General features: G+C 62.7%; 48 protein-coding genes. 33 read left to right on the top strand and 15 right to left on the bottom strand.

Annotated features, from left to right (window positions below; translation table 11 throughout):
• Positions 1-60: 60 nt before the first annotated feature.
• Together ACX0MV_RS06220 and ACX0MV_RS06225 are read left to right on the top strand one after the other, a co-directional pair.
• Positions 61-315: an FAD assembly factor SdhE gene (locus tag ACX0MV_RS06220; protein ID WP_458981594.1), complete on the top strand. Its 255-nt coding sequence runs from the start codon at positions 61-63 to the stop codon at positions 313-315.
• On the top strand, positions 299-751 hold the full coding sequence (locus tag ACX0MV_RS06225; RefSeq protein WP_458981595.1) for a protein YgfX: 453 nt from the start codon (positions 299-301) through the stop codon (positions 749-751). Before ACX0MV_RS06220 ends, ACX0MV_RS06225 begins: the two co-directional genes overlap by 17 nt.
• Here the strand turns inward: ACX0MV_RS06225 and nadB are convergent.
• Positions 720-2336: an L-aspartate oxidase gene (gene nadB, locus ACX0MV_RS06230; RefSeq protein WP_458981596.1), complete on the bottom strand. Its 1617-nt coding sequence runs from the start codon at positions 2334-2336 to the stop codon at positions 720-722. The genes ACX0MV_RS06225 and nadB overlap by 32 nt on opposite strands.
• Positions 2337-2710: 374 nt before the next feature.
• Here nadB and rpoE point away from each other — a divergent pair, with 374 nt between their 5' ends.
• From rpoE to pdxJ, 12 genes are all read left to right on the top strand, one after another.
• Positions 2711-3292, top strand: coding sequence for an RNA polymerase sigma factor RpoE/AlgU (gene rpoE, locus ACX0MV_RS06235; protein WP_458981597.1), 582 nt, complete (start codon positions 2711-2713; stop codon positions 3290-3292).
• 31 nt (positions 3293-3323) lie between these two features.
• Positions 3324-3911 (top strand): sigma-E factor negative regulatory protein, encoded by a 588-nt coding sequence (locus ACX0MV_RS06240; RefSeq protein WP_458981598.1) that lies wholly within the window; start codon positions 3324-3326, stop codon positions 3909-3911.
• 8 nt (positions 3912-3919) lie between these two features.
• Positions 3920-4873, top strand: coding sequence for a MucB/RseB C-terminal domain-containing protein (locus ACX0MV_RS06245; protein ID WP_458981599.1), 954 nt, complete (start codon positions 3920-3922; stop codon positions 4871-4873).
• Positions 4870-5337, top strand: a complete 468-nt coding sequence (locus ACX0MV_RS06250; RefSeq protein WP_458981600.1) for a SoxR reducing system RseC family protein — start codon at positions 4870-4872, stop codon at positions 5335-5337. The genes ACX0MV_RS06245 and ACX0MV_RS06250 overlap by 4 nt, the downstream gene beginning before the upstream one ends.
• Positions 5338-5362: 25 nt before the next feature.
• Positions 5363-6787: a DegQ family serine endoprotease gene (locus tag ACX0MV_RS06255; RefSeq protein ID WP_458981601.1), complete on the top strand. Its 1425-nt coding sequence runs from the start codon at positions 5363-5365 to the stop codon at positions 6785-6787.
• Between the two features lie 147 nt (positions 6788-6934).
• Positions 6935-8734 carry a translation elongation factor 4 gene (gene lepA / locus ACX0MV_RS06260; protein WP_458981602.1) on the top strand — a complete coding sequence of 600 codons (1800 nt, stop codon included), beginning with the start codon at positions 6935-6937 and terminating at the stop codon, positions 8732-8734.
• Between the two features lie 5 nt (positions 8735-8739).
• The gene (gene lepB, locus ACX0MV_RS06265) at positions 8740-9594 is read left to right on the top strand and encodes a signal peptidase I (RefSeq protein ID WP_458981603.1); all 855 of its coding nucleotides are present in this window, start codon (positions 8740-8742) and stop codon (positions 9592-9594) included.
• A gap of 106 nt (positions 9595-9700) precedes the next feature.
• Complete coding sequence (locus ACX0MV_RS06270) at positions 9701-10078, top strand: DUF4845 domain-containing protein (protein ID WP_458981604.1); 378 nt, start codon at positions 9701-9703, stop codon at positions 10076-10078.
• Positions 10075-10764, top strand: coding sequence for a ribonuclease III (gene rnc / locus ACX0MV_RS06275; RefSeq protein WP_458981605.1), 690 nt, complete (start codon positions 10075-10077; stop codon positions 10762-10764). The genes ACX0MV_RS06270 and rnc overlap by 4 nt, the downstream gene beginning before the upstream one ends.
• Complete coding sequence (gene era, locus ACX0MV_RS06280) at positions 10757-11659, top strand: GTPase Era (protein ID WP_458981606.1); 903 nt, start codon at positions 10757-10759, stop codon at positions 11657-11659. The genes rnc and era overlap by 8 nt, the downstream gene beginning before the upstream one ends.
• Positions 11660-11708: 49 nt before the next feature.
• Positions 11709-12407, top strand: a complete 699-nt coding sequence (gene recO / locus ACX0MV_RS06285; RefSeq protein WP_458981607.1) for a DNA repair protein RecO — start codon at positions 11709-11711, stop codon at positions 12405-12407.
• Positions 12400-13146, top strand: a complete 747-nt coding sequence (pdxJ, locus tag ACX0MV_RS06290; RefSeq protein ID WP_458981608.1) for a pyridoxine 5'-phosphate synthase — start codon at positions 12400-12402, stop codon at positions 13144-13146. The genes recO and pdxJ overlap by 8 nt, the downstream gene beginning before the upstream one ends.
• A gap of 61 nt (positions 13147-13207) precedes the next feature.
• On the opposite strand, the gene ACX0MV_RS06295 is transcribed toward pdxJ, so the two are convergent.
• Complete coding sequence (locus ACX0MV_RS06295; protein ID WP_458981609.1) at positions 13208-14107, bottom strand: LysR substrate-binding domain-containing protein; 900 nt, start codon at positions 14105-14107, stop codon at positions 13208-13210.
• A gap of 126 nt (positions 14108-14233) precedes the next feature.
• Between ACX0MV_RS06295 and ACX0MV_RS06300 the strand changes: the two genes are divergently transcribed.
• A complete protein-coding gene (locus ACX0MV_RS06300; RefSeq protein ID WP_458981610.1) occupies positions 14234-14512 on the top strand; it encodes a hypothetical protein in 279 nt (92 codons plus the stop codon).
• A 13-nt stretch (positions 14513-14525) separates the two neighbouring features.
• On the opposite strand, the gene cmoB is transcribed toward ACX0MV_RS06300, so the two are convergent.
• The 4 genes from cmoB to lon form a co-directional block, all read right to left on the bottom strand.
• Complete coding sequence (gene cmoB, locus ACX0MV_RS06305; RefSeq protein ID WP_458981611.1) at positions 14526-15494, bottom strand: tRNA 5-methoxyuridine(34)/uridine 5-oxyacetic acid(34) synthase CmoB; 969 nt, start codon at positions 15492-15494, stop codon at positions 14526-14528.
• Entirely contained in the window at positions 15491-16267 is a 777-nt protein-coding gene (gene cmoA / locus ACX0MV_RS06310; RefSeq protein WP_458981778.1) for a carboxy-S-adenosyl-L-methionine synthase CmoA, read from the bottom strand. Before cmoA ends, cmoB begins: the two co-directional genes overlap by 4 nt.
• A 136-nt stretch (positions 16268-16403) precedes the next feature.
• Positions 16404-16796 (bottom strand): protease inhibitor I42 family protein, encoded by a 393-nt coding sequence (locus ACX0MV_RS06315; RefSeq protein ID WP_458981612.1) that lies wholly within the window; start codon positions 16794-16796, stop codon positions 16404-16406.
• A gap of 114 nt (positions 16797-16910) precedes the next feature.
• A complete protein-coding gene (gene lon / locus ACX0MV_RS06320) occupies positions 16911-19307 on the bottom strand; it encodes an endopeptidase La (RefSeq protein WP_458981613.1) in 2397 nt (798 codons plus the stop codon).
• A 246-nt stretch (positions 19308-19553) separates the two neighbouring features.
• Between lon and ACX0MV_RS06325 the strand changes: the two genes are divergently transcribed.
• The 5 genes from ACX0MV_RS06325 (at position 19554) to ACX0MV_RS06345 (ending at position 24788) form a co-directional block, all read left to right on the top strand.
• Positions 19554-20306: a helix-turn-helix domain-containing protein gene (locus tag ACX0MV_RS06325; RefSeq protein ID WP_458981614.1), complete on the top strand. Its 753-nt coding sequence runs from the start codon at positions 19554-19556 to the stop codon at positions 20304-20306.
• Between the two features lie 179 nt (positions 20307-20485).
• Complete coding sequence (locus ACX0MV_RS06330) at positions 20486-21172, top strand: methylamine utilization protein (RefSeq protein ID WP_458981615.1); 687 nt, start codon at positions 20486-20488, stop codon at positions 21170-21172.
• Positions 21159-23504: a putative bifunctional diguanylate cyclase/phosphodiesterase gene (locus ACX0MV_RS06335; RefSeq protein ID WP_458981616.1), complete on the top strand. Its 2346-nt coding sequence runs from the start codon at positions 21159-21161 to the stop codon at positions 23502-23504. The genes ACX0MV_RS06330 and ACX0MV_RS06335 overlap by 14 nt, the downstream gene beginning before the upstream one ends.
• A complete protein-coding gene (locus ACX0MV_RS06340; RefSeq protein ID WP_458981617.1) occupies positions 23501-24361 on the top strand; it encodes a DUF3034 family protein in 861 nt (286 codons plus the stop codon). Before ACX0MV_RS06335 ends, ACX0MV_RS06340 begins: the two co-directional genes overlap by 4 nt.
• Positions 24362-24368: 7 nt before the next feature.
• Positions 24369-24788, top strand: coding sequence for a group I truncated hemoglobin (locus ACX0MV_RS06345; protein WP_458981779.1), 420 nt, complete (start codon positions 24369-24371; stop codon positions 24786-24788).
• A gap of 80 nt (positions 24789-24868) precedes the next feature.
• Here ACX0MV_RS06345 and ACX0MV_RS06350 read toward each other — a convergent pair whose 3' ends face one another.
• Positions 24869-25729 (bottom strand): HDOD domain-containing protein, encoded by an 861-nt coding sequence (locus ACX0MV_RS06350; RefSeq protein WP_458981618.1) that lies wholly within the window; start codon positions 25727-25729, stop codon positions 24869-24871.
• A gap of 102 nt (positions 25730-25831) precedes the next feature.
• Positions 25832-27058 (bottom strand): DUF3422 domain-containing protein, encoded by a 1227-nt coding sequence (locus tag ACX0MV_RS06355; protein ID WP_458981619.1) that lies wholly within the window; start codon positions 27056-27058, stop codon positions 25832-25834.
• A gap of 285 nt (positions 27059-27343) precedes the next feature.
• Between ACX0MV_RS06355 and putA the strand changes: the two genes are divergently transcribed.
• The 3 genes from putA to ACX0MV_RS06370 all read left to right on the top strand — a co-directional run bounded on the left by putA (position 27344) and on the right by ACX0MV_RS06370 (position 33370).
• Positions 27344-30520 carry a bifunctional proline dehydrogenase/L-glutamate gamma-semialdehyde dehydrogenase PutA gene (putA, locus tag ACX0MV_RS06360; RefSeq protein ID WP_458981620.1) on the top strand — a complete coding sequence of 1059 codons (3177 nt, stop codon included), beginning with the start codon at positions 27344-27346 and terminating at the stop codon, positions 30518-30520.
• 244 nt (positions 30521-30764) lie between these two features.
• Positions 30765-32252: a sodium/proline symporter PutP gene (gene putP / locus ACX0MV_RS06365; RefSeq protein WP_458981621.1), complete on the top strand. Its 1488-nt coding sequence runs from the start codon at positions 30765-30767 to the stop codon at positions 32250-32252.
• Between the two features lie 404 nt (positions 32253-32656).
• Positions 32657-33370, top strand: a complete 714-nt coding sequence (locus tag ACX0MV_RS06370) for a hypothetical protein (RefSeq protein WP_458981622.1) — start codon at positions 32657-32659, stop codon at positions 33368-33370.
• 96 nt (positions 33371-33466) lie between these two features.
• Here ACX0MV_RS06370 and ACX0MV_RS06375 read toward each other — a convergent pair whose 3' ends face one another.
• Positions 33467-34270, bottom strand: a complete 804-nt coding sequence (locus ACX0MV_RS06375; RefSeq protein WP_458981623.1) for a DUF1206 domain-containing protein — start codon at positions 34268-34270, stop codon at positions 33467-33469.
• Between the two features lie 179 nt (positions 34271-34449).
• On the opposite strand from ACX0MV_RS06375, the gene ACX0MV_RS06380 reads away from it, so the two are divergent.
• A complete protein-coding gene (locus tag ACX0MV_RS06380) occupies positions 34450-35319 on the top strand; it encodes an aldo/keto reductase (RefSeq protein WP_458981624.1) in 870 nt (289 codons plus the stop codon).
• Positions 35320-35330: 11 nt separating this feature from the next.
• On the opposite strand, the gene ACX0MV_RS06385 is transcribed toward ACX0MV_RS06380, so the two are convergent.
• The 4 genes from ACX0MV_RS06385 to ACX0MV_RS06400 all read right to left on the bottom strand — a co-directional run bounded on the left by ACX0MV_RS06385 (position 35331) and on the right by ACX0MV_RS06400 (position 40087).
• Complete coding sequence (locus ACX0MV_RS06385) at positions 35331-36326, bottom strand: SDR family oxidoreductase (RefSeq protein WP_458981625.1); 996 nt, start codon at positions 36324-36326, stop codon at positions 35331-35333.
• Between the two features lie 98 nt (positions 36327-36424).
• The gene (malE, locus tag ACX0MV_RS06390) at positions 36425-37657 is read right to left on the bottom strand and encodes a maltose/maltodextrin ABC transporter substrate-binding protein MalE (RefSeq protein ID WP_458981626.1); all 1233 of its coding nucleotides are present in this window, start codon (positions 37655-37657) and stop codon (positions 36425-36427) included.
• Between the two features lie 109 nt (positions 37658-37766).
• Positions 37767-38687 carry a MalM family protein gene (locus tag ACX0MV_RS06395; protein ID WP_458981627.1) on the bottom strand — a complete coding sequence of 307 codons (921 nt, stop codon included), beginning with the start codon at positions 38685-38687 and terminating at the stop codon, positions 37767-37769.
• Positions 38688-38812: 125 nt separating this feature from the next.
• Complete coding sequence (locus tag ACX0MV_RS06400) at positions 38813-40087, bottom strand: maltoporin (protein ID WP_458981628.1); 1275 nt, start codon at positions 40085-40087, stop codon at positions 38813-38815.
• A gap of 428 nt (positions 40088-40515) precedes the next feature.
• Here ACX0MV_RS06400 and ACX0MV_RS06405 point away from each other — a divergent pair, with 428 nt between their 5' ends.
• Entirely contained in the window at positions 40516-42168 is a 1653-nt protein-coding gene (locus ACX0MV_RS06405; RefSeq protein WP_458981629.1) for a glucan 1,4-alpha-maltotetraohydrolase domain-containing protein, read from the top strand.
• 246 nt (positions 42169-42414) lie between these two features.
• Positions 42415-42948 carry an REP-associated tyrosine transposase gene (locus ACX0MV_RS06410; protein ID WP_458981630.1) on the top strand — a complete coding sequence of 178 codons (534 nt, stop codon included), beginning with the start codon at positions 42415-42417 and terminating at the stop codon, positions 42946-42948.
• 116 nt (positions 42949-43064) lie between these two features.
• On the opposite strand, the gene ACX0MV_RS06415 is transcribed toward ACX0MV_RS06410, so the two are convergent.
• Complete coding sequence (locus tag ACX0MV_RS06415) at positions 43065-44153, bottom strand: protein kinase family protein (protein ID WP_458981631.1); 1089 nt, start codon at positions 44151-44153, stop codon at positions 43065-43067.
• A 109-nt stretch (positions 44154-44262) separates the two neighbouring features.
• Entirely contained in the window at positions 44263-46320 is a 2058-nt protein-coding gene (locus ACX0MV_RS06420) for an alpha-amylase (protein WP_458981632.1), read from the bottom strand.
• Between the two features lie 357 nt (positions 46321-46677).
• Here ACX0MV_RS06420 and malE (ACX0MV_RS06425) point away from each other — a divergent pair, with 357 nt between their 5' ends.
• The 7 genes from malE (ACX0MV_RS06425) to ACX0MV_RS06455 all read left to right on the top strand — a co-directional run bounded on the left by malE (ACX0MV_RS06425) (position 46678) and on the right by ACX0MV_RS06455 (position 56904).
• Entirely contained in the window at positions 46678-47865 is a 1188-nt protein-coding gene (gene malE / locus ACX0MV_RS06425; protein WP_458981633.1) for a maltose/maltodextrin ABC transporter substrate-binding protein MalE, read from the top strand.
• Positions 47866-47924: 59 nt separating this feature from the next.
• On the top strand, positions 47925-49493 hold the full coding sequence (gene malF, locus ACX0MV_RS06430; RefSeq protein WP_458981634.1) for a maltose ABC transporter permease MalF: 1569 nt from the start codon (positions 47925-47927) through the stop codon (positions 49491-49493).
• Between the two features lie 10 nt (positions 49494-49503).
• Positions 49504-50394 carry a maltose ABC transporter permease MalG gene (gene malG / locus ACX0MV_RS06435; RefSeq protein ID WP_458981635.1) on the top strand — a complete coding sequence of 297 codons (891 nt, stop codon included), beginning with the start codon at positions 49504-49506 and terminating at the stop codon, positions 50392-50394.
• 169 nt (positions 50395-50563) lie between these two features.
• The gene (gene malT, locus ACX0MV_RS06440; RefSeq protein ID WP_458981636.1) at positions 50564-53308 is read left to right on the top strand and encodes an HTH-type transcriptional regulator MalT; all 2745 of its coding nucleotides are present in this window, start codon (positions 50564-50566) and stop codon (positions 53306-53308) included.
• Between the two features lie 405 nt (positions 53309-53713).
• Positions 53714-55333, top strand: a complete 1620-nt coding sequence (locus ACX0MV_RS06445) for an alpha-glucosidase family protein (RefSeq protein WP_458981637.1) — start codon at positions 53714-53716, stop codon at positions 55331-55333.
• Between the two features lie 107 nt (positions 55334-55440).
• The gene (gene malK / locus ACX0MV_RS06450; RefSeq protein WP_458981638.1) at positions 55441-56562 is read left to right on the top strand and encodes a maltose/maltodextrin ABC transporter ATP-binding protein MalK; all 1122 of its coding nucleotides are present in this window, start codon (positions 55441-55443) and stop codon (positions 56560-56562) included.
• 126 nt (positions 56563-56688) lie between these two features.
• Positions 56689-56904: a VF530 family protein gene (locus ACX0MV_RS06455; RefSeq protein WP_458981639.1), complete on the top strand. Its 216-nt coding sequence runs from the start codon at positions 56689-56691 to the stop codon at positions 56902-56904.
• Positions 56905-57026 lie beyond the last annotated feature (122 nt).

Genomic DNA, 57026 nt, shown 5'->3' on the forward strand with positions numbered 1-57026 from the left:
CGCGGGTCAACAATGCACGCTTTCGCCGGTATACTGCTCAGCCCATTCAAGGAGCAGCCCATGGTCGACTCGGTTGAACTCAATCGTCTTTTTTGGCACAGCCGGCGCGGCATGCTGGAGTTGGACGTGTTGCTGGTGCCTTTCGTCAAAGAGGTTTATCCGAACCTGGATGCTGAGGACCGCGAGCGTTATCGCAAGCTGCTTGAGTGCGAGGATCAGGACATGTTCGGCTGGTTCATGCAGCGGGCAGAGCCTGAGGACGAAGATCTCAAGCGCATGGTTCGGATGATTCTGGATCGTGTCCAGCCCAAGTGACGGATTTGAATGCAGTTGGCGGCCTTCGAGGCGTCTGCTGCTGATTTACAGCGCGCTGCAAATACTGGCGCTGTTGGCTCTGTCCTTGATCGACGCTCCCTTGTGGGTATCGGTGCCAGGCGTTGTGTTCTGTCTTGGGCATGCCGTCTGGGTGCTGCCGCGGCACATCTTGCTCCGCGCGCCCAGTGCATTTACCGGCTTGCGTTGCAGTGGCGAAGGCTGGCAGGTCTGGAGCGAGAGCGTCGGCTGGCAGCGTATTCAACTGCGCCCCGACAGCCTGGCGTTGCCGCTTATGGTGGTGCTGAGATTTCGTGTTGCGGGAAGGCGTCAGGTAAGTAGTTTGTGTATCGCGCATGACGCTATGGCACATGACTCGCATCGGCGTCTGCGCGTTCGGTTGAAGTTCAGTCGCCGTAGGTGGGCGGAAGCAGAATAGTGTCGCGCGCTTCGCTCTGCAGGCCGGGATAATCGAGTGTGTAGTGCAGTCCTCGGCTTTCGTGGCGCAGCATGGCCGAGCGGATCATCAGTTCGGCAACCTGGGCAAGATTGCGCAGTTCGATCAGGTCGCGGCTGACTTTGTAATTGCTGTAAAACTCATGAATCTCATCAAGTAGCAGGCGAACCCGATGTTCGGCCCGTTGCAGGCGCTTGTTGGTGCGTACTATGCCGACATAGTCCCACATGAACCGCCGCAGTTCGTCCCAGTTGTGCGCAATGATGACGTCCTCGTCCGAATCGGTGACCTGGCTGGCATCCCAACCAGGCAGCGGGTTGGGCATTTCTACCGCGTCCAGCTGCGCCACTATGTCTGCAGCGGCAGAGCGGGCATAGACGAAGCACTCCAGCAACGAGTTGCTGGCCATGCGATTCGCGCCGTGGAGGCCGGTAAAGCTGGTTTCACCAATTGCATAGAGACCGGGTACGTCGGTACTGCCGTTCTGGTCGACCACTACGCCGCCGCAGGTGTAATGGGCGGCAGGTACGACCGGAATCGGTTCGCGGGTTATGTCAATGCCGAAATCCAGGCAGCGCTCATATACCGTGGGGAAGTGCGATTTGATGAAGTCGGCCGGCTTGTGGCTGATATCGAGAAATACGCAATCCACGCCGAGGCGTTTCATCTCATGGTCGATTGCCCGGGCGACGATATCCCGCGGTGCAAGTTCAGCGCGCGCGTCGAAGCGCGGCATGAAGCGTTCACCATTCGGCAGCTTGAGCAGCGCGCCTTCACCGCGCAGTGCCTCGGTAATCAGAAAGCTTTTGGCCAGTGGGTGGTATAGACAGGTGGGGTGGAACTGGTTGAACTCCAGGTTACCCACGCGGCAGCCCGCTCGCCAGGCCATTGCAATGCCGTCGCCGCACGCTCCATCCGGGTTGCTGGTGTACAGGTAGACCTTCGCGGCTCCTCCTGTGGCGAGAATCACGAATCGCGCTCGGAAGGTATCTACCTCTCCACTGTTTCGATTCAGTACGTAGGCTCCCAGGCAGCGAGCGCCCTCCTGGCCAAGCTTGCGTTCGGTGATGAGGTCCACGGCGACACGTTGCTCAAGCAACTCGATATTGCTGCGCTGCTTCGCGTGTTCGAGCAGCGTGTTGAAAATAGCCGCTCCTGTCGCGTCTGCGGCGTGGATGATGCGTCGGTGGCTATGGCCGCCTTCGCGGGTGAGATGAAACTCGAAACCGCCGTCTTCGCGAGCGGTTTGATCGTCACGAGTAAAGGGCACGCCTTGGTCGATTAGCCATTGAATGGCTTCGCGGCTGTGCTCGACAGTGAAGCGCACCGCCTGTTCCTGGCAGAGGCCGCCGCCTGCGTTGAGGGTGTCCTCGACATGCGATTGGACGGTATCGGCGCCGTCCAATACTGCCGCAACGCCGCCCTGAGCCCAATAGGTCGAGCCATTGGACAGGTTGCCTTTGCTCAAGATTGCCACCCGCAGGCTCTCGGGTAGATTCAATGCCAGCGTGAGCCCGGCAGCGCCGCTGCCGATTACCAAAACGTCGTGTTGATACTGTTGGCTCATGTCCGAATCCGCAGAAAGCTTTTTGTAGTATATGGAGGATGCGAGCGGCACAATAGCGGGCTAATGACCAACTGCATAAGTCGGGAACTTACTTAGCATTACAGGTTCTATAGGCGTTCGCCTAAAGAGGTTTTATGCTTGCTCGCTATGCGTTGAGACGAGTGCTGGCGCGGGCTCGTGTCGGTTGGCAAGCAGCCGATAACCTCTCGCGTATCAGCGGCAGGCCACTGTTTACGTTACTCCGAGCAGAACTGAATCAATTCTGCAGGAAACTGTTTGGGGGAGGGAGAACTTTTGCGCAATGTTCGAGTCTATTTTGGCAAGCGGATTAACTGGCTTGCGCAGCACTCCTCTGCATCCTATAAGGAGTGTTCATGCTAACTCAGGAAGAAGATCAGCAGCTGGTCGAGCGCGTGCAGCGTGGCGATAAGCGCGCATTTGATCTGTTAGTGCTGAAATACCAGCACAAGATTCTCGGGTTGATCGTGCGTTTCGTGCACGACACCCACGAGGCACAGGACGTGGCTCAAGAGGCGTTCGTAAAAGCTTATCGGGCGCTTGGCAATTTTCGCGGTGACAGTGCTTTTTATACCTGGCTGTATCGCATCGCCATCAACACGGCGAAGAATCATCTGGTGTCGCGTGGACGGCGGCCTCCGGATAGTGATGTCAGCACTGACGACGCAGAGTTCTACGATGGCAATCACGCCCTCAAGGATATCGAGTCGCCCGAGCGGACATTGTTACGCGATGAAATCGAAGCCACCGTGCATCGCACCATCGAGCAATTGCCAGAAGATTTACGCACAGCGCTAACATTGCGTGAATTTGATGGTCTGAGTTACGAGGATATTGCGAGTGTAATGCAGTGTCCCGTAGGTACCGTGCGGTCACGTATTTTCAGAGCGCGCGAAGCCATTGATAAATCCCTGCAGCCTTTATTGCAGGAAGCCTAAGACAGCGGTGAAAGCCGAAAGAGGATCCACCATGAGTCGTGAAACCCTACAGGAATCGCTGTCCGCGGTGATGGATAACGAAGCGGACGAACTGGAGCTTCGGCGAGTGCTCGGCGCGAGCGACTCGGCGGAGGTACGTGCGACTTGGTCGCGCTATCAGATTGCCCGGGCAGTTATGCACAAAGAGCTGCTTGAGCCGCGTCTCGACATCGCGTCGGCTGTTTCTGTCGCGTTGGCTGAGGAGGCCGCGCCTGCGGTTGAGAAAGCGACTCAAGGCCCATGGCGAACCTTCAGTCGTCTTGCAGTTGCGGCTTCAGTGACGGTTGCAGTGTTGGCAGGCGTGCGCTTATATAATCAGGATGATGTTGCGGGTGCGCAAATGGCGCAGCAAGCTGCGCAGCCTAGTTTGGTCGCGCCTCAGGTTCAGGGGCCGGCAATGTTGGCGGGTTTCAGCTCGGGAGCTGAGCTTGAGCAAGCCCCGGCGTCGGGTAATCAGATTCAGCCATCTTGGCATGAGCAGCGGTTGCCAGCTTATTTACGCCAGCATGCGCAACAAGCCGCAATGAATGGTAAAAGCGCGCTGCCTTACGCACGCGCTGCCAGTATGGAAAGCCGTTAAGGAGGCGCATGCGTTTTGTCCCGGTAACTTCCCTTCTGCTGTGCAGCTGGTTGGCAATGCCAGCTTCAGCTGCCAGCGCGCAAGATTGGTTGCAACGCCTTGCTGAGGCGGAGCGACGTCAGAGTTTTCACGGTACGTTTGTCTACGAACGAAACGGCAGCTTTTCAACCCATAGCGTAGCGCGCAGGGTTGAAGAGGGCGGCGTCTTACGCGAGCGTCTTCTGCAGTTGGACGGGCCTGCTCAAGAGGTCGTACGAGTCGATGGCCAGGTCGAGTGCGTGAGCGACGCGCTCACTGATCAGTTGGTTAATAGTCAGGTGTGGCCGGCGCGGCAGTTGGACGTTAAGCAACTGACGGAATGGTACGACCTTCGAGTTGTTGGCGAGTCTCGGGTTGCGGGGCGTGAGGCTGTGGTGCTTGCGCTTCTGCCGCGTGATCAGCACCGTTACGGAATTGAACTGCATCTTGATCAAGCAACTAGCCTTCCGCTCAAATCGCTGTTGCTAAATGATAAGGGGCAATTGCTCGAACGTTTTCAGTTTACTCAGCTGGAAACAGAGGTAGCGCCGACCCTCCAAGAAGTTACCCGGGGCTCAGACTGCGAGCCTGCACGTATTACCGAAGCGCAGAAAGTTGCAGAAACCGAATGGCAGTCCGATTGGCTGCCGCCAGGTTTCTCGTTGAGTGCTGTAACCAATCGACGTAGCCCTGCTTCCGATGAGTCGGTAACGTGCATGGTGTTCGACGATGGTTTGGCGAAATTTTCTGTCTTTCTCGAACCCTTGCGTGGTGCTGCCGTTGAGGATGCCCGCAGTCAACTTGGCCCCACGGTTGCAGTTTCCAGGCGTTTATCGACTACCGATGGCGACATGATGGTTACGGTGGTGGGTGAAATTCCGTTGGGTACGGCCGAGCGTGTCGCGCTGTCAATGCGCTCTGCCGAGGTTCAGGCTTCTCGATGATCGAAGAGCAGGGCCGTGTCATCGCACTTGAGCCAGGTGCAGTCTGGGTTGAAACGGTGCGCAAAAGCACGTGTTCTTCATGCTCGGCCAGCGCAGGTTGCGGGCAAGGCCTGCTGGAGAAACTGGGTGCTGGGCAGCGCCGCGGTTTGGTCCGGGCAATCAGTGATTTACACCTTAATATCGGGGATGCCGTGATTATCGGTGTTGGTGAAGACCTTATCGTACGCGGCTCGTTGCTGGTCTATTTAGTCCCTCTTGCAGGGCTTTTTGCTGCAGCGCTGTTTGCACAATTCCTGCTGCTAAGCGAGCCTCTAATCGTTTTCTTTGCTTTTACCGGGTTTATTGCGGCCTGGTTCCTTGTGCGTTGGCGTAGCATCCGTACCGCCGACAATCCCGCTCTACAGCCAGTGGTTTTGCGCGCGTTACTGGTCGGTCCTACGGCGACGTCCCAAGTTTTAGCTTGATTCAACGATGGGGAGCTGTACCTCTATGTTCTATCCAAAACGATTTATGTCTTCTGTCCTTGCGATGCTGCTGTTGGGTCTGACATTTGGCGCTCATGCCCAGCTACCAGACTTTACCGAACTGGTAGAGCAGGCTTCGCCAGCGGTAGTGAACATCAGCACCCGCCAAAAAATGCCGGCGCGCTCGGTTGCGGGTGCGCAGGGCCTTCCAGATATGGAGGGGCTGCCGCCGATGTTTCGCGAGTTCTTCGAGCGCAATGTTCCGCAGGTGCCGCAAGGGCCCGGCGAGGGCCGCCAGCGCGAAGCTCAATCGCTTGGTTCCGGATTCATCATTTCCGAAGACGGCTATGTATTGACCAACAACCACGTCGTCGCAGATGCCGATGAAATTATTGTACGTTTGCCGGACCGTAGTGAATTGGAAGCAAAGCTTATTGGCGCCGACCCGCGAAGCGATGTCGCCCTGCTCAAGGTGGAAGGTAAAGATTTGCCGACCGTGAAGCTGGGTAAGTCAGAAGATCTGAAGGTAGGGGAATGGGTGCTGGCGATAGGTTCGCCATTTGGTTTCGACCATTCGGTTACCGCCGGCATCGTCAGTGCCAAGGGGCGAAATTTGCCTAATGAGAGCTACGTCCCTTTTATTCAGACCGATGTGGCGATCAATCCGGGCAATTCAGGCGGGCCGCTTTTCAACCTGGCCGGCGAAGTGGTGGGGATCAATTCGCAAATCTTTACGCGATCCGGCGGCTTCATGGGGCTGTCCTTTGCCATACCGATGAGTGTGGCGATGGATGTGGCCAATCAGCTCAAAGTCGATGGCAAGGTCAGTCGCGGTTGGCTGGGCGTTGTGATTCAGGAAGTTAATAAAGATCTGGCGGAGTCGTTTGGTCTGGAGAGGCCTGCTGGCGCCCTTGTTGCGCAAGTAATGGAAGGTGGGCCGGCCGCCAAAGGCGGTTTGCAGGTTGGCGACGTGATTCTCAGCCTGGATGGCAAGCCGATCATCATGTCTGCAGATCTGCCGCATCTGGTGGGCAGTCTGAAGCCAGGCAGCGAGGCCGTCCTGGATGTGGTTCGTGATGGTTCGCGCAAAAAGCTGGAAATTGCCATTGGAGTGCTTCCAGAAGATGGTCAGGCAATAACCGGTATCGCCAGCCCTGGCGTCGAACGTAGCAGTAATCGGTTGGGCGTGAAGGTCGTCGAGTTGACCGAAGAGCAAAAGAAAGGCCTCGATCTTAAGGGCGGCGTGGTTATCTCCGAAGTTCAGGAGGGTCCGGCATCGCTTATCGGCTTGCGCGCAGGTGATGTGATCACCCACCTGAACAATCAGGCGATTGATTCTGCTAAGACCTTTACCCAGGTTGCTCAGGGGTTGCCGAAGAACCGTTCGGTGTCCATGCGTGTATTGCGTCAGGGAAGAGCCAGCTTTATTACCTTCAAATTGGCTGAATAACCTTCGGTAGAGTTGAAAGGGCGACTTCGGTCGCCCTTTTTCATCGGGCCTGCTTTGCAGCTTGGATGACGTGCCGGATGCGGATCAGGTACAATTCGCGGCTATTTTTCGGCAGGCAATCTGCCCGCGCCTTGAGAGTGTTGATCCGTGAGTGATTTGAGTCATATCCGCAATTTCTCCATCATTGCCCACATCGATCATGGCAAGTCCACTCTGGCCGACCGGTTTATCCAGATGTGTGGTGGCTTGGCCGACCGCGAAATGGAAGCCCAGGTGCTGGACTCCATGGACCTTGAGCGTGAGCGCGGAATTACCATCAAAGCCCATAGCGTGACCTTGTATTACAAAGCACGTGACGGCAAAACCTATCAGCTGAATTTCATCGATACCCCTGGTCATGTCGACTTCACTTATGAAGTCAGCCGTTCGCTGGCCGCGTGTGAGGGCGCGCTGCTTGTGGTTGATGCCGGTCAGGGCGTAGAAGCCCAGTCCGTAGCCAACTGCTACACGGCCATCGAGCAGGGCCTCGAGGTCATGCCGGTATTGAACAAGATGGATCTGCCGCAAGCTGATCCAGACCGCGTCAAAGAAGAAATTGAAAAAATCATCGGTATCGATGCGACCGACGCCGTGGCTTGCAGCGCGAAAAGCGGCATGGGTGTGGATGACGTGCTCGAGCGGCTGGTTCAGCTGATTCCGCCGCCGACCGGCAACATCGAAGACCCTTTGCAAGCCCTGATTATCGACTCTTGGTTCGACAACTACCTGGGCGTGGTTTCCCTGGTGCGGGTGCGCCACGGACGGATCAAAAAGGGCGACAAGGTGCTGGTGAAGTCCACCGGCAAGGTGCACTTGGTCGACAGCGTAGGCGTTTTCAACCCTAAGCACACCGCCACGGCCGACCTGAAGGCCGGTGAGGTAGGCTTCATCATCGCCGGCATCAAGGACATTCACGGTGCGCCGGTGGGCGACACCCTGACCTTGAGTTCGACTCCGGACGTCGACGTATTACCGGGCTTCAAGCGCATCCAGCCGCAGGTCTATGCGGGCCTCTTCCCGGTCAGCTCCGACGACTTCGAAGACTTCCGGGAAGCCTTGCAGAAACTCACGCTGAACGATTCTTCGCTGCAATACACCCCGGAAAGTTCCGACGCCCTCGGTTTCGGCTTTCGCTGTGGGTTCCTTGGCATGTTGCACATGGAGATCATTCAGGAGCGCCTCGAGCGCGAATATGACCTGGATCTGATCACCACCGCTCCTACAGTTATCTTCGAGTTGCTGCTCAAGACTGGCGAAACGATTTACGTCGATAACCCGTCCAAGCTGCCGGATCTATCGAGCATCGAAGACATGCGCGAGCCGATCGTTCGGGCCAATATTCTGGTGCCGCAGGAGCATTTGGGTAACGTCATCACCCTGTGCATCGAGAAGCGTGGCGTGCAGCACGATATGCTGTTCCTCGGCTCCCAGGTGCAGGTGACCTACGATTTGCCGATGAATGAAGTGGTGTTGGACTTCTTCGATCGCCTGAAGTCAACCAGCCGCGGCTACGCGTCCCTCGATTACCATTTCGATCGCTATCAGTCGGCCAACTTGGTCAAGCTCGATGTACTGATCAATGGCGAGAAGGTCGACGCGCTCGCGTTGATCGTGCACCGCGACAACGCGCACTACAAAGGCCGCGCGTTGACTGAAAAGATGAAAGAGCTGATTCCGCGGCAGATGTTCGATGTCGCCATTCAGGCCGCGATAGGCGGGCAGATTGTGGCGCGAACCACCGTCAAGGCACTCAGGAAAAACGTACTGGCCAAATGTTACGGTGGCGACGTGAGCCGAAAGCGCAAGCTGCTGGAAAAGCAGAAAGCCGGTAAGAAACGCATGAAGCAGGTTGGTAACGTGGAAATTCCACAGGAAGCCTTCCTTGCCGTGCTCAGGTTGGATAGTTAGGTCCTATGTCACTAAATTTCCCGCTGTTGCTGGTAATCGCCGTCGCCGTCTGTGGTGCGCTGGCGCTGTTTGATCTGATTTTCCTGGCGCCGCGGCGCCGTGTGGCGATCAGCAATTACCACGACCAGGTCGGTGAGCCGGACGCGGCGGTGATTGAGCAGTTGAACAAGGAGCCGCTGCTGGTGGAGTACGGCAAGTCGTTCTTCCCGGTACTGGCCATCGTGCTGGTGCTGCGCTCCTTTCTGGTCGAGCCGTTCCAGATACCTTCTGGCTCGATGAAGCCGACGCTGGAAGTGGGTGACTTCATCCTGGTGAACAAGTTTGCCTATGGCATTCGCTTGCCCGTGCTGGATACCAAAGTGATCGAAGTCGGTGATCCGCAGCGCGGCGACGTCATGGTGTTTCGTTACCCAAGCGATCCCAACATCAACTACATCAAACGTGTAGTCGGCTTGGCGGGTGACCGCATTCGTTACAGCAGCGACAAGCGCCTGTTCATCAATGACCAGCCTGTTGCTCAGACACTGATCGGCGAAGAGCCGGGCAGTCTTGGCAACGCGATGCTGTACAAGGAGCAGCTTGGTGACGCCGAGCACCTGATCCGCAAGGAGATGAGCCGCTACCGGGTAGAGCCTGAAAGTGAATGGGTCGTGCCGCAGGGCCACTATTTCATGGTTGGTGATAACCGCGATAACTCCAACGACAGTCGCTACTGGAATGATTCCTCCATTCCTAAGGATCTGCTGGGGATGGTCCCGGACAAGAACATCGTCGGCAAGGCGTTCGCCATATGGATGAGCTGGCCTGACCCGAAAATGCGTAATCTGCCGAACTTCTCCCGCGTCGGTTTGATTCACTGATTTCCGGATTCAACGCGGCACTGTTCAATCCGGTGCCGCGAGCTATAAATAATCGTGTCTTTTGCCTAATCAGGCTTTTATCTCACTGAGAACTTTGGGGCTTCATATGAAATTTGCGCGCTCGCAAAAAGGTATGTCGATTCTTGGCTGGTTGATGGTGCTGTCTCTGGTGGCGTTTTTCGCCAGTGCCGCGTTCAAGGTGATTCCGCATTACCTCGATCAAATGGCCTTGGAAAAAATGATTCTCTCGGTTGAAACCGACAAAGCGGCGCAGATCACCACTGTCGGCGATTTCTACAGCCATATGAGCAAAGGCATGCAGGTCAACAGCATCCGCGACCTCAAGCTGGACGATGCCCTCAAAGTCACGATCGAGAACAACGAGTTTCTCGTGCACCTGAAATACGAGAAGCGTGATCCGTTGATCCAGAACATCGATCTAGTGGTGCATTTCGACAAAGAATACCGCGTGCGTATGCCGTGAGTTCTTCGTTAGCCCGCCTCGAGCGTCAGCTCGGCTACAACTTCAAGGACCAGGATCTGATGATCCTGGCGCTTACACACCGCAGTTTCGCTGGACGCAACAACGAGCGTCTGGAGTTCCTCGGTGATGCCATCCTCAACTTCGTCGCTGGCGAAGCCTTGTTCGAGCGTTTCCCCCAGGCGCGTGAAGGGCAGCTTTCCCGGCTGCGCGCCAGGCTCGTTAAAGGCGAGACCCTGGCCATATTGGCGCGTGGCTTTGATCTGGGCGAGTACCTGCGGCTGGGCTCCGGCGAGTTGAAGAGTGGCGGCTTTCGCCGCGAGTCGATTCTCGCCGACGCGCTGGAAGCGCTGATCGGTGCGATCTATCTGGATACCGGCATGGACGCAGCTCGCGAGCGGGTTCTGGCCTGGTTGACCAACGAACTGGACAGCCTGACCCTGGTCGATACCAACAAGGACCCGAAAACCCGCTTGCAGGAGTTTCTGCAATCGCGTGCCTGCGACCTGCCGCGCTACGAGGTGGTGGACATCCAGGGCGATCCGCATTGCCGGACATTCATTGTCGAGTGTCAGGTGACTTTATTGAATGAGAAGACCCTGGGCCAAGGGGCCAGTCGCCGCATCGCCGAACAGGTTGCGGCGGCCGCTGCCTTGATTGCCCTGGGTGTGGAGAATGGCCATGACTGATTCACCTGCAACACGCTGTGGCTATGTCGCCATCGTTGGCCGGCCCAACGTGGGCAAGTCGACGCTGCTCAACCACATCCTCGGGCAAAAGCTGGCGATCACCTCGCGCAAGCCGCAGACCACACGGCACAACATGCTCGGCATCAAGACCGAGGGCGAGGTCCAGGCGATCTACGTGGATACCCCCGGTCTGCACAAGAACAACGAAAAAGCCCTCAACCGCTACATGAACAAGAATGCCTCGTCGGCGCTGAAAGACGTCGATGTGGTGATCTTTGTGGTCGACCGTACCCGCTGGACCGACGAGGACCAGATGGTGCTGGAGCGCATTCAGTACGTGCAGGGGCCGGTGATTCTGGCCATTAACAAGACCGACCGTATTGAAGACAAAACCGAGCTGATGTCGCACCTCGAGTGGCTGGCGACGCAACTGCCAAACGCGGAAATCGTACCGGTGTCGGCGCAGCAGGGGCACAACCTCGACACCCTGGAGAAACTGGTGGGCGAGCGTTTGCCGGAAGGTGTGCATTTCTTCCCGGAAGACCAGGTCACCGACCGCTCGAGCCGCTTCTTCGCCGCCGAGCTCGTACGCGAGAAGATCATGCGCCAGCTTGGCGCGGAGCTGCCGTACCAGATCACCGTGGAGATCGAAGAATTCAAGCGCGATGGGCGCATTCTGCATATCCATGCGCTGATCCTGGTCGAGCGCGATGGGCAGAAGAAAATCATCATTGGTGACAAGGGCGAGCGCATCAAGCGCATCGGTCAGGATGCGCGCAAGGACATGGAGGTGATGTTCGACTCCAAAGTCATGCTCAACCTGTGGGTCAAGGTCAAAGGCGGCTGGTCGGACGACGAGCGCGCGTTGCGATCCCTGGGTTACGACAACATCTGAGTCCGCCGGGCGCACAAGAGCCCGTGCCGTCATCGAGTAATCGCCAGCCATGCTTGCGGACAGCCAGCCAGCCTATGTTCTGCACAGCCGCGCTTATCGCGAGAGCAGCGCGCTGGTGGATTTCCTTACCCCGCAAGGGCGGATGCGCGCTGTGATGCGCGGCGCACGCGGCAAGGCTGGCACCCTGGCGCGGCCTTTCATTCCGTTGGACGTGGCGTTTCGCGGGCGCAGCGAGCTGAAAAGCGTCAGCCGCCTGGAAGCCGCGGGAATTCCCAACCTGCTCAACGGCGACGCGCTGTTCAGCGGCCTTTACCTCAATGAACTGCTGATTCGTCTACTGCCCGAGCAGGACGCTCACCCGGCGATGTTCGACCACTACGCGATGACCGTGCTGGCGCTGGCTCAGGGTCGGGCGATCGAGCCGCTGCTGCGCTCGTTCGAATGGCGTTTGCTGGATGAGCTGGGCTATGGTTTCGCCCTGGACCAGGATCGCCACGGCCAGCCGATCGCCGGGGGCGGAATGTACCGCCTGCAAACCGATGCCGGTTTCGAGCCCGTCGGCCAGTTGCAGCCCGGTGTGTTTCAAGGCGGTGAAATTCTTGCCATGGCCGAGGCCGATTGGACTGCCCCTGGTGCCCTGGTAGCAGCCAAGCGCCTGATGCGTCAGGCGCTTGCCCCGCATTTAGGCGGCCGACCGCTGGTCAGCCGCGAACTCTTCATGACGCTCAAGGAGCCAAGCCGTGACTGATGCCAATCGTATTCTGCTCGGGGTGAACATCGACCATGTGGCGACGCTACGCCAAGCCCGTGGCACCCGCTATCCCGATCCGGTGAAAGCCGCGCTCGATGCCGAAGAGGCCGGTGCCGATGGCATTACCGTGCACCTGCGCGAGGACCGTCGGCATATCCAGGAGCGCGATGTGCGTCTGCTCAAGGAGGTGCTGCAGACCCGAATGAATTTCGAGATGGGCGTCACCGAGGAAATGCTCGGGTTCGCCGAGAGCATCCGCCCTGAGCACGTGTGCCTGGTCCCGGAGACCCGGCAGGAACTCACCACCGAAGGCGGTCTTGACGTAGCCGGCCAGGAAGCGCGGATTCGCGCGGCAGTCGAGCGGCTGAGCAAGATCGGCTGCGAAGTCTCGCTGTTTATCGACCCGGACCCGCGTCAGATCGAAGCCTCGAAGCGCGTGGGGGCGCCAGCCATCGAGCTGCACACCGGTCGCTATGCCGATGCGCACACGCCGCAGGAGGCCGCGCTCGAGCTGGCGCGTATTCGCGACGGGGTTGCCTGCGGTCTGGACCATGGCTTGATCGTCAACGCCGGGCATGGTCTGCATTACCACAACGTCGAGCCGGTGGCGGCAATTCCCGGGATCAATGAGTTGAACATTGGCCATGCCCTGGTGGCCCATGCGCTGTTCGTCGGCTTCAAGCAGGCGGTGGCGGAGATGAAGGCGCTGATCGTGGCGGCCGCGCAACGCGGTTAACTGGCAGCCTGGGGCAGGGCGATGCGCTGTCTGCGGCTTAGCTCATTGGCTGGGCCGGCTTTCAGCGCTGCGCACCAAATGCCTGGATCAACTGTGCGGCCAGGGCGTCGGCGGCGCCTTCGCGATTGCTGCCGCGCAGCAATTTGATGTGGTAATCCCCCAGGGGCGGTAAACCATGCTCCTCGCCCAGGCGCTTCAGTGGCGCCTTGACCAGGCTCTGCGGGAACGGCGCTATGGCCAGGTCGGCGATCATGGCCGCTTTCTGCCCGGCGCACTGCTCGCAAGAGTAGGCGATGCGGTAGGTCCGGTTGATGCGGTCCAGCGCGTCCAGCGCAACCCGCCGCCAGGCACACCCGGTGCTTGCCAGGGCCAGCGGCAGGGGCGTGGCGTGTATCGCCAGGCCGCCGTCGCGGCCAGCCCAGACCAGGGCTTCGGAATAGATGACTTGGCCCCGCGAGTCGTCCAGCCCATCATTGCCTGCGTTGATCAGCGTGAGATCCAGTTCGCCCGCGTCGAGGCGCTCTATCAGGTCCACGCTGCGTCCTGCCGACACTTCCACCTGCACCGCAGGATGACTGCGCGCGAACAGTGTTAGTACGCTGGGCAGAACTGGCGTGCCGAGGTCATGCGGGATGCCGAAACGGACCTTGCCGGACAGCGCAGGGGTGAGGAAATGGGAAACCGCCTCCTCGTTGAGCTTGAGCAGACGTCGGGCGTACCCCAGCAGGATTTCGCCGTCCGGAGTCAACTGGACACGCCTGGCCTCTCGGCTGAACAGGCTGCGTCCCAGGGTTTCCTCAAGGCGTTTGATCTGCATGCTGACCGCCCCGGTGCTGCGGTAGACCTGGGCCGCCGTGCGGGTGAAGCTGCCGCTTTCGGCAATGCCGACAAAGGTCTTGAGGACGTCGCTTTCCAGCAACGGCAGGGCTTGGGGCGGAAGTGATCGAGCGATTTCGTTCATGATTTGTGTTCAGCTCAATTGAACGCTGTGTTTGGTATTAGTCGTTTGATTGAACGATAGGTGCCCTCCATCCTGATGGCAAGTCATCTCGCTGCGAGATGCAGTCTGGCTATGAGGAGGTGCGTCATGTCCCTTTTAAATTCGTGCAAGACCCGGCGGGATCCACCCATCGAGCGGCCTGCGGTCTATCTACCGGCCATGTGGCCGCTGAGTTTGCAAAACCTGATTGCTGATACCTGGGCTGCCTGGCGCTGGCGGCAACGCTTGCGTCGGCTGTTGCAGCAGGAAGCGCGTGGGGAGGCCCGGCTGGGTGAAGCCCGGGCAGCGGTGCAGCAGGGTGCACAGGAGCGTTTGCCGGTGATCGCTGCACGGTTTGCCGAGCGGCGTCGCCAATGTCAGGACTGAGGCGTGTGACGCCTCAGGGTTTGCGGGCGATCAGCACGGCGCGGCAGGGCGCAGGCAGGCCTTCGACCGTGCGGCTGTGGTCGGCTGGATCGAGAAACTCCGGCAGCGACTGGAAGCGCATCCACTCGGTGGCGCGCTGCTCTTCAACCGAAGTGGTGCTGACGTCCACGCAGCGCACGTCGACGAAGCCTGCGCGGCGCAGCCACAGCTCCAGCGCCGGCACCGATGGCAGAAACCAGACATTGCGCATCTGCGCGTAGCGGTCCTCGGGCAGCAGCACCTGTTGCGCATCGCCTTCCACCACCAGGGTTTCAAGGACCAGTTCGCCGTCTTTCACCAGGCAATCCTTCAGGTCCAGCAGGTGATCGATCGGCGAGCGCCGGTGGTAGAGCACGCCCATGGAAAACACCGTATCGAAGCCCTGCAGCTTGGCCGGCAGTTCTTCGAATGCCAGCGGCAGGTGCCAGGCGGGCAGATCGGGCAGGTAGTTCTTCATGGCCAGGAACTGGCACAGGAACAGCCAATTCGGGTCGATGCCCACGACGCTGTTCGCGCCCGCGCCGAGCATGCGCCACATGTAGTAACCGTTGCCGCAGCCGACATCCAGCACGCGCTTGCCGCGCAGGTCGAGATGGGGCGCGACGCGCTGCCATTTCCAGTCCGAACGCCACTCCGTATCGACGTGTACGCCGAACAGATGGAAGGGCCCTTTACGCCAGGGAATCAAGCCCTGTAGGGCGGTTTTCAGGTGCGCGCGGGTCGTTTCGTCACAGGCACCGTCAAAACTGAAGTCGTTCAGCAGCTCCAGCCGCTCCACGCTGAGCGGCGGCAATGCCTGCACGGCGCTATACCAGCGTTGCAGGTCGCCATGACCAATGGCCAGCTTGGCATCGATCTGGCCTGGTAGGTCAGCCGACCAGTCCTGCAGTGGTGTGCCCGCCAATTGGGCCTGCAGGGCGTCGAGGTCGAGACGATTGATCATGGCAGGGCGATCAGGGACGCGAAATTGAGGCACTGGAACCAGGGCACGACGTTGCTGAAGCCGGCGGCCAACAGACGCTCGCGATGCTGCTCGAGGCTGTCTGGCAGCATGACTTTCTCGATGGCGCTACGTTTCTGGGCGATTTCCAGTTCGCTGTAGCCATTGGCGCGCTTGAAGGCAATGTGCAGGTCGCCGAGTAGCTGATGATGCGCGTCGTCCTCGAACCGCAGCTTTTCCGAAAGAATCAGTGCGCCGCCTGGGATGAGCGCCTGCCGGATGCGCGTGAGTAAGGCGAGGCGCTGCTGTGGCTGAATGAACTGCAGGGTGAAGTTCAGGGCGACCACGGACGCGGGTTGAAACGTCAGGCTGAGAATGTCGGCCTCCATCACCTCGACCGGCAACAACTCCTGGAACATCGAATCCTGCGCATGCAGGTATTCGCGGCAGCGCTCGACCATGGCGCTGGAGTTGTCCACCGCGATCACCCGGCAGTCCTCCACCTGCACGTGGCGGCGCAACGCCTGGGTCACGGCGCCCAACGAGCTGCCAAGGTCATAGAGCACGCTATGGGGCTGGGCGAATTGCCCGGCCAGCACGCCGATGTTTTCGACGATGGTCGGATAGCCCGGCACCGAGCGCTTGATCATGTCCGGGAACACCCGCACCACGTCTTCGTTGAAGGCGAAGTCCGGTACCTGGGCCAGAGGTTGGGCGAAGAGGCGATCAGGTTGTTTGCTCACGGTTATTCCGCACAGGGTCGAGAAGGCCGGCATTTTAGCCAAGTAGGCCGCACAACCAAACCGGTTCAGGTCAAATCGAGCGTATTTCACTGCTGCCGGCGGCGTACACGACCCTCCCGCCTGCCTGTTGGCCTTGGACAAGCCCAACGCTTCGCTGCAGTAAGGCTACTCAGTGCACTTCGATCGCGCAGTCGAACGTCTGCGCAGGCGCTACGTCGGTCTCCCAAGGGCGCTGGTAGGTCAGCAATAACTGGCCGGTACCGGGCGTCTGTGCCTGAAAACGCCAGGTGGATTGCCCGGCACTGCCGACCAGGCCGGCGTCCTCCGGGTTGCTGTAGACCTCTGGCCCGAGGCTCTGCAATAGCGTCGGCGCATCGCCACGCAGGACCCAGCGGAACCCCGTGGTGGGGTTGCTCGGCAAGGTCAGGATCAAACTCTGACCGACATGCATCGCCAGCGGGCACTGGTTCTGTCGTTGCACGGTGACGCTGTCAGGCCGGTGCGCGCAGGCGCTGAGCAGGGCAAGACCAAGGGGCAGCGCGAAGCGAAAGAGCGTGTTCATAAGGGTTCCTGGTTCCTAATTCTTGGTTCCTGTTTCTGCTGCCTGTGGCCGTTGGGACCGCAGCGGAGGTCAGCCTAGCCTGTTGTTGCCGCCGGAGTACCGGCGGCGGTCATATCAGGTGAACAACACCTTGGCCACGTCGCTGTAGTCCTTGGCGAAATGCACCGTCAGACCTTCTTTCAGATAGTCCGGCAGTTCTGAGTAGGAGCCGCGATTCGCGTCCGGCAGGATCAGCTCGTAGAGCTTCTGCCGCCTGGCCGCGATCACCTTTTCCCGCACACCGCCAATCGGCAGGACCTTGCCGGTAAGCGTCAGCTCGCCCGTCATCGCGATGCCTTTCTTCGGCGCCTGCTTTCGCGCCAGGGACAGCAGGGCGCTGGCCATGGTGATGCCGGCGCTGGGCCCGTCTTTCGGCGTCGCCCCCTCGGGGACGTGCAGGTGCACGAACGCCTGGTCGAAGAAGCGCGGGTCGCCGCCGTATTTCTTCAGGTTGGAGCTGATGTAACTGTGGGCAATCTCGGCCGACTCCTTCATCACGTCGCCGAGCTGGCCGGTGAGTTTGAAGCCGCGGCTAAGCGAATGGGTGTGCGCCGCCTCGATCGGCAGGGTCGCGCCGCCCATGCTGGTCCACGCCAGGCCGGTGATCACGCCGACGCCATTCAGCACCTGCTCCTGACGAAATACCGGCATGCCGAGGTAGCCGTCCAGGTCCTTCGGGCCGATCTTGACCGGGCTCTCGGGAGCATCCAGCAGCTTGACCACCGCTTTGCGGACCAGCTTGCCGAGCTGTTTTTCCAGCTGGCGCACACCGGCTTCGCGGGCATAGCCTTCGATCACGCCGCGCAATGCGCTGTCGCTGATGGCGAGGCGATCCTTGGGTACCCCAGCCTTCTTCAACTGCTTGGGCCACAGGTGGCGTTTGGCAATCGCCAGTTTTTCCTCGGTGATGTAGCCGGACAGGCGAATCACCTCCATGCGGTCGAGCAGCGGGCCGGGAATCGAATCCAGGGTGTTGGCGGTGCAGACGAACAGCACCTTGGAGAGGTCCAGGCGCAGGTCCAGGTAATGGTCGAGAAACTCGGCGTTCTGCTCCGGGTCGAGGGTTTCCAGCAGCGCCGATGCGGGGTCGCCCTGATAGCTGCTGCTGAGCTTGTCGATCTCGTCGAGCATGATCACCGGGTTCATCACCTCCACTTCCTTCAGCGCCTGCACCAGCTTGCCGGGCAGGGCGCCGATGTAGGTGCGGCGGTGGCCCTTGATCTCGGCTTCGTCGCGCATGCCGCCCACGCTGAAGCGGTAGAACGGGCGGCCGAGCGATTCGGCGATGGATTTGCCGATGCTGGTCTTGCCCACACCAGGTGGGCCCACCAGCAGCACGATCGATCCGGCGATCTCGCCCTTGAACGCGCCGACCGCGAGAAATTCGGTGATGCGCGCCTTGATGTCGTCCATGCCTGCGTGGTGCTCGTCCAGCACCTGGCGCGCGTGCTTGAGGTCAAGCTTGTCCTTGCCATAGACGCCCCAGGGCAGTGCGGTTGCCCAGTCCAGGTAATTGCGCGTCACCGCGTATTCCGGCGAGCCGGTTTCGAGGATAGACAGCTTGTGCATTTCCTCGTCGATGCGTTTGCGCGCCTGTTCGGGCAGGGTCTTGCTCTCCAGGCGTTGGCGAAACTGTTCGACGTCGGCGCTGCGATCATCCTTGGTGATGCCCAGCTCGTGCTGGATGATCTTCAGCTGTTCCTTGAGGAAGAACTCGCGCTGATGCTCGCCGATCTTGCGATTGACCTCGGCGGATAGCTCGTTCTGCAGGCGAGCGACTTCCACCTCCTTGCGCAGCAGCGGCAGGACCTTTTCCATGCGCTTGAGGATCGGCACGCAATCAAGCACTTCCTGCAGCACCTTGCCGGTGGCGGTGGTCAGCGCGGCGGCAAAGTCGGTCAGCGGCGAGGGCTGATTCGGGCTGAAGCGGTTGAGGTAGTTCTTCAACTCTTCGCTGTACAGCGGGTTGAGTGGCAGCAGCTCCTTGATCACGTTGATCAGCGCCATGCCATAGGCCTTAACCTCATCACGCGTGTCGTTCGGGTTCTGCGGGTAATCGACCTCCGCCAGATAGGGCGGGCGGTGGTGCTTGAGCCAGCCGCGGATGCGTACCCGGTTCAAGCCCTGGGCGACGAACTGCAGTTTGCCGTCGTCGCGGCTGATGTGATGGATGCGCACCAGGGTGCCGTGCTCCGGCAGGCTGGAGGTATCGAAATGGCGCGGGTCGGTGACCGGCTCGTCGACGTAGAACAACGCCAGGCAGCGGTGATCGGTCTTGCTCACGAGCTCCAGGGTTTCGGCCCAGGGCTCTTCGTTGACGATGACTGGCAGTACCTGGGCCGGAAAGAACGGCCGGTTGTGGATCGGGATTACATAGAGTTTGTCTGGCAACTGCTGGCCTGGCAGCATCAGGCTGTGGCTGCCATGGGCCGTGGCGTCGGTGATTATTTCGATGTCTTGAGGCTCGTTCATGCGGCACCTTTGATTGCGCGTTGAGTGCTAGATGGGGCGGCCCGCGCGGTTTTTCAATCAATCTGGAGTCGAACGAGGGCACAACGATTCAACCTGCCCCCGCGCCTTGTCGATGAACGGCCAGGTTGAACGGGCATCGGTGCCGTCATCCACGCTGCTGGCCAAACGCCAGGCCGCTTGTCGTCAAGGCTGCTGTTTTGTGCGGCAAAGGGGTAAAGTTCGCCCACGACTAACCAGGTTGCCCCCATGCTCAACGCCCGCCTCCTGCGCCTTGACGATAAGGCCCACGAACACACCCACGACCACCATCAACTGGTGCTGTCGTTGTCCGGGCGTGCGGAATTCGAAGTCAACGGGCGCGGCGGCGAGGTATGTCGCATGCGCGCCTGTCTGGTGCCCGGCGACGCCGATCACCAGTTCGCCGGCATGGGCGATAACCGCATGCTGATCATCGACCTGAACGAGCAGGACACGTCCAGCGAAGACCTGGAGCTGCTTACCCACCTGTTCGAGACCCCACGCTACCCGCAGTTGGATGTGGATTTTCAGCACCTGCTCACCTATGCCGGTGCCGAACTCGAGCGCTATGGCAGCGACCCGATGCTGGCGCGCTCGCTGGGTGGCGTGCTGTTGCGGGCACTGCACCTGCGCCTGTTCGGCGAGCAGGCGCAACGGGTAACCGGCCCGCTGGATATCGAGCGGCTGGATGCGTTCATCGTGCAGAACCTGGCCCGGCGCATCAGCGTGGCGGAGTTGGCGCAGGTGGCCTGTCTCAGCCCCAGCCACTTTCACGCGCAGTTCAAGGACAGCGTCGGCCTGACGCCGCATCAGTACCTGCTCAAGTCCCGCCTTGATCGCGCAGCCCGCCTGCTGCGCGAAAGCGGCCTGCCGTTGATTCGCATTGCCGAGGAGTGCGGTTTTTCCAGCCAGAGCGCGCTGACCACCGCGATGCGTCGGTACATGGGGCTTACGCCAAAGCGTCTGCGTGGTGCTCAGTAGCGCCCCTGTCAGCGAGCGCAGCATTTCCTCAATTGGTGCGATAGGTAATTACCAAGGCGCCGCGCGTCGCCGACGTGCTAAAAAGTGAACTTCTTCACACTGCCAGCTAACCTCAAGTCGTGATCGACCGAATTCGCCAGGCAGGCGATGCCCACCCGCGACGCAGTACGAGCTTACGCATGACTCGATATCTTATTCCCCGGTTAAACGGTGCTTTGCTAGGCCTGTTGTTCAGCGCAGGCGTGGTGGCGGCCGAGTTGCAGGTTCAGGTGGTTGATGGCACCGGGCAGCCGCTGGAAAATGCGGTGCTGACCCTGACCGGCCCGCTGGGTGCGCCCGCCGCGCCGCTGCGGGCGGAAATGGACCAGAAGCTCAAGCAGTTCGCACCCAGCGTGCTGGTGGTGCGCACCGGCACGGCGGTGACCTTTCCCAATAGCGACAATATCCGCCACCACGTCTATTCGTTTTCCCCCGCCAAACGCTTCGAGCTGCGCCTTTACCAGGGTACGCCCAGCGAGCCCGTGGTGTTCGATAATCCCGGCGTTGTGGTGCTCGGTTGCAACATCCACGACTGGATGGTCGGCTACATCTACGTCACCGAGGACCCCTGGTTCGCCGTCAGCGATGCCCAGGGCCAGGTGCAGATGCAGCAGTTGCCAGCCGGTCGCTATACGGCGAGCCTGTGGCACCCGCAGGCGGCGGATATGCTGCCGCAGGCGGCCGGTGAGCTGCAGGTGGGCGAGCCCGCGACCCGCCAGCGGCTAACCCTGGAGTTACCGACGACAGCCCGCACGCCACCGGCCGCGCCTGCGCCGAGCGCATTCGGCGAGGCCTTCAAGAAAGCGACCCGCGATGCTGCGCAGTAGTTTCCAGGCCCGTATCGCCGGTGTGCTGATCCTGCTGTTGCTGGTGGTGGTCAGCGCCTTGTACCTCGCCGTGCTCACGGCTACCAACGCGGCGGTGCGCAGCCAGGCCGGCGAACAGCTGGAAATCGGTAGCCGGGTATTCGAGCAGTTGCTCGATGTGCGCAGCCGCCAGTTGAGCGATGCGGTGCAGGTGCTGGCTGCCGACTTCGGCTTCAAGGATGCGGTGGCCAGTGGTGACAGCGAAACCATTCGCTCAGCCCTGGCCAACCATGGCGCGCGGATCAATGCCGCAGCGGTGATGATGCTCGACCTTGAAGGCAGCCTCGAGGTGAGCACTGATCGGCAGATCAGCGGGATGACCGCCGCCCGGCTGAGTGCGCAGGTGATGGCTCTCGAGCAGCAGGGTACGCAGATTTCGCTGATGCCGATCGCCGACAAGCTCTACCTGCTGGTGCAGGCCACGGTCAACGCGCCCCTGCCGATCGCCCGGGTGATGATGGGCTTTCAGGTAGATGACGGATTCGCCCGTGAACTGCGCGAGCTGACTCACCTGGAACTGACCCTGGTGGCCCGCCAGGAAGGGTTGCCGGCGATCTGGATCAGCTCGTTGCCTGCTGCAATTCACCAACAGCTGCAAGGCATCGGCGGCGACATGGCGCCCCTGCAGGGCGATGTGCGAGAGGTCGGCGAGGAGCGCTACTTGGAGCAGAATCTTATGCTTGCCAGTGGCGCCGATTTCCAGGTTCAGGCGCTCCTGCATCAGTCTCTCAGCCAGGCTCAGCGGGCGTTTGCACCTTTGGACCGAAACATTCTGCTGATTGCCCTCGCTGCGCTGATGGCATCGCTGGCGGGCGCACTGCTGCTGGCGCGCAACCTGTCGCAGCCGGTGCGGCAACTGGCGGCTGCGGCGGAGCGCGTGGGTCAGGGCGACTATCAGGTGCCGCTGAAGCTCGACCGCGGTGACGAGCTTGGGCGTCTGGCGCGCGCCTTCCAGAGCATGCAGGAGGGCATCGCCGAACGAGAGCGACAACTCGCCCACAATGCCCTGCATGACGGCCTGACCGGCCTGCCCAACCGTACGCTGGCGCTGGAACGCCTTGGAAGCGCGATCACCGCCGAGCGGCCGGTCGCCTTGTTGTACCTGGGCATCGCCAACCTGCGCTCGGTCAACGAAAGCTGTGGGGCGTCCGGCAGCGAGCAGGCCGTGCAGCTGCTCAGCCGGCGGTTGCAGGCGACGCTGCGGCCGGGCGACAGCCTAGCGCTGTTGATGGCCGACGAACTGCTGCTATTGCTGGAAAATACCGACAGCGACAGCGCGGTGGTGATTGGCGACAACCTGCAGCAGCTGCTCAGCAAACCGCTGAGCATCGGCCCCGTCGAGGTCACGCTGGAATGCAGCATCGGCATTGCCGCCTATCCCGCAGATGGCGACACCGCCGACGATCTGCTGCGCCGCGCCAGTATCGCCATGCAGGACGCCACCCAGTTACCTGGCCGATTGCAGGTGTACCAGAGCGGCCGTGACGACGCCCACCAGCGGCAGATCCAACTGGTCCGTGATCTGCGCCGCGCGCCGCAGCGTGGCGAGCTGCTGCTGCATTACCAGCCCAAGCTCGACCTGGGCAGCGGCCAGGTGCGTCAGGCCGAAGCGCTGCTGCGCTGGCAGCACCCGCAGTTCGGGCTGGTTTCGCCGGGCGAGTTCATTCCTCTGGCCGAGCGCACGGGCAGCATCCAGGCGCTGACGACCTGGGTCATCGAAGAAGTGGTGCGCCAGCTGCGCGCCTGGAACGATCAGGGGCTGCGCCTGCAGGTATCGCTGAATATTTCCACCGAGGACCTGATCGACACCCAACTGCCGGCGCGGGTCGGCCAACTGCTCGCGCAGCACCAGATCGGCGCCGAGCAGCTGGTGTTCGAGATAACCGAGAGTGGCGTGATGCTCAACCCGACCCAGGCCCTGCAGGTGCTGCACGGCCTGCGCGATATCGGCATCAGCCTGTCGGTGGATGACTTCGGCACGGGTTATTCGTCGCTCGCACAGCTCAAACGCATGCCGGTGCAGGAATTGAAGATCGATCAATCCTTCATCCGCGACCTCGACGAAACCAGCGAGGACGCGGTGATCGTGCGATCGACCATCGAAATGAGCCACAGCCTCGGCCTCAAGGTGGTCGCCGAAGGGGTCGAGTACGAGCGCAGCCTGCGCCTGTTGCAGCGCTGGCAATGCGATACCGTGCAGGGCTATCTGATCAGTCGACCATTGCCCGCCCAGGCATTCGAGGCCTGGGTCGCGCAGCCGCTCGGCGCATTAGTGGAAGGTGCATTGCCATGAGGTGTGTGCAGTGGTGCGGCGTCGCCTTGATCAGCGTTCTGGCCAGCCAGGCGGTTGCTGACCAGGGTCGCCTACTTGCCACCGGCGGCGCCAGCAGTCTGGAAGGCGCCGCCGGTGGTGGCATCACGCCCTGGGCGGTATTGGCCGGTTATGGCGAGCGCGGCGAGTGGGGCGCCGATGTGTTTGCCACCCGCGTGGAAACCGGCGATTACCGCCTGGACGTGGCCGGTATCGCCGCCTCGTTCGATAACCGTGTGGAGCTGTCCTACGCTCGCCAGCGCTTCGATCTGGGCACCCTGGCGCGCGACCTCAACCTGCCGGACAACAGCCTGAGCCAGGATATCTTCGGACTGAAGGTGCGCCTGTTCGGCGACCTGATCTATGGCCGTCTGCCCCAGGTCTCCCTCGGCCTGCAGCACAAGCGGCAGATGGATTTTCGGGTGCCCAGCCTGGTCGGCGCCCAGCGCAGTGAAGACAGCGAAGGCTATATCAGCGCCAGCCGACTGATTCTTGGCGGCGCGTTCGGCTACAACCTGTTGCTCAACGGCGGGGTGCGTTACAGCCGAGCCAACGAGCTGGGTTTGCTGGGCTTCGGTGGCGATCGGCGCGACCGTCACTCGGTGCTGAAGGAGGGCTCCGTGGCCGTGCTGTTCAACCCGCGCTGGGCGCTGGGCGTGGAGTACCGGGAAAAGCCCGATAACCTTGGCTTCGCCGGCGAAAGCGACTGGGCCGACCTGTTCCTCGGCTATTTCCCCAACAAGCAGCTGGCGGTGGTGCTGGCCTATGCCCGCCTGGGCGAGATCGCCACGCTGGATCATCAGGATGGCGTCTACCTGTCCGTGCAAGGGAGTTTCTGACGTGCGTATGAAGATCGGCGTGCTGATGCTGGTCGTGCTGCTCGGCGGCTGCGCGCAGCAGCCAGCCAAGGACGACCGCCTCTATCGCGCATTGGGAGAGGAGGCGGGAATTACCCGCATCGTTGAAGGCATGTTGCTGAGCATCGCTGCCGACCCGCGCATCGTCCGTCACTTCGAGGACATCGACATCGTGCGGCTGCGTGACAAGCTGGTCGAACAGATCTGCGCCGAAGCGGGCGGCCCCTGCGTCTACACCGGCGACAGCATGGAGGAAAGCCACAAGGGCCAGAACCTGACCCCTAGCGACTTCAACGCGTTGGTGGAAAACCTGCAGGCGGCGATGACCGCCGAAGGCGTGCCGATCACCGCGCAGAACCGCCTGCTCGCGCGCCTGGCACCGATGCGCGAGCAGATCATCGACCGTTGAGTGAGCCCTGTGCCCGCTCAACCGGATACAGCCGATGCGGCCTGTTTTACAGAATGGCGGGATAGCCTGGTGCGCCTGCGTCAGCGCAAGGTGTCGGCGATGGCGTGGATGTCGGCGCGGTGGTGGACCACCAGGCTGAGCTCGCCGGTTTCGTCGATCAGGTCCTGCGGTGGCAGCAGCTTCTGGTACGCGGCCAGTTCGCGCAATGGTGGCAGGGTCGCGCTTGGGGTGCGCATCCGGGTGGCGTGATAGAGCGCCAGGTTGACCATGTCGAGCAGGTCCAGGTGCCAGCCGAGGCTGCGCTGCCAGTTGCCGGCATCACGGGTGACCTCGATGTATTCGCTGTTCACCGCCCACTTCTTCAGCACGATGACGCCCAGCGGCGCGCTGTATTCGCGGCACAGCTTGTTGTACAGCTCGAGGGAGGGCATCGCCGCGGCGTCCTTGAACGCCGATAGCACCGCGAGGGTGCCGACTTCGCTGAGCAGGCTGGCCAGCAGCGCGTGCTCCGCAGCCACATGGCCGAGCAGGCGCGCGAGCAGGGCGCAGGTGCTGGCCTTGAGAATCAGCCGTTCCCAGGTCTCGATGAACAGGCGCTTGTGCGCCGCGCTGTGCAGAATGAACAGGCTCTTGACGCTGTGCACCATGGTGATGCGGTCGACCTCGGCCAGGCCGAGCAGGGTGATCACCTCGGGCAGGGTTTTCGGCGTCATGCTGTGGCGATACAGCGCGCAGGAGGCGTGCTTCATCAGCAGTGCGCTGAGCGCCGGGTCGCGGCTGATCAGCCGCACCAGGCCGTTCAGCGAGACGTTCGGATCGCCCAGGGCGCGGCGGATATCCAGGGTCAATGCGGGCAGGCTAGGCAACTGTTCTTCGCCGTGCATCAGCTGCGACACCACGCGGCGGTAAATCGAGTAATCCGATGTTTCGGTGACCACCATGGGTGCTCCTGCGAGGTTCCTCCGAGTGTAGATGCGCCGCCTGAAATGTCGCGGGCGGCGCGCATCGATTACGTAAATTTTCCGCTGCCTGGCTGGCCGCGCCTAATGACGCCTGGCCTTGCGGATGCGTAGCGCGATCGCGCCGATCAGCAACAGCGCCAACGGCCCCAGCACTGCGGCGGCCAGCTGGGCGGAAAAGCCGATGCCCAGGCTGTGCAAACCCTCAACGCCGAGTTTGAACAGGCTCAGCAGGTAATAGCTGATGGCGATGATCGACAGGCCTTCGACCGCCTTCTGAATCTTGATCTGGGTGCTGGCGCGGCTGTTGAGGCTGCGCAGGATCTCCGAGTTCTGTTCCTCGACCTCCACCTGCACCCGGGTTTGCAGCAGCTCGCCCAGGTTGGCCACGCTCTGGCCGAGCCGCAGCAGCCGCTGCTCGGTCACGGCGCAGTAGCGCACGCTGGGTTTGAAGCGCCGCTCGATAAAGACGCCCAGGCGCTGGCAGTCGCCGACATGGCGTTCACGCAGCTCGCTGATGCGCTCGAACACCAGCTGCGCATAGGCCTCGGCCGCGCTGAAACGCTGGCGGTGGATGGCGGTGCTGCGCACCAGGCTGGCGGACAGTGCGGCAATGTCGTTGAGCAGCGCCTTGGCGTTGCCGGTGGCCGGGTCGCTGTTGCGGTCCGACAGGCTGGCCAGCTGCTGCTCGTAGCGCTTGAGTTGCTGGTCGACCTGCTGGGCCACTGGCAGGGTCAGCGACGCCATCATGCGGTAGGTCTCGATTTCCAGCAGGCGGCGGATCATTCGCCCCAGGCGGTAGGCGTTGAGTTCGCGGTTGACCAGCAGCAGACGGTTGCGGCCGTCGTCGGTCAAGCGAAAGTCGCTCCACACGGTGGCATCGCCGCCACCAATGAGCGAGCCGGCCGGGTCCTTGAAGCCGTAGTGTTCGCGCTGGAACTCTCCGTCTGCCTCGGATTCCACCAGGATCTGCACGGCGTTGATGACCAACGCCTGATGCGGCGCGATCAGCTCAGCCAGTGCGTCTGGCAGGTCCGGCCACAGCGCGCTGTCCGCCTGCTTCGGCAGCACCAGAGTTAGGGTGAAGAATTCGGCGTGGCGCTCCCACTTCAGCGTATGGCCGTCCAGCTGCACCAGGCCCTGGGCCGCGCGGGGAGGTGACAGGGGCTCATCGGCCAGCGCGCCGATAACGGCATCGCTGACCGCGCCCTGATCCAGCAGGGCGATATGGAAGACATGGGCGGGCGCCTGAAAGTACAGCGAAGGGCGCGCGTGAAGTTCGTTGTGCAGCAGGCTGCGTTGCGGGTGCATGGCGAGGCTCGCGAGGCGAAGGTGCAGCAGTGACGCGAGCCACTGATGCGGTGTCACCGCTGCGGGCGCATTTACCAGCTATTCAAACAAACGTTCGCGATTAGTTCCGCGGCGCGGAGGTTTTTATAAAAACTCCAGAGCTTTCAGCAAGAAGCGGTCATCACTCTGCAACTAAATTCAATCATCCACTCGCACAGTGCGCAGCTTTTGGCCCATTTGTTCCGGGGCAACCCCTGCACATGGGCTAGACCTATATCAAACAGTCTCCAAAAGAGGATGGGCGTGATGTTTAAAGCCAGTCACGTCTTGCAGGACGAGTTCCTAAACCGGATCTCTGCCGCCAAGGCCGCCGATTTTTTCCCTGTCATCAGCGCCAACTACAGCGTTGACGAGGCAGCCTATCTGACTGAGCTCCTTGAGCTCGCCGACCCCGGTGAAACCGGCATCGAGGCTATCCGCCGCGGTGCCCGCACGTTGATCGAAGACGTGCGCAGCCGGGACAATGCCGTCGATACCCTCGACGCACTGCTTCGTCAGTACAGCCTCGATACCCAGGAAGGGCTGATGCTCATGTGCCTGGCCGAGGCTTTGCTGCGCGTGCCGGACGCTGCCACGGCCGACGCGCTGATTCGCGACAAGCTGAACGCCGCCGAGTGGGAACGCCACCTCGGCAAGAGCGACAGCGTGCTGGTCAATTTCGCCGCCTGGGGCCTGGTGATGACCGGCAAGGTGGTCGACCCGGAAACCGCCGACGGTCGACCGAAGAACGTGCTGGGACGGCTGATCCAGCGTTCCGGCGAGCCGGTGATTCGCGCGGCGATGAACCAGGCCATGAAGCTGATGGGCAAGCAGTTCGTGCTCGGCCGCAACATCGGCGAAGCACTGAAGAACGGTCGCCCTGAGCGCGAAAAGGGCTACACCTATTCCTTCGACATGCTCGGCGAGGCGGCACTGACCGCAGAAGACGCCGAGAAGTACATGGCCGACTACCGCAAGGCCATCGACACCGTCGGTGCCGAACCCCAGGTCGGCCCAGGGCCGAAGCCGTCGATCTCGATCAAGCTGTCGGCGCTGCACCCGCGTTATGAAGTGGCCCAGCGCGAGCGCGTGCTCACCGAGCTGTTCGCCAACGTGCTGGAACTGGCCGTGCGGGCACGCAACCTGAACGTCGGCATCTCGGTGGACGCCGAAGAAGCCGACCGCCTGGAACTGTCGCTGGAACTGTACGAAAAACTGATGCGCGATCCCGCGCTGAAAGGCTGGGGCGAGTTCGGTCTGGTCGTGCAGGCGTATTCCAAGCGCTGTCTGCCGGTGCTGGTGTGGCTGACGCTGCTGGGCAAGGAACTCGGCGAGAAGATGCCGCTGCGCCTGGTCAAGGGCGCCTACTGGGATACCGAAATCAAGCAGTGCCAGGTCCAGGGCCTGGACGGCTACCCGGTGTTTACCCGCAAGGAAGGTACCGACACCTCTTACCTGGCCTGCGCGCGCTACCTGCTGTCCGAGTTCACCCGCGGGGTGATCTACCCGCAGTTCGCCAGCCACAACGCCCACACCGTCAGCTGCATCCTGGCGATTGCCGCCGAGCAGAAGCAGCCGCGCGACTTCGAATTCCAGCGCCTGCACGGCATGGGCGATGCGCTGTACGACACGGTGCTGGAGAAACATGGCAAGAACGTGCGCATCTACGCCCCGGTCGGCGCTCACAAGGATCTGCTGCCTTACCTGGTGCGTCGTCTGCTGGAAAACGGCGCGAATTCCTCGTTCGTCCACCAGTTGGTCGACCCGAGCACGCCGGTCGAGTCCCTTCTCGATCATCCGGTGACGCAACTGCGCAAGTTCAAAAGCCTCGCCAATGACAAAATCCCCCTCCCGCCTGCGCTGTTCGGCAGTGCGCGGAAAAATTCCCAAGGCCTCAACATGAATATCCAGAATTCCTGGGCCGAGCTCGAACTCGCCTACCAGCCGTTCCTCTCCCGTCAATGGCACGCCGCACCGGTTATCAACGGCCAGCGTCAGACCGGCACCGCGCAGAACGTGCATTGCCCGTACGCGCTGGGCCAGGTGGTCGGCGCCGTGCAATTCGCCAGCGCTGCCCACGCGGCCGAGGCACTGGACGGCCTGCACGCGGCATGGCCGCGCTGGAATGCCACGCCGGTCGAGGCCCGCGCGGCGATTCTCGAACGCATCGCCGACCTGCTGGAACAACACCGTGCCGAGCTGATGGCGCTGTGCACCCTGGAAGCCGGAAAATCGATGCAGGACGGCATCGACGAAGTGCGCGAGGCGGTGGACTTCTGCCGTTACTACGCCCAGCAGGCGCGCCTGCGCCTTGGCCGTGAAGAGCTGCAGGGCCCGACTGGCGAGCGCAACGAGTTGTTCCATGAAGGCCGCGGCATCTTCGCCTGCGTCAGCCCGTGGAACTTCCCGCTGGCCATCTACCTGGGCCAGATCGCCGCCGCGCTGGTTGCTGGCAACTGCGTGCTGGCCAAGCCGGCCGAGCAGACCAGCCTGATCGCCGCGCGCACCCTGGAACTGATGTTCGAGGCCGGTTTGCCGACCGACGTGATCGCCTTCCTGCCAGGCGACGGCGCCACCTTGGGCGGCGTGTTCTGCCGTGACGCCCGCGTTGCCGGCGTGTGCTTCACCGGCTCCACCGACACTGCGCGGATCATCAACCGCCAGCTGGCCGAGAAAGACGGCCCGATTGCTGCGCTGATCGCCGAAACCGGCGGGCAGAACGCGATGATCGTCGACTCCACCGCGCTGCCCGAGCAAGTGGTCAAGGACGCCGTACAGTCGGCCTTCACCAGCGCCGGCCAGCGTTGCTCGGCATTGCGCGTGCTCTACGTACAAGCCGATATCGCCGAGCGCGTGCTCGACCTGCTCAAGGGCGCGATGGCCGAATTGAAAGTCGGCCCGACTCACCTGCGCGAAAGCGACGTGGGCCCGGTGATCGACGCCGAAGCCAAGGCCGGCCTCGAGGCGCATATCGCCAAGCTCAAAGGCGAGGGCAAGCTGATTGCCGAAGCCGTGTTGCCGGCGGGCCTGGATGGCCACTTCGTCGCCCCGGTGGCGTTCGAGATCGGTGGCATCAGTGAACTCAAGAAGGAAAACTTCGGGCCGATCCTGCACATCGTGCGCTTCCAGGCCAGCGAGCTGGAAAACGTGGTGGCCGCGATCAATGCCACCGGCTATGGCCTGACGCTCGGCGTGCACAGCCGCAACGAGGAAACCGCACGGCACATCGAAGAGCTGGCGCGGGTCGGCAATCTTTACGTCAACCGCAACCAGATCGGCGCGGTGGTCGGCGTGCAACCGTTCGGCGGCTGCGGCCTGTCCGGCACCGGGCCGAAAGCCGGTGGGCCGAGCTACCTGCTGCGCTTCGCCAACGAGCGCACCACCTCGGTGAACACCACGGCGGTGGGCGGCAACGCGTCGCTGCTGTCGCTGGGCGACGACTAAACGGGTTACAGGCGGGCAGCGGTCATCATGGCCACTGCCCGTTGTTGTATGGGGTGCTGGATGCCCCGAATGGGTAAAGCGGTTTTTCCGGGCGAGCGTTGGGCGGGGTCTCGCAACGCACGGTTTTTCCCGGACCACCGCAGTACCGAGCTGCAGCGTTCGCCAGGCGGACGTGCTTTGCCAACCGAGGTTGCGGGTGAATGCCCGTAGCCTGAATAACAACAAACGAGAGGGGCACTCCCCAATGAATGCTAGTACTCCAATGCTGGTCACCTTCGTGGTGTACATCGCGGCGATGGTGCTGATAGGCCTGTTCGCCTACATGCGTACCAAAAACCTTTCCGATTACATCCTCGGCGGCCGTAGCCTCGGCAGTTTTGTTACCGCGCTGTCCGCTGGCGCCTCCGACATGAGCGGCTGGCTGCTGATGGGCTTGCCCGGCGCCGTGTACATGTCCGGCCTGTCGGAAGGCTGGATCGCCATCGGCCTGATCGTCGGTGCCTACCTGAACTGGCTGTTCGTCGCTGGCCGTCTGCGCGTGCAGACCGAGCACAACGGCAACGCCCTGACCCTGCCTGACTACTTCACCCACCGCTTCGAGGACAGCAGCCGCGTGCTGCGCATCTTCTCCGCGCTGGTGATTCTGGTGTTCTTCACCATCTACTGCGCCTCGGGCGTAGTGGCCGGTGCGCGTCTGTTCGAAAGCACCTTCGGCATGTCCTACGAGACCGCGCTGTGGGCCGGTGCTGCGGCAACCATCGCTTACACCTTTATCGGCGGTTTCCTCGCGGTGAGCTGGACTGACACCGTGCAGGCCACGCTGATGATCTTCGCCCTGATCCTCACCCCGATCGTGGTGCTGATCGCCACCGGCGGTGCCGACGCGACTTTCGCCGCGATCGAACTGAACGACGCCACCAACTTCGACATGCTCAAGGGTGCGACCTTTGTCGGCGTGATCTCGCTGATGGCCTGGGGCCTGGGCTACTTCGGCCAGCCGCACATCCTCGCGCGCTTCATGGCGGCTGACTCGGTGAAGTCGATTCCGGCAGCCCGTCGCATCTCCATGACCTGGATGATCCTGACCCTGGCCGGTGCCGTGGCTGTAGGCTTCTTCGGTATCGCGTACTTCTCCGCCAACCCGGACCTCGCCGGCCCGGTGACCGAAAACCCGGAGCGGGTGTTCATCGAACTGGCCAAGCTGCTGTTCAACCCATGGATCGCCGGCATCCTGCTGTCCGCCATTCTCGCCGCGGTGATGAGCACCCTGAGCTGCCAGCTGCTGGTGTGCTCCAGCGCCCTGACCGAGGACTTCTACAAGGCCTTCCTGCGTAAGGATGCCTCGCAGAACGAACTGGTCTGGGTCGGTCGTGGCATGGTGCTGCTGATCGCTGTCGTCGCCATCCTGCTGGCGTCCAACCCGGAAAACCGCGTGCTGGGCCTGGTGTCCTACGCTTGGGCCGGCTTCGGTGCTGCCTTTGGTCCGGTGGTGATCCTGTCGCTGGTGTGGAAGGGCATGACCCGCAACGGCGCGTTGGCCGGCATGCTGATCGGCGCGTTCACCGTGATCCTGTGGAAGAACTTCTTCGGCTGGACCGGTCTGTACGAAATCATCCCGGGCTTCATCCTCGCCACCCTCGGCATCCTGATCTTCAGCCGCATCGGCAATGCGCCGAGTGCCTCGATGATCAAGCGCTTCGAAGCGGCCGAGAAGGAATACCAGGCGGTCTGATCGCCTGCCATGAACAGCGGCAACGGGCGTGGTCGGCCGGTTGCCGCGCAGGCTCGACCTGCAAGGTTGCATGACCGATAGGTGCTTCGCCGGCTCCACCCCCAGGGTGTGAGCCGGTTTTTTTTGTATCCATATTTTTACGCCGTTTGATCGCGCGCTATCGCCCATGCCAGAGGCGCCGGTGGCCAAGTCGCCCGGCTCGTCAGGCCGCTCAGGTCTTGCTGGACCAGGTGCTGGCGGTCACTTCGGTTGAACTCTGCCGGCCTATCGACTTCGGACTGTTTACGAAGGCGAAGAAGGTCATGGCTCGTTATAGACGCATTCAGGTTGGCCCCGCTTGGTCTTCGAATCGTGGCAGCGGTGTTATCACGCTGCCGAATCAGCTCGATGCAGGAGGACACAGCATGAACACTTTCAAGAAAAATCTGCTGGCACTTAGTCTGGGTTCGCTGGTTGCGACCAGTGCACTGGCGCAAGATCAACAGGCGGTGCAGAAGCCTTACGAGAAGGCCAATAACAGCTGGATTAGCATCAGCGGCAAGGTCACCTCGGCGGCTGCCGACACCTTCGTGCTGGACTACGGCAACGGCGTGATCACCGTGGAAATGGATGACTGGGATTGGTACCGCGAAGGCTACAAGATGCTCAGCGGCGACGATGTGGTGGTCTATGGGCGGATCGACGACGACATCTTCGAAGTCGCCAAGATCGAAGCCCAGAGCGTCTATGTGAAAGGCCTCAACAGTTATTTCCGGGCCAACGACGCCGACGAGGAAGACCTGGTGTTCAGCGTCAATCCGGTTGCGGCCACCACCGTGGTGCAGGGCACCGTGGTCTCCATCGACGGACGTGATATCAACGTCTCCGCGGGCGGCAGCACGCTGAGCGTCGACACCGCGACCATGCCGTACAACCCGCTGGATAAACAGGGGTATCAGCAGATCGAGGTGGGCGACCGGATCAGTGCGGTGGGGGTCATGGAGCCGAGCTTCTTTGCTGACCGCGAACTGAAGGCGGATGCGGTCACCACGCTTTCCGGCGATAAGGGTACGAGCAACAAGACCTCTGACAGCAAGGACCTCAGCAAGGCTGGTGACCAGGATGAAGCGTCTACCTGAGCCAGTGTTGTCTGCTTTAGCAATGGCTAGCTAGCTCGAAGTCGGCGGCGTCAGTGGCGCCGCCGACTGTTGTTCTTCACTCACACATACGGCTATTTAATGGCCAGGCAGCACCGAGGCGACATCGATGCGCCGCCAGCGCGCTTCGGCCAGGCTGTAGATCGCAAAACCCAGCAGACCCAAACCGATTGCCATCAGCAGCCACGTGCCCGATGGCATACCTTGCAGCGCCTTGAGTGCATCCTGCAGACCCGGCGGGTTAGTTGGGCTGTAGTGGCGGCCGCCGGTAAACAGCAGCGCGGCGATGATCAGGAAGGCGCAACCACGGGCCAGCAGGCCAATTCGCGAAATCGGCCGAACCCAGCGCATGACCTGCTCATCCGCCTGGAAGTAGCGTTCGAAATTCGCCGTCCAGGCCTTGATTAGGTGAGCAATGCCGACGCCCAGCGGTGTCAGCGCCACGGCGTAGATCAGCAGGTTTGCATGGTCCCAGGCGAGTAGGCGTTGTAGCAGATCCTTGCCGCCTGAGCCCGATCCGCCTGAGCTGCTGCCAATCAGCAAGCCTAGGGTAAACAGCGCCAGCAGAACGTGGGCGAGGGCGCTGCCGAGCAGGCCGGCGCGCACCAGCAGGCCTTTGCCATCGGTGCCGTGGCAGTCGGTATCGCCGATTGCCTGAGTCAGGCGCCAGGCGCTGAACGAGAACAGGCCGATCAGGACGATCCACAGCAGCAGTGTGCCGAAACTCTCGTCGAGGATTGCCCGCAGTGCGCCCTCGGTACCGACCGCCTCGCCCGAACCAGTCGCCGCGGTTATCGCCAGGAAGCCAACGATCAGGTAGACCGCGCCACGCGCGGCGTAGCCGCTACGGGCCAGCCAGGTAACACCGGTATTCACCCTCATTGCAGATGCCTCTTTTATGATTTTTTGGGTACAGGGATTTGCTGTTAGGTAGAGGGGCCACCCACCAGGCGAGTTCAGCTTTTCGCCCTCAGGGAGGAGTTGCTCGATCGCTACACGGGGTAGAGTCGACGGCGCAGTTACCAATGAACTGCCGTCAATCAACAGAAAAGGTGAGTGGTATGAGTGGCAATCCAGGTCCGGTTCAGGTGCCATTGCTGTTAGGCATGATGCGTTTGCAGGATTACCCCGAACTGGCCGAGCCGCAGGCGCTGCTCGGGTTTATCGAGCGCTGTGTGGAGCAGGGCCTGCACGCCTTCGATCACGCCGACATCTACGGCCTGGGCCAATGCGAAACGCGCTTTGGCGAAGCCTTGCGCCTGCGTCCGCAACTGCGGCACGCTCTGCAGTTGATCAGCAAGGCCGATATCGTATTGACGCCACAGGACCGCTCACGCTGGCAGGTCAAGCATTACAACAGCGGTGCCGGCTACCTGCGCGCGTCGCTCGACGCCTCGTTGCAGCGCATGGGCGTTGAACGTCTGGACGGCTTTCTGCTGCATCGCCCCGATCCGCTGATGCACGCCGACGAGGTGATTCGCGCGTTAGAGGACATGCTTGCCAGCGGCAAGGTTGGCTGGCTCGGCGTGTCCAATTTCTTGCCGTTGCACTGGCAGAGCCTGGCCCGCGAACTGCCGCTGCGCTGTAACCAGATCGAGTTGTCGTTGCAGGCCCAAGGCGCCGCCTGGGATGGCCAGCTGCACGCCATGCAGACCGCAGACCTGCAACCACTGGCCTGGTCACCGCTGGCTGGTGGAGCGTTTTCACTGGCCTTGCAGCAGGCGCTCGGCGAAGTGGCCGCCAGCCTGGACGCCACGCCCAGTCAGGTCGCCCTGGCCTGGCTGCGGCGCTTGCCCGGTACGCCGGTGCCTATTCTGGGCAGCCTGCGCTGGTCGCGTATCGAAGAAGCCCTGGCCGGGGCACATCTGCAACTGGATGCGCCGACCTGGTTCTACCTGGCCCAGGCCGCCCGCGGTCACGAGGCGCCATAGCGAAGCAGGGCTCAGTGCGTAGCGCTGATGCGCGCTGTGCTATGCCGCGCATAAGCCACGCCCACGCCGATCAGCACGGCTGCCGCGACCCCAGCAGCGACCAGCGCTCCCGCGCGTTGTGGCTTGCGCCAGCCACCATCGATTCGCCTTTCGCCAGAGGCGGGCGCGAACAGGTTGCCGGAGGAGCTTGCGCTGGGATCGGCGCGACGTAGGGCTGCGCTGGTCAACTTGCCAGACAACCAATCGAAACGTGGTAGCAAGAAATGCGAAACCCGCATCACGGATGCGCTGGCACCCACCGTAGTGGTCGGCTTCGGCTGTAGTGCCAGGCGCACCATGGCATCGGCGACCTTGCGTGGGTCATACAACGGCGGCGGTGGCGTCAGCGCGCGACCGGTGTAATTGCCGCCATCGCGAAAGCCTGGGGTATCGATGACGGCCGGGTAGACATCGCACACGTGGATATTCGGCCATTCGGTCAGCTCGCCGCGCAGCGTCTCGGTAAAGCCGCGCAGCCCGTATTTGGCGGCGGAGTAGGCACTGGCGAAGGGCTGCGCTACCCAGCTGCCGACGGACAGCGTATTGATCAATACGCCGCAGCCCTGGGCCTTGAAGTACGGCAGCACCCCATGGGCGCCGCGGATATAGCCGAGCAGGTCAGTCTGGATGACCTGCTCGTGAGCCGATAATGGCGTCTTGTCGAAGGCGCCCACCGCACCGACGCCGGCATTATTGATCCAGACAGCGATATGGCCGTCGCCGAACTCGGCGGCGGCGTCGAGCAAACGGCCGACGGCCTGGTTGTCGGTCATGTCCGTGGGTACGGCCAGAGCGCTGGCGCCGTGTTGCTGGCATTCGCCCACCACCGCCTCAAGTGCCTGAGCGTCGCGCGCTGCCAATACCAGTTTCACGCCATGCCTTGCATAGGCATGGGCGGTCGCCCGGCCAATCCCGCTGGATGCGCCGGTGATGACCACCAGCGCGCCGTGCAGCGATTGCATCGTCATGTGCAGTTCTCCTCGTTCGTTGAATAACGGTTCTTTAGGGCTGACCTGCGCGCTGCCGGATTTATTCCATCATTCTGCCGAATGACCGCGTTGCCGCTTCAAGGTACGGGCGAAAGCGGGTAATGACGGCGGCGGGTGGCCTGCATCTGCGCCTGCTTGCTCAGGCGCGCGGTGATCTCCTGCAGCGTCGCCTCAAGTGGTCGCTCGCCGTGCAGCATCGGCCCCAGGCGGCTCTGGAACAGCGCCCAGAAGCGTTTCATTTCCGGCACATCGGGCATGATTTCGCCGCTGGCGGCGGAGGCGTAGGTGTGGGCGATCAGCGGGTCGTCGCCCAGGCTCGCCAGCAGCTCCAGGTTGGCCACCGCGCCCAGCGGCTTGTCTGCGTCGATGCTGCGCAGGCCCTCGGCAGTGGTCAGATAGTCCTCAAGAAAACGCTGCGCTTCGGCCTTGTTGGGGCTGTGGGCGTTTATCGCCGCGGCGACGATGCCGACGAAGGGCTTGCCGGGCCGCTCGGCCTCGATGCCGGGCACATAACCGACGCCGAAGCGGATGCCGGCGGCGCGCAGCTCGTTCCACACCCAGGGGCCGTTGATGATCATGGCCACCTCGCCCGCCTTGAAGCCGTTCATCATGCTGTCGTAGCTGGCTGCGGCCGGCAGTACGCCGGCGCTGAGCAGCGTTTTGATCTGCTGAAAGCCCGCCGTCGCGCCGGGGTTGGCGATGCCGGTATCGTTGAGGTCGTACAGGCCATCGCGTTTGTGCAGGCTGTAACCGCCATTGCCAGCGATCACCGGCCAGGAAAAGTACAGATTTTGGTAGTCCCATTCGATGGCGCGTTTGCCGCGGCTGCGCAGTTCGCGGTCCAGCTCGACCACCTCGGCCCAGGTGCGCGGCGGGCTGGGCAGCAGCGCCTTGTTGTAGATCAGGCTGACCACCTCGGTCGACAGCGGATAGCCGTAAGTGCGCTTGGCTACGCTGACCGCTTCCCAGGCAAACGCCGGCGCGCGTTGCAGCGCGGTTTGGCTGGGCGTCAGGCTGGCGAGCAGGCCAGCGTCGATCCAGGAGCCGAAGCGGTCATGGGCGAATATCACGATATCCGGCCCCTTGGCCGTAGCGGCCTGACGGTCGTAGCGCGCGGCCAGGTCTTCCGGGGTATCGACTTTCACCTCGATGCCGGTGTCGGCGTGGAAGCGGCGGCCGACATCGGCGACGCCGTTGAAGCCTTTGTCCTGGCTGACCCAGACCAGCAGCGTATTACGTTCGAATGCCAGGGCGGAGCCGGTCACGCAGAGCAAAAGCGCCAGGGCGCCTGCCTTCAGCGAAGCGTTCATGTGAGTTCTCGCAAGGGTATGACGGAGCACGCCCGCGGGCGACGAGTCGGCAGCGGGCGTGAAGAGGTGCAGGGCTGAGCGAGGCGCGGCGATAGCGCCGCGCGCTGGGTCATTTGATCTGCACGCGTTCCAGCAGGTAGGCCTTGGCGCTGGCGTCACCGACCCGCTCGGCTTCGTCGGCCAGGCGCAGGGCGCGTTGCAGGTCCTTGCTCGCCAATGCGGCGTCGATGCCCTGGCGGTAGTAGGCCTGGGTTTCCGGCAACACCGCCGGTGCCGGCACCGAGGGCACGTTGTTGCCCATCGGCTGACCGATGCTGTAGGGCGGCACATAGGTGTTGGCCGTCTGCCCGGCGACCTTGTCTTCGATCAGAACCATTTTGATCACGCCCACCGGCGCATGCTTGGCCACCAGATCAGGAATGTTCGGCGGCTGGTTGCCCAGCGCCCTGGCGTAGGCCTTGGCCGGGTGCTCGATAACGGTCTGGCCGCTCATCTGCTCGGCGGAGCTGTACAGCACCAGGTAATGCTCGTTGCCGGGGTTGTCCGGGTACAGGCGGTCGACGCGCAGGCGGGCATCGAGGCTGTCGCTTTTCATCCCGGCGGCTGCGCCGTAGACGAAATCGTCCGGGCCGAGCAGGCGGGTCACGCGGAACTGGCTGTCGAGCAGCATGGCGTTGGGCGCCAGCACCGTGTCGCCGGCCTGGCTGTACAGGCGAATCTCGAACGATTTGCTGTCGGCCGGCAACTGGAAGGCGCGCAGGAAACTCTTGCCACTGTCGAACGCAAACACCGGTGCGCTCTGGTCGATCAATACGTCGCCGCTGAAGTTGGCCGGGATGCGCGTGTACGGCAGCTCGCGCAGGCTGGCGCAGCACGGCTGGGCCGCATCGAGAAAGCGTCTGGCGTCCGCTTCTGAGGTTTTCAGGGGCGCGGGGCTGGGATGCAGAACATCGACCCGGCGCAGGGATTCGTTGGCACAACCGGCCAGCAACAGGCCGAGCATGCACAGGGTGAATTTGAGTGGCTTCATGGAGGCCTCGTTAGGCGCGCTGGTAAAAAAGGCCCCGGCCGGAGCGGACCGGGGTAAGACCACTGGAGCAGCGTGGATATAGCGTTACTGCCTGCCGGCGCGCGCTGGGGCGCGCCGTAACTCGGTTACCACCAGGCTTCAGCCTGCACGCCGAAGGTCAGGCCGTCGTCGTCGCCGACCTCGATGGACTCGCTGGCAGCCTGGTAGCGGCCGCCGTCCCACATGGCGTAGGTGGCGAACACGCGGATCTGCGGACGAGCCCAGAAGCTGCGGCCGGCCGACCATTGCTGGGCGAGGGTGACCTTGGTCAGGTCGCGCGACTCTTCGCCGTCGGCCTGAGGCTTGATACGGTCGTAGCCGACCTCGAGGGCGGTGCTCATCACGTCGTTCCACTTGTAGATCGGCCGCACGCCGAACGAGGCCCAGGTCTGCCCGGTTTCGTTGTCCAGGTCGCGGTCTTCGTAGATCTGCACGTACATCATCTCGATGTCGTCGGTCATGCTGATCACGCCGTGGTTGACCAGGCGCAGCATGCTGCCGTCGCTGTTGCCGGTGCTGTTGCGCCCGCTGCTGCCGATGATGCCGTCGGTGCCGTATTGCACGGCCAGCCGGTTGTAACCGCCGAACCAGTTGCCCTGGGTGTGTTCGAGGGTGACCAGGTGACCTTTCTGGTCGGTGTAGCCCGGGTCGCTTTCCTGCTCGTCGGTGAGGTTGGCCTTGCCGTAGTCGTAGCCGACGATCAGCTTGCCGTCGGTGTTGGTGTCGATGTCGGTGAGGCGGAAGTCGAGCGTGTCGTTGGCCACGTTGGTGCCGGTACCGGTGCCTTCGTACACGTAATCGCCATCGTTGTTACGCATCCAGGCCACGTGGGCCTTGGCGAAGCCCAGGTCGATGTCCTCGATGCCGGCGCCGGGGCCGGACACGTCCCAGTAGTAGTAATCGTTGATGTGCACGTCATGGCGCTTGTAGTAGCGCTTGCCGGCCCAGATGGTCGAGCCCGGCAGGCTTTCCAGCAGGTTCTTGCCCAGCACGTGGAACTGGCGGATCGAGCTGACGCCGTTGTTGAAGGCGCTGCCGCCGTCGCTGTCTGTGGCTTCCCAGTCGTTCGCCTGGTCGGACTTGTAGGCGATCATGCTGTCGACGTAGAAGCTCTGCTCGCCTTCCTTCCACACTTCGGCGCCCAGGCCGACTTCGGCGTAGGTTTCGCATTCGTTGCCGAGGCGGTATTTGGCCGGCGCGCCAGCCGCCTGGAAGCAGGCCTGGTCGCCGCCGCCCGCGGTGGCGCCGATACCCGAACGCAGGTAGCCATGGAAATCCACCGCCAGGGCGGGCGCTGTGGCAAGCATGGCGGCGACCAGCAAGGTGGGTTGCAGAAAGCGAGCAGTTGTTTGCGTATTCATCTCAGGGTCCTTTTTCTTGTTGTTAGTAAGGCGTGTTAGTCAGGCTCTTAGGCAGCGTTGCCTGCTGACCGCCGCAGCGCGCGGTGGTGACCGATCCCGGCTTAGGCGGTGCGGGAAGAGTGGAGATCGGCGAATTTCGCGACATCCTCCTTGCAAAGTTTTTTGCAGGCGGAGCGCTGGGGCGTAGCTGGGGGCGGGGAAGGCGTGGCATTTGCCGGGGAATTACGCCTGGCTACTACGCCATAAAAAAAACCGTTGGGGAGGTAGTGCGGCAGCCGTGCCTGGGGGCAGCCTGCAAGGGTGGCGCTATGCGCCGCAGTGGCGTCATCGTCCGGGGATAGGTGGTGGAACGCGGCAACGGTAGTTTTCGACGACCTGACGAACCCGCAGTCGGATGCTCAATAACAACTACAAGAGTGGAGCTACACATGAACCATTGCCTGTCTCCCGCCCGCTTGGCGCTGGCGGTTTCATCCCTGCTGTTGACCCTCGGCGCCGCCCAGGCGGCCGACCTTGCTGGCAAGACGCCGGCTGGCGTGCGTTATCACGGGGGTGACGAAATCATCCTGCAAGGCTTTCACTGGAACGTCGTCCGTGAATCGCCGAACAACTGGTACAACGTGCTGCGCGACATGGCCCCGACCATCGCTGCCGATGGTTTCAGCGCTATCTGGATGCCGGTGCCCTGGCGCGATTTCTCCAGTTGGAGCGACGGCGCCACCTCCGGCGGTGGCGAAGGCTACTTCTGGCACGACTTCAACAAGAACGGCCGCTACGGCAGCGATGCCCAGCTCAAGCAAGCCGCCAGCGCGCTGAACAACGCCCAGGTCAAGGTGCTGTACGACGCCGTGCCCAACCACATGAACCGCGGCTATCCGAACAAGGAAATCAACCTGCCGGCCGGTCAGGGCCTGTGGCGCAACGACTGCGCCGACCCCGGCAACTACGCCAATGACTGCGACGATGGCGACCGCTTCATCGGTGGCGACGCCGACCTCAATACCGGCGCGCCGCAGGTGTACGGCATGTTCCGTGACGAATTCGCCAACCTGCGCAACAACTACGGTGCCGGCGGCTTCCGCTTCGACTTCGTGCGCGGCTACGCCGGCGAGCGGGTCGATAGCTGGATGGGCGCGGCCCACGACAACGCCTTCTGCGTCGGCGAGTTGTGGAAGTCGCCAAGCGAGTACCCGACCTGGGATTGGCGCCACAGTGCAAGCTGGCAGCAGATCCTCAAGGACTGGTCGGACCGGGCGAAGTGCCCGATCTTCGACTTCGCCCTCAAGGAGCGCATGCAGAACGGCGCCATCGCCGACTGGAAGAACGGCCTCAACGGCAACCCCAATGCGCGCTGGCGCGAAGTGGCGGTGACCTTCGTCGACAACCACGACACCGGCTATTCGCCGGGGCAGAACGGCGGCCAGCACCATTGGGCGCTGCGCGATGACCTGGTCAGGCAGGCCTATGCCTACATCCTCTCCAGCCCCGGTACGCCGGTGGTGTACTGGTCGCACATGTACGACTGGGGGCAGGGCCCGTTGATCCGCCAGCTGATCCAGATCCGTCGCGCCGCTGGGGTGCGCGCCGACTCGGCGATCCAGTTCCACAACGGCTATTCCGGCCTGGTGGCAACCGTGACCGGCACCGCGCAAACCCTGGTTATCGCCCTGGATTCCAATCTGGGCAATCCAGGCCAAGTTGCCAGCGGCAGTTTCAATGCGGCACTGAATCAGGATGGCGGCAAGCTGCGCATCTGGACCACGGGCTCCGACCAGGGCGGCGATCTGGTCAGCGTCAACTTCCGCTGTAATAACGGCGTGACCCAGCCGGGCGACAGCGTGTATGCGGTCGGCAACTTGGCCCAGCTGGGTAACTGGAGCGCGGCCAGTGCGGTGCGCCTCACCGACGTCAGCGCCTACCCGACCTGGAAGGGCAGCATCAGCCTGCCGGCCCAGCAGAGCGTGCAGTGGAAGTGCATCGTGCGCAGCGAAAGCAACCCGAACCAGGTGAAAACCTGGCAGCCGGGCGGCAACAACCAGGTCGTCAGCGCCGCCGGAGCGAGCACCACCGGCAGCTTCTGACAGTAGGGTGCGCCGCGCGCACCGTCGCGCGGTTCACTGGCTGATGGCTTTGGTGCGCATGGCGCACCCTACGGGTTGGCGGTGGATATTGGCCCTGTAGGGTGCGCCGCGCGCACCATCGCGCGGTTTATCGATTTTGCCATTGGTGCGCACGGCGCACCCTACGGGATGGCGGTGGACTCTGTAGGGTGCGCCATGCGCACCAGGGTCTACCCTAAGCAAAGGATTCGCGTCAGGAGACAAGGAATGTCCAACTACCGCCGTGCCCGGGATGCCGGTGCCTGTTATTTCTTCACCGTGGTGACCCATTGCCGCCAGCCTGTGCTCACCCAGCCCAGGTTGCGTGAAGCCCTGCGTCTGGCCATTGAGCAGGTGCGCCAGAACCATCCCTTCAGCATTCATGGTTGGGTGCTGCTGCCCGACCATCTGCACTGTCTCTGGCAACTGCCCGAAGGTGACGCCGATTTTGCCCAGCGCTGGTCGATGATCAAGCGCCTGACCAGCCAGGCAATGCCCCAGGTATCCGGCAGCATCAGCTTGAGCCGCAGGCTACGCCGCGAGTCCGGCCTGTGGCAGCGACGCTTCTGGGAGCATCGCATCCGCGACGAGCAGGACTATCGCCAGCACCTGGATTACCTGCATTGGAATCCGGTGCGGCATGCCCTGGTCGATCGGGTTGCCGACTGGCCCTGGTCCAGCTATCACCGCCTGGTGCGCGAGGGCGTGTATCCGGCGGATTGGGGAGGAAGCGGTGATACGCAAGGGGCGTTTGGCGAGTGATCGATGGTGCGCGCGGCGCAGCAGCGTTCGTTCGAGTAGGGCGCGCCACGCACACCGTTTTGCGGTTGGCTGGGCGGTGGCTTTTGGTGCGCAGGGCGCACCCTACGTGTGCCGGGTTACGGGCTGTTTTGGATTTGCCACTGCTGGGCCAACTGTCTGGCCTCGGCAAACTCATTCACCAGCGTTGCCGCACTCAGTGACGTATCGCCAAATACCGCCAGGCGCTGCAGGTCGGCGTAGCGCCGCTGGGCGGTACGCTCGAGCCAGTCGATGCGTTGCAGGGTCAGCGGCGTGCAGGTCTGGCCGCTGAGGTCGTCGTGCAGGTCGAGGTTATGCGAGCGCCAGGCTTCGCGCAGGTACAGGCCCTCCAGGTCGCCGCTCAGCGCACCGCACCAGTCTTTCATGATTGCGCTTAGCCAATCGAGCACGCCGCTGCTCGCGCCCTGGCTATTCAGCTCGTGGTGCAGACGCTGGTAGGCCAGCAGGGCGATCTGTTTTTCCAGGCGAAAGGCGGCGAGCGCCAGGCTGTCGCCGTGCTGTTCCAGGCGCAGCAGGTGGGCGAAATACTGGCGCGTCTCGAAGCGTTCGGCAGCGTGGAATTGCGGCGTGGCGGTGCCGTTGCTGTTGAACTGGCGCAGCGGATCGAAGCGGTACATATAGCCGAAATCGAACAGACGGATTCTGCCGTCGTCGAGGGTGTTGCCGGGGCACAGGTCCCATTCGAACAGGCCGCCAAGCAGCAGAGCGCCGAGCACGTCGAACAGGTCGAGGAGTTGCCGCTCGTTCCACTCGCTTACCGCGTCGCCGGCGATCCAAGGCGACAGCAGGATGCCGCGATTGAGGCTGGCGTACTGGGTGTCGACGATGGCGCCAAGGCGCTTGCCGAGCCGCGCATCGCGCTTCAGTTGGCGCAGGTCGGCGCGCCGTTGCAGCTCGTTGAGGAAGCTGGTCTGGCCATCGGGGTTCTGCACCAGGCAGCGCTCGCGGGCGCGCTTGAGCGTCCAGTCGCGGCCGTCTGCCTCGATCCGATAAACGTGGGCGGTCAGGCCGCCGGAAAAACGTTCGCGCACATAGGCCTCGTCGCCCTGGGTGGCGGCGAGTTGTTCGAGCGGCAGCGGGCAATCGGTGGGCCGACCGATTTCCAGTTCGGCGCCGCTAGCGATAAAGGCCAGTTGGCTTTGTCGGCGTTCTTGTTCGGCGGTCATCGCGGCTCTTCTTTGGGAATGGTGAGTAGGCGGGTGGTGTGGGATGGTGCGCGTGGCGCACCCTACGGGGCGCAGTGGGTTTGGCGTAGGGTGCGCCGTGCGCACCGGGCTAGGGCCCTTGGACTATCACTACCTTGTCTTCGCCCAGTTCGCGGACGAAAGCATAGGGCGTCTCCGACAACTGCCGATGACTGCCGGCGCCGACCGCCGGATGGCGCGCGCGGAACTGGCCGAGGCGTTGCCAGTGGCTAAGCAGGCTGGCGATTGGCGGTGCGTCATGGTCAGCCCAATTCATGTCCGAACGGGTGCCCTGGTAGGGATCGGAGCCGCTCGGGCCCAGCGGCCGTGCGCTTTCGTCGCCGTAGTAGATCTGCACTGCGCCGGGGCTCAGCAGCAGCGCGCTGGCCAGGCCCTGTTGGCGCGCCAAGTCGTTTTTCTGTTCAGCGAAAAACAGTGCGGTGTCGTGGGACGAGGCGTAGCTCATAAAGTTATGCCCGGGGTTCTGCGCCAGCAGCTCGGCATAGTGGCGATAACTGCCCTCGGCCTGGCGCAGGCAATCGCTGGCCTTGGCGGCGGTCTCCTGCTGAAAGGCGAAGTTGATCAGCGCGTCGAAGCCTTTGCGCTGGTAGTCGCTGACTTCCGGGCCGTGGCCGAACACCTCACCGACCATCCAGAACGGTTCGCCCGCGAAGGGGTCGTTCGGGTTGACCCTGGCCCAGTCCGCCCGCGCCTTGTCGGCCGCCGCGCGCAGTTCGGCCCAGGCCGCCGGCTCGACATGCTTGACCGTGTCGGCGCGAAAGCCATCGACGCCGAACTCGCGCACCCAGAATGTCAGCCATTCATTCAGGTAGTCACGCACCCGGTGGCCGTCGCGCTCGACCGCACGGGTCGGCTGCTTGTGCTTGAGAAAGGCGGGCAGGGCGACCGGCGCGTGGCTCTCCGTACGAAAATCTGGCAGAAACGCCAAGGAGCCCTGATGAGGGTCGACCAGCACGCTGGGCGGCGTTGGGTAATCGTGGATACCGGCGCGCACCCAGTCCTTGCCCCACCAATTGGCCCAACTCGGGTGCTGGTAGTCGAGCAGGTTGTGGTAGGCGTGCAGGTTTTCGAAGCTTTCCGGTTGCCACTGCGTCCACTGCGCGGGCAGGTACTGAGCCATGCCGTCACGCGGCGCGCCGAACTGGAAGCGCTGCATATCAGCCAGGGTTGAATAGCCGGGGTGGTTGAGCACCACATCGAACAGCACGCGGATGCCGCGGGTGTGGGCCTGGCGAATCAGCTCGCGCAGGTCGTCCTCGCTGCCCATGTTGGCGTCCAGCTGGGTGTAATCGAGGGCGTAATAGCCATGATAGGCATAGTGGCGGAAGTCGCCCTGATCGCCGCCGCCCACCCAGCCGTGAATCTGTTCGTAGGGTGCGCTGATCCACAGCGCGCTGATGCCCAGCTTGGCGAGGTAATCGAGCTTGCCGGTCAGGCCCTTCAGGTCGCCGCCGTGAAAGGTGCCGATCTCCTGCTCGCCGTCGGGGGTGCGGCCGTAGCTGCGGTCGTTGCTCGGGTCGCCATTGGCGAATCGGTCGGTCAGGGCGAAGTAGACAGTGGCGTTGCGCCAATTATGGGCGGCGTTGGCTGTCGCACTGGCGGCTTCGAGCAGCAATAAACCGCCGCTGTCAGCGGCCGGCGTCAGGCTGACTCGGCCGTTTGCTACCTGCGCGCTCTGACCGCTGTAGGCATCACGCAGCTGCTGGCCGTCGGCGAATACACCGGACACGTTGACCTCCAGGGCCTCGCCGTTCCAGCTGCGGCAGGCGGTTTCGGCTGGCTTCGCCTGGGCCGGCATGGGCAACAGGCGCAGATGGGCCTCGGCGCCGGTTTGCACCAGCAGGCGGTAGCGGCCTGCCTTGGGCACGGCAAAGTCGTAGCGACTGTCAGGCTGCAGCACCTGGCGCTGGAACGGCTTGAGCGATTCACCGCTACCGCTCGGCTTGCCCAGACGCAGGCGGCCAGGGGTGAGCTGCAGTTCGGCAGCAAATCGTTGGTCGTCCAGCGCCTGCCAGCGCAGCGCCAGCGGGGCGTTGTCGAGTTGCGCTTCAAGCGCGGGTTCGGCCAGCGCGATTGGCAGGCAGAGGCTGAAACAAAGGGCCAGCAGGCGTTGACTAAGGGGACGCATCTCGAACTCCGCAGAATGGGCATCGGCGGTTATTTAGCCGGTATCCGCAGCCCGTGTGCAGGCGTAGCGAGGGGCGAAGTTCGCCCCGTTGCGCGCGCTGGCTGGCAGACTACGCCCCGCTTCTACGCCCCCCCGGTTTTTCGACGGGGAGGATGTGTCGGCCCAGTGGCTGGCCGAGTATGGGGTTGTCAGGCCGTTGAGCAACCAGCGCGCTCGGCGTTGCAGTGCATGCATCATCTCGAGCTGCCTTGAAGGGTGCGTTCTTGAGCGGATCGGCATGCAGCGCTTGGCGCGGTTGCCGCAGTGCGCAGACACACTGTTGTGGATCAAAAATAAGAAGCCACGAGGAAACTACACATGAACAAAAAGCTGTTTGCTGCAGCCGTCATCGGTCTGTCCGCAACCTTGAGCCTGCCGCATGCGGCCATGGCTGCCATCGAAGAAGGCAAGCTGGTCATCTGGATCAACGGTGACAAGGGCTATAAAGGGCTGGCCAAGGTCGGCGAGAAATTCACCGCCGACACCGGCATCCAGGTCGAAGTCGCTCACCCCGACAGCGCCACCGACAAGTTTCAGCAGGCCGCCGCCACCGGCAACGGCCCGGATATTTTCATCTGGGCCCATGACCGCATCGGCGAATGGGCCAAGAGCGGATTGCTCGCCCCGGTCAACCCGAGCGCCAAGAGCAAGGACGCCATCGCCGACCTGGCGTGGGACGCCGTTGGTTACCAGGGCAAGCTGTGGGGTTATCCCATCGCGATCGAAGCGCCCGCGCTGATCTACAACAAAGCGCTGGTAAAAACCCCGCCTGCCAATTTCGATGAAGTCTTCGCCCTTCATGAGGAGCTGGCCAAAGACGGCAAGCGCGCCATCCTCTGGGCCTATAACACACCGTATTTCAGCTGGCCGCTGCTGGCCGCCAATGGCGGTTATGCATTCGGCAACGACGGTTCCGGCTACGACGTCACCACCACCGGGGTGAATACCGCAGGTGCCAAGCAGGGTGCGGCGGTGCTCAAGCGCCTGATCGACGAAGGTGTGATGCCCAAGGGCGCCGATTACAGCGCCGCTGAGGCCGCCTTCAATAAGGGCGAGTCGGCGATGTTCATCAGCGGCCCCTGGGCCTGGGCGAACGCGCGCAAAAGCGGCATCGACTTCGGCGTGGCGCCGATCCCTGCAGTCGGCGAGGGCACCAGCAAGCCGTTCTCCGGCGTGATGGCGGCCACCCTCAACGCGGCCAGCCCGAACCAGGCGCTGGCGGTGGAGTTCCTCGAGAACTACCTGCTGCAGGTCGAGGGCCTGAAAACCGTCAACGCCGACGTGCCGCTCGGCGCGGTGGCGAACAAGGCCTACATGGACGAGCTGTCCCAGGACCCGCTGATCAAGGCCACCTTCGAGAGTGCCCAGCAGGGTCGGCCAATGCCGAACGTGCCGGAAATGGGCGTGTTCTGGTCGGCCATGGAGCCAGCGCTGACCAACATCACCTCGGGCCGTCAGCCCGTGGACGCCGCCCTCGACGACGCCGCCAAGCGCATCGTCAAGTGAAAACCCGCAGCCGGTGACACCTGTCGCCACCGGCTGCGCGCCATGAGGCTAAGATTCCGATGTCTGCCGTCAATCTGTCTGCCGAGCTGCCTGCCCCTGCCATGTCGAAAACCCTGAGTTTCCCCACCTTGCCCGCCGCCCTGCGCTGGACGCTCTGGCTGCTGTGCAATGGCTTTGCCCTGTACCTGGTGGTGGCGCTGTACGCCCAGGGGCAAACGGTGTTCGCCCTGCTCGGGCTGGTGGTGTGCGGGCTGGCCAGTTTCATCTTCATCAACAAGCGCGCCTATGCCCACCGCTACATCTTTCCGGCGGTGGCGGGCATGCTGGTGTTCGTGATCTTTCCGCTGCTGTACACGGTGGGCATCGGCTTCACCAACTACAGCGGCAATAACCTCCTGAGCTTCGATCAGGTGCAGCGCTACCACCTGCGTCAGACCCATGTTTCCGGCGAGCGCTATGCCTTCAGCCTGCACCAGGACGCCCAGGGCCAACTGCGCATGCGCGTCGACAAAGGCGAGCAGGGCGTGTTCGTGTCCGCGCCGCTGGCCGGCGACCCGGCTGATGCCGAACCCCTGAGCCTCAGCCCGCAAACCGCAGCTGGCGAGATCGGCGAAGCGCTGGCGCTGCGCGAGGTGATTCAACGTCGTGGCGAGCTGGAACAATGGGTATTGCGCGGCGCCCAGGGCGAACTGTTGCGTCTGTATGGCCTGCGCGAAGTGGCAGCGGTCAAGCCGCTGTACCGCCTGCAGGACGATGGCGCGCTGCTCAACACCCAGACCGGTGCACGCCTGACCGCCGACCATGACATCGGCTTCTACGTCGATGGCCAAGGCCAGCGGGTAACCCCAGGTTTCACCGTGTATGCCGGCTGGAGCAACTTCGCCAAGGTGCTGACCGACCCGAAGATCCGCGGCCCGTTCATGCAGATATTCGTCTGGACGCTGTGCTTCGCCGCGCTGACCGTGGTGTTTACTCTGGCCGTCGGCCTGGTGCTGGCGAGCCTGCTGCAGTGGGACCTGGTTGCAGGCAAGCCGTTCTACCGGATGATGCTGATCCTGCCGTACGCGGTGCCGGCGTTCATTTCCATCCTGGTGTTCAAGGGCCTGTTCAACCAGAACTTCGGCGAGCTGAACCTGATGCTCGATTCGCTGTTCGGCGTTCGCCCGGACTGGTTCAGCGACCCGACCCTGGCGCGCAGCATGATCCTGATCGTCAACACCTGGCTCGGTTACCCGTACATGCTGCTGCTGTGCATGGGCCTGTTGCAGGCGATTCCGCGCGACCTCTATGAAGCCTCGGCGATCGACGGCGCCAGCCCGTTGGACAATCTGTTGAAGATCACCCTGCCGCTGTTGATCAAGCCACTGGCGCCGTTGCTGATCGCCAGCTTCGCCTTCAACTTCAACAACTTTGTGCTGATCACCCTGCTCACCCGTGGCGGCCCGGACATCCTCGGCACCACCACGCCAGCGGGCACCACCGATCTGCTGGTCAGTTACACCTACCGCATCGCCTTCCAGGATTCGGGGCAGAACTTCGCCCTGGCCGCCGCCATCGCCACCATGATCTTTATCGTCGTCGGTGCCATGGCCTGGCTGAATCTGAAGCTAAGCAAAGTGAAGGTTTGAGGAACTGCACATGGCCATGGTCCAACCGAAATCCGTCAAATACCGCCTCTGGCTGACTCACGCCGGCCTGCTCGGCTTTATCGCGCTGATCGTCTTTCCGCTGCTGATGGTGGTGTCGATCTCCTTTCGCGAAGGCAACTTCGCCACCGGTAGCCTGTTCCCGGATAACCCGACCCTGGAACACTGGTCGCTGGCCCTGGGGATTCCCTATACCGACGCCAACGGCGAGGTCAGCAACCCGCCGTTTCCGGTGCTGACCTGGCTGTGGAACTCGATGAAGATCGCGGTGATCAGCTCGCTGCTGATCCTCCTGCTCTCCACCACCAGCGCCTACGCGTTCGCCCGGCTGCGCTTCGCCGGCAAGGGGCCGATCCTCAAGGGCATGCTGATTTTCCAGATGTTTCCGCCGGTGCTGACCCTGGTGGCCATCTATGCCTTGTTCGACCAGCTCGGCGAGCATGTCAGCTGGCTCGGGGTGAACACCCATGGCGCGGTGATCATCGCTTCGCTGGGCGGTATGGCGCTGCATATCTGGACGATCAAGGGCTATTTCGAAAGCATCGATGCCTCCCTGGAGGAAGCCGCCATCGTCGATGGCGCCACCACCTGGCAGGCGTTTGTGCACATCCTGCTGCCGATGAGCGTGCCGATCCTGGCGGTGGTGTTCATTCTCGCGTTCATCACCAGCATCACCGAGTACCCGATTGCCTCGGTGCTGCTGATGGACGTGGACAAGCTGACGCTGTCGGTCGGTGCCCAGCAGTATCTCTACGACCAGAACTACCTGTGGGGCGACTTCGCCGCGGCGGCGGTACTTTCCGGCCTGCCGATCACCCTGGTGTTCCTGTATTGCCAGAAGTGGATCGTTGGCGGCCTGACCGCGGGTGGGGTGAAGGGGTAGGGTGCGCGGGGCCGCCTAGGCCATGCGCACCAGGAATTTGTGCCGATGCCGGTGCGCACGGCGCACCCTACGTTTGCCACATCATGTGATTTGCAGCGCGGGCCTTTGCCCGCGATTGTCGTAGAATTCAGCGCTTACCCGAATAACCAATAAGAAACGGGAAACGACCATGAATGCCGCAATGCCAGCACCGCTGCCGCTGATACCCGCCAAGCTGACCATGCCGCCTCTGCCGGCCGGGCTGTTGCAGCGCCCGCGCCTCGACGAGTGGCTGCAGCGCCTGCCCGAGATCCGCCTGGCGCTGTTGCAGGCGCCCAGCGGCTTCGGCAAAACCACCCTGGCCTGCCAGTGGGCGCAAAGCTTCGGCGGCCGCGTTGCCTGGCTGCAGCTGCACAGTGGCGACAACCAGCCGCGCCAGCTCGGCCGCTACCTGCTGCACGCCCTTGATCGGCAGCTCGAGCATGGTTGCCCGCTGAGCCTGTTGCTGGCGGAGCAGGGCGGCGAAACCTTCGATACCCTGCTGACCCATCTGTTAGCCGAGCTGCCGGCCGAACACGCGCCATTACTGCTGGTGCTGGATGAGTTCGAGGTGCTGAACAACCGTGAAGTGATCGGCGCGCTGCGCTTCTTTCTGCGCAACATGCCCAGCTGGATGACCTTGCTGGTGTGCAGCCGCGGGCTGCCGGAACTGGGCGTCGCCGATCTGCGGGTCAAACATCAACTGCTGATCCTCGATGCCCAGCAACTGGCCTTCGAGACCGACGAGGTGCAGGCGCTGCTGCAACTGGGCCTGCCGGTGGCGGTCAACCGTGAGCAGATCGAGCGCCTCAACCGCCGCATCGGCGGCTGGCCCTGCGCCTTGCAGTTGGCCTTGCAGGAAGTGCAGACCGGCCGCGGCATGGACCTGTTTCTGGAAAACCTGCAGCTCGGCCACCCCTACATCCGCGACTACATGCGTGAGCAGGTGATCGAGCAACTGCCCTCGACTACCCTGGAGTTCCTTCAATCGACCTGCCTGCTGGAGCGCTTCAGCGCGCCGCTGGCGGATCACCTGACCCAGGGCTGCAACGCCCGCGACATGCTCGAACAACTCGAGCGCGCCGGGCTGTTCCTGCAGCCGCTCGACAGCCTGCGCCAGTGGTACGCCTATCACCCGTTGTTTGCGGTGTTTCTTCAGGGCGAGCTGCGCACCCATCAGCCACAGCGGGTGTCGGACCTGCACCTGCGCGCCGCCGAGGCGCTGTTCGCCGAAAACATGCCCGAGGAAGCCGCGCGCCATGCAGTGCAGGCGCGTAACCCGGCGCGGGTCGGCGAAGTGCTGGAGCGCCATGGTCGGCAGTTCTATCGCCAGGGCCGTCTGAGCCTGCTGCAGCAGTGCCTGGAGACGCTGCCGATCAGCAGCATCGCCAACTCGCCGCTGTTCACCTTGCTGCAGGCCTGGGTGTCGCAGAACTCCTATCAGTTCGATCAGGTCGAGCGCTGGTTCAAGGCTGGCGAGCAGGCGCTGCAGGAGCGCTGCTCGGAGCAGGAGTGGGCGCGTATCGTCGGCGAGTTCAACGCCGTGCGCGCCCAGGTGGCGATGAATCTGGGCGACGAGCAGGCCGCCATCGCCCTGGCTCATGAGGCGCTGGCGTGTGAGCCGCTGATCATGCGCACCTCCCGGGTCGCGGCATTGTCCGGCCTGGCCGAGGCGCACTTCGTCCAGGGCCTGCTGCCCCAGGCGCAGAAGCAGTACGAGGAAGCCGAGCGCCGCGCCCGGGAGATTCACGCCTCCCATCTGGTGGTCTGGAGCCTCGGTCAGCTGTCGGAAATCGCCATCGCCCAGGGCCACCTGCAGAAGGCCTATTCGCTGCAGGAAAAAGCCATTCATTACGTCGAGCAGGAACGCCTGCACGCCACGCCGATCATGGAGTTCGTCTACCGGGTACGCGGCCAGGTGCTGTGGGAATGGCACCATCTGGATGCGGCGGAGCAGTGCGCGCTGCAGGGGATCCAGATTCTCGACGAGGTCGGCGACCGCTGGTTCCTGCAGTGCTACGCGCTGCTCGCGAGCATCGCCCATGCGCGCGGCCAGCAGAGCGTTTGCGCCGATTACATCGGCAAGATCCAGAGCATGCTGGCCGACGACAATTACCATATCGACTGGCTGGCCAACGCCCACGCGGTGATGCTCGGCTACTGGGATTCGACCCAGGACCGCGAAGCCATCCAGCAGTGGCTAGGCACCGCGCCGCCGCTCAAGCCCGGCGCCAACCATTTCGCCCAGTTCAACGGGCGCAACCACGTGCGTGCCTACCTGTCGCTGAAACAGCCGGACAAGGCGCTGCCGATCATCCGCCAGCTGCAACACGACGCCGAGCACCACGGCCTGGTGATGGACCAGAACCGCAACCACATCCTGCAGGCGCAGCTGCACTGGCTGCGCGAGGAGCGCCAACTGGCGCTGGACCACCTGCACCAGGCGCTGACGCTGGCGACCAGCACCGGCGCCATCGGCAGCTTTCTGCGCATCGGCAAGCTGATCATCGTCATGCTCAAGTCGCTGCAGCACGAACGCCGTCTCGGCGAGATGGAGGCCCAGCGCGCCGACCGGGTGATTCAACTGGCCCAGCAGCAGCGCGACTTCAGCCGGGCGATCCGCATCACCCTCGACGAGGCGGTGATCCAGGACATCATCAACCGCCCCGACGTGCCCGAACTGCTGCGCCATTCACCGCTGACCCGGCGCGAGTGGCAGGTGCTCAGCCTGATTCACGCCGGCCAGTCCAACGAACAGATCGCCGAGCACCTGAACGTGGCGCCAACGACGATCAAGACCCATATCCGCAGCCTCTACCAGAAGCTCAACATCACCCACCGCAGCGAAGCGGTGCAGCTGGCGCGCAGCCTGCTGAGCAAGATCCAGGGCGAGTAGCAGCGGTAGGGTGCGCCGTGCTGACGTAGGGTGCGCCGTGCGCACCATGCGCCACCGGTATTGGCGTTGGTTTTGCTGCGCACACCCTAGGTGGCCCAACGCATCCTACGAAATCTGAGCTGACGTGTAGGGTGCGCCATGCGCACCCTGAACCAGGGCCAGGACCAGTATTGGCATTGGCATTGGTGCGCATAGCCTAGGCGGCCCCACGCACCCTACGAATACACCTCGGGGAATTCAGGTTATCCAACCCATAGCCAGCCCCCGCTGCGCGTCTCATCCCCCTCTACGCCTTTTGCCTACGCCTGCGCCATCCTCCCGCGAAATAAGCGGGCGGGAGGATGTGCGCTGGCAGGGCCAACCCTAGAGTGCAACCATCTTTCCATCACCTTGAAGGGTGGCTGTATGACTCATGACAACTGGTGGCGCGGCGGCGTCATCTATCAGGTGTATCCGCGCAGTTTTTTCGATAGCAATGGCGATGGCGTGGGTGACCTGATCGGTGTGCTGGAGAAGATCGACTACATCGCCAGCCTGAATGTCGATGCCATCTGGCTGTCGCCGTTCTTCACCTCGCCGATGAAGGATTTCGGCTACGACGTCTCCGATTACCGTGGCGTCGATCCGCTGTTCGGCACCCTCGAGGATTTCAGCCAACTGGTGCAGGCGGCGCACGGTCGCGGCATTCGCGTGCTGATCGATCAGGTGCTCAACCATTCCTCCGACCAGCACGCCTGGTTCAAGGAAAGCCGCTCCAGCCGCGACAACCCCAAGGCCGACTGGTACGTGTGGGCCGACCCCAAGGACGACGGCACCGTGCCGAACAACTGGCTGTCGGTGTTCGGCGGCCCGGCGTGGACCTGGGACAGCCGGCGCAAGCAGTATTACCTGCACAATTTTCTGTCCAGCCAGCCGGACCTGAACTTCCACTGCGAAGCGGTGCAGCAGCAACTGCTCGACGACATGGAGTTCTGGCTGCAGCTGGGCGTGGACGGTTTCCGTCTGGACGCGGCGAACTTCTATTTCCATGACCGCGAGCTGCGCAACAACCCGCCGAACCATGAAATCCGCGAAGGCAGCATCGGCGTGCGCGCCGACAACCCCTACGCCTTCCAGCAGCATGTCTACGACAAGACCCAGCCGGAGAACCTGCTGTTTCTCAAGCGCATTCGCCAGCTGCTGGAGCGCTATCCGGGCAGCGCGACCGTCGCCGAGATCGGCTGCGATCATTCATTGCGCACCATGGCCGCCTACACCGGCGGTGGCGACACGCTACACATGGCCTATTCATTCGACCTGCTGACCGAACAGTGCAGCCCGGCGTTTCTGCGCCACACCATCGAGAGCGTCGAGCGCGAGCTGGTCGACGGCTGGCCGTGCTGGTCGATCGGCAACCACGATGTGGTGCGAGTGATGAGCCGCTGGGCGCTGGATGGTCAGACGGATTTCTCCCGCGGCCGGTTGTTCATGGCGTTGCTGTTGTCGCTGCGCGGCAGCGTGTGTCTGTACCAGGGCGAGGAGCTGGGGCTGGATGAGGCCGAGCTGCAATTCGAGCAACTGGTCGATCCCTACGGCATCCGCTTCTGGCCGGAATTCAAGGGCCGCGACGGTTGCCGCACGCCGATGCCGTGGCATGACCAGGATCTGCATGGCGGTTTCAGCCGGGAGCAGCCGTGGCTGCCGTTGTCCAGCCGCCACTTGCCGTTGTCCGTGGCTGCCCAGGAACCGGATGAGAACTCCATGCTCAATACCTACCGCCGCTTCATCGCCTGGCGTCAGCAGCAGCCACTGCTGATCGAAGGCGGCCTGCGTGTGCTGCACCACGACGATGACCTGTTGGTGTACGAACGCCGCTTGGGTGACGAAGCCTGGCTGTGCGTGTTCAACCTGGGCAATGATGCCCGGCACTTTGGCTTGTCGGTGCCGGTCGAAGCGCTGCCGGCGCCGGCCAGTACTGCGGTGTTCGCCGGGGCCGGCGTACACTTGCCGGCCCATGGTTTCGGCTTCGCCCGCTTGCTCGGTTAGCCGTGCAGACGCGGGTGTCGGGCCGCCGGCCTGGCACCCGTCGACAGCCCCTTGGCGGTATCCAGACGGTAATGCAGGCTCAGCCCTGCTAGAGGAGAACAATAACAATGGCCAGCGTCACGCTACGCAACATCTGCAAGAGCTATGGCGACATCAAGATCACCCGGGGCATCAATCTGGATATCGCCGATGGCGAATTCGTGGTGTTCGTCGGTCCATCCGGCTGCGGCAAGTCGACCCTGCTGCGGCTGATCGCCGGGCTCGAGGACATCACCGAAGGCGAGCTGCAGATTGGCGGCGAGCGGGTCAACGAGCTGCCACCGATGGACCGTTCGGTTGGCATGGTGTTTCAGTCTTACGCGCTCTATCCGCATATGGATGTGGCGGAGAACATGGCCTTCGGCCTCAAACTGGCCAAGGTCGACAAGCGCGAAATCAGCCGCAAGGTGGGCGAGGTCGCGAAGATCCTGCAGCTCGACCAGCTGCTCGAACGCAAGCCCAAGGACCTTTCCGGCGGCCAGCGCCAGCGCGTCGCCATCGGCCGCACCATGGTGCGCGAGCCAAAAGTGTTTTTGTTCGACGAGCCCCTGTCGAACCTCGACGCCTTCCTCCGGGTGCAGATGCGCATCGAGATTTCCCGCCTGCACCAGCGCCTGCAGGCGACCATGATCTACGTCACCCATGACCAGGTCGAAGCCATGACCATGGCCGACAAGATCGTCGTGCTCAACGCCGGCGAGATTGCTCAGGTCGGGCCGCCGCTGGAGCTGTATCACTACCCGAAGAATCAGTTCGTCGCCGGCTTCATCGGCTCGCCGCAGATGAATTTCCTGCCGGTGCGGGCGCTGCAGGCCAGCGCTTCGGCGGTAGAGATCGAGATGCCAGGCGGCTCGCGCATGAGCGTGGCGGTTGACGGCAGCCAGGTCAGTCCGGGCGAAACCCTGACCCTGGGCGTGCGTCCGGAACACTTCGTCGACGTCGAGCAGGCCGACTTCGCCTTCTACGGCGAAATCGCGGTGGCCGAGCGGCTCGGCGATCACAACCTGCTGCACCTGATGCTCGAAGGGGTTGAGCCGATGGTCACCCTGCGCAGCGACGGCAACCGCAAGGTCGCGGTCGGCCAGACCTACGGTGCCGGGCTGATGGCCAACAAATGCCATTTGTTCCGTGCCGACGGCTACGCCTGCCCACGGCATTACCGCGAGCCGGCACTGTTCGGCGACGCGTGAACCCGCGTCAGCCGCTTCGCTCGCAGGTCCGCCACAGATGATGCCACGCCCAGGCGGCGTGGCGCTTTCCCGACGGGGCGTGCTGCTCTAAGCTGCCGGCTCTTTTTCGAGCCAGACGAGCCCGCCATGAACCCGCCGAACGATCCCCTGCACGGAGTCACCCTGGAAGCCATCCTCAACGACCTCGTGGCCAAACTGGGGTGGGACGGGCTGGCAGAGCGCATCGACATCCGCTGCTTCAAGAGTGACCCGAGCATCAAGTCGAGCCTGACCTTCCTGCGCAAGACGCCCTGGGCGCGGCAAAAGGTCGAGGCGTTGTATATCCAGCAGCGCAAAGGCTGAGCGGGAGAGCGCTCGCCGTGGCCGCGCGCTATGTCACAACCGCCAATGCATCCAAGCCACGAAGCGCGCGTAGGGTGGACATCGCGAAGCGTTGCCCACCAATGATGGCGCAGACGGCGGAC

The organism is Pseudomonas cistanchae, assembly GCF_054483635.1.

Bases quoted from the DNA above. Each gene is read 5' to 3' on its own strand.
- ACX0MV_RS06220 (WP_458981594.1), top strand. From the start codon at position 61: ATGGTCGACTCGGTTGAACTCAATCGTCTTTTTTGGCACAGCCGGCGC.
- nadB (WP_458981596.1), bottom strand. From the start codon at position 2,336: ATGAGCCAACAGTATCAACACGACGTTTTGGTAATCGGCAGCGGCGCT.
- rpoE (WP_458981597.1), top strand. From the start codon at position 2,711: ATGCTAACTCAGGAAGAAGATCAGCAGCTGGTCGAGCGCGTGCAGCGT.
- ACX0MV_RS06240 (WP_458981598.1), top strand. From the start codon at position 3,324: ATGAGTCGTGAAACCCTACAGGAATCGCTGTCCGCGGTGATGGATAAC.
- ACX0MV_RS06245 (WP_458981599.1), top strand. From the start codon at position 3,920: ATGCGTTTTGTCCCGGTAACTTCCCTTCTGCTGTGCAGCTGGTTGGCA.
- ACX0MV_RS06250 (WP_458981600.1), top strand. From the start codon at position 4,870: ATGATCGAAGAGCAGGGCCGTGTCATCGCACTTGAGCCAGGTGCAGTC.
- ACX0MV_RS06255 (WP_458981601.1), top strand. From the start codon at position 5,363: ATGTTCTATCCAAAACGATTTATGTCTTCTGTCCTTGCGATGCTGCTG.
- lepB (WP_458981603.1), top strand. From the start codon at position 8,740: ATGTCACTAAATTTCCCGCTGTTGCTGGTAATCGCCGTCGCCGTCTGT.
- ACX0MV_RS06270 (WP_458981604.1), top strand. From the start codon at position 9,701: ATGAAATTTGCGCGCTCGCAAAAAGGTATGTCGATTCTTGGCTGGTTG.
- era (WP_458981606.1), top strand. From the start codon at position 10,757: ATGACTGATTCACCTGCAACACGCTGTGGCTATGTCGCCATCGTTGGC.
- recO (WP_458981607.1), top strand. From the start codon at position 11,709: ATGCTTGCGGACAGCCAGCCAGCCTATGTTCTGCACAGCCGCGCTTAT.
- ACX0MV_RS06295 (WP_458981609.1), bottom strand. From the start codon at position 14,107: ATGAACGAAATCGCTCGATCACTTCCGCCCCAAGCCCTGCCGTTGCTG.
- ACX0MV_RS06300 (WP_458981610.1), top strand. From the start codon at position 14,234: ATGTCCCTTTTAAATTCGTGCAAGACCCGGCGGGATCCACCCATCGAG.
- cmoB (WP_458981611.1), bottom strand. From the start codon at position 15,494: ATGATCAATCGTCTCGACCTCGACGCCCTGCAGGCCCAATTGGCGGGC.
- cmoA (WP_458981778.1), bottom strand. From the start codon at position 16,267: ATGCCGGCCTTCTCGACCCTGTGCGGAATAACCGTGAGCAAACAACCT.
- ACX0MV_RS06315 (WP_458981612.1), bottom strand. From the start codon at position 16,796: ATGAACACGCTCTTTCGCTTCGCGCTGCCCCTTGGTCTTGCCCTGCTC.
- lon (WP_458981613.1), bottom strand. From the start codon at position 19,307: ATGAACGAGCCTCAAGACATCGAAATAATCACCGACGCCACGGCCCAT.
- ACX0MV_RS06325 (WP_458981614.1), top strand. From the start codon at position 19,554: ATGCTCAACGCCCGCCTCCTGCGCCTTGACGATAAGGCCCACGAACAC.
- ACX0MV_RS06330 (WP_458981615.1), top strand. From the start codon at position 20,486: ATGACTCGATATCTTATTCCCCGGTTAAACGGTGCTTTGCTAGGCCTG.
- ACX0MV_RS06335 (WP_458981616.1), top strand. From the start codon at position 21,159: ATGCTGCGCAGTAGTTTCCAGGCCCGTATCGCCGGTGTGCTGATCCTG.
- ACX0MV_RS06340 (WP_458981617.1), top strand. From the start codon at position 23,501: ATGAGGTGTGTGCAGTGGTGCGGCGTCGCCTTGATCAGCGTTCTGGCC.
- ACX0MV_RS06345 (WP_458981779.1), top strand. From the start codon at position 24,369: ATGAAGATCGGCGTGCTGATGCTGGTCGTGCTGCTCGGCGGCTGCGCG.
- ACX0MV_RS06350 (WP_458981618.1), bottom strand. From the start codon at position 25,729: ATGGTGGTCACCGAAACATCGGATTACTCGATTTACCGCCGCGTGGTG.
- ACX0MV_RS06355 (WP_458981619.1), bottom strand. From the start codon at position 27,058: ATGCACCCGCAACGCAGCCTGCTGCACAACGAACTTCACGCGCGCCCT.
- putA (WP_458981620.1), top strand. From the start codon at position 27,344: ATGTTTAAAGCCAGTCACGTCTTGCAGGACGAGTTCCTAAACCGGATC.
- putP (WP_458981621.1), top strand. From the start codon at position 30,765: ATGAATGCTAGTACTCCAATGCTGGTCACCTTCGTGGTGTACATCGCG.
- ACX0MV_RS06370 (WP_458981622.1), top strand. From the start codon at position 32,657: ATGAACACTTTCAAGAAAAATCTGCTGGCACTTAGTCTGGGTTCGCTG.
- ACX0MV_RS06375 (WP_458981623.1), bottom strand. From the start codon at position 34,270: ATGAGGGTGAATACCGGTGTTACCTGGCTGGCCCGTAGCGGCTACGCC.
- ACX0MV_RS06380 (WP_458981624.1), top strand. From the start codon at position 34,450: ATGAGTGGCAATCCAGGTCCGGTTCAGGTGCCATTGCTGTTAGGCATG.
- ACX0MV_RS06385 (WP_458981625.1), bottom strand. From the start codon at position 36,326: ATGACGATGCAATCGCTGCACGGCGCGCTGGTGGTCATCACCGGCGCA.
- malE (WP_458981626.1), bottom strand. From the start codon at position 37,657: ATGAACGCTTCGCTGAAGGCAGGCGCCCTGGCGCTTTTGCTCTGCGTG.
- ACX0MV_RS06395 (WP_458981627.1), bottom strand. From the start codon at position 38,687: ATGAAGCCACTCAAATTCACCCTGTGCATGCTCGGCCTGTTGCTGGCC.
- ACX0MV_RS06400 (WP_458981628.1), bottom strand. From the start codon at position 40,087: ATGAATACGCAAACAACTGCTCGCTTTCTGCAACCCACCTTGCTGGTC.
- ACX0MV_RS06405 (WP_458981629.1), top strand. From the start codon at position 40,516: ATGAACCATTGCCTGTCTCCCGCCCGCTTGGCGCTGGCGGTTTCATCC.
- ACX0MV_RS06410 (WP_458981630.1), top strand. From the start codon at position 42,415: ATGTCCAACTACCGCCGTGCCCGGGATGCCGGTGCCTGTTATTTCTTC.
- ACX0MV_RS06415 (WP_458981631.1), bottom strand. From the start codon at position 44,153: ATGACCGCCGAACAAGAACGCCGACAAAGCCAACTGGCCTTTATCGCT.
- ACX0MV_RS06420 (WP_458981632.1), bottom strand. From the start codon at position 46,320: ATGCGTCCCCTTAGTCAACGCCTGCTGGCCCTTTGTTTCAGCCTCTGC.
- malE (WP_458981633.1), top strand. From the start codon at position 46,678: ATGAACAAAAAGCTGTTTGCTGCAGCCGTCATCGGTCTGTCCGCAACC.
- malF (WP_458981634.1), top strand. From the start codon at position 47,925: ATGTCTGCCGTCAATCTGTCTGCCGAGCTGCCTGCCCCTGCCATGTCG.
- malG (WP_458981635.1), top strand. From the start codon at position 49,504: ATGGCCATGGTCCAACCGAAATCCGTCAAATACCGCCTCTGGCTGACT.
- malT (WP_458981636.1), top strand. From the start codon at position 50,564: ATGAATGCCGCAATGCCAGCACCGCTGCCGCTGATACCCGCCAAGCTG.
- ACX0MV_RS06445 (WP_458981637.1), top strand. From the start codon at position 53,714: ATGACTCATGACAACTGGTGGCGCGGCGGCGTCATCTATCAGGTGTAT.
- malK (WP_458981638.1), top strand. From the start codon at position 55,441: ATGGCCAGCGTCACGCTACGCAACATCTGCAAGAGCTATGGCGACATC.
- ACX0MV_RS06455 (WP_458981639.1), top strand. From the start codon at position 56,689: ATGAACCCGCCGAACGATCCCCTGCACGGAGTCACCCTGGAAGCCATC.